The sequence below is a fragment of the Microbulbifer sp. ABF4_143 genome (assembly GCF_056160225.1).
The window spans coordinates 171,551-229,221 of the sequence record NZ_JBSWWT010000001.1; the positions used below are offsets into that span (position 1 = coordinate 171,551).

At 64.7% G+C, this 57,671-nt stretch carries 50 protein-coding genes (2 of these 50 running past the window's edge); 36 read left to right on the forward strand and 14 right to left on the reverse strand.

The genetic code is table 11. The annotated features are described in order from the left end of the window. On the forward strand, positions 1-303 hold the 3' portion of the coding sequence (locus ACXAF3_RS00785; RefSeq protein WP_475110396.1) for a GNAT family N-acetyltransferase. 156 nt of this gene lie to the left of the window's left edge; 303 of the gene's 459 nt are visible here — the last part of the coding sequence; its start codon lies off the left edge, out of view; the stop codon is at positions 301-303. A 95-nt stretch (positions 304-398) separates the two neighbouring features. Next, positions 399-1,079 carry a phosphoadenosine phosphosulfate reductase domain-containing protein gene (locus tag ACXAF3_RS00790; protein ID WP_475110397.1) on the forward strand — a complete coding sequence of 227 codons (681 nt, stop codon included), beginning with the start codon at positions 399-401 and terminating at the stop codon, positions 1,077-1,079. A gap of 103 nt (positions 1,080-1,182) precedes the next feature. On the opposite strand, the gene gyrB is transcribed toward ACXAF3_RS00790, so the two are convergent. The 4 genes from gyrB to dnaA all read right to left on the reverse strand — a co-directional run bounded on the left by gyrB (position 1,183) and on the right by dnaA (position 7,516). Beyond that, a complete protein-coding gene (gene gyrB, locus ACXAF3_RS00795; protein WP_475110398.1) occupies positions 1,183-3,603 on the reverse strand; it encodes a DNA topoisomerase (ATP-hydrolyzing) subunit B in 2,421 nt (806 codons plus the stop codon). Between the two features lie 19 nt (positions 3,604-3,622). Next, positions 3,623-4,729, reverse strand: a complete 1,107-nt coding sequence (gene recF, locus ACXAF3_RS00800) for a DNA replication/repair protein RecF (RefSeq protein WP_475110399.1) — start codon at positions 4,727-4,729, stop codon at positions 3,623-3,625. 127 nt (positions 4,730-4,856) lie between these two features. Beyond that, positions 4,857-5,963 (reverse strand): DNA polymerase III subunit beta, encoded by a 1,107-nt coding sequence (gene dnaN, locus ACXAF3_RS00805; protein ID WP_475110400.1) that lies wholly within the window; start codon positions 5,961-5,963, stop codon positions 4,857-4,859. A 44-nt stretch (positions 5,964-6,007) separates the two neighbouring features. Beyond that, complete coding sequence (gene dnaA, locus ACXAF3_RS00810; protein WP_475110401.1) at positions 6,008-7,516, reverse strand: chromosomal replication initiator protein DnaA; 1,509 nt, start codon at positions 7,514-7,516, stop codon at positions 6,008-6,010. Positions 7,517-8,041: 525 nt separating this feature from the next. Between dnaA and rpmH the strand changes: the two genes are divergently transcribed. The 20 genes from rpmH (at position 8,042) to ACXAF3_RS00910 (ending at position 26,535) form a co-directional block, all read left to right on the forward strand. Then, entirely contained in the window at positions 8,042-8,176 is a 135-nt protein-coding gene (rpmH, locus tag ACXAF3_RS00815) for a 50S ribosomal protein L34 (protein WP_020413885.1), read from the forward strand. Positions 8,177-8,210: 34 nt separating this feature from the next. Then, positions 8,211-8,612, forward strand: coding sequence for a ribonuclease P protein component (rnpA, locus tag ACXAF3_RS00820; protein WP_475110402.1), 402 nt, complete (start codon positions 8,211-8,213; stop codon positions 8,610-8,612). After that, positions 8,609-8,845, forward strand: coding sequence for a membrane protein insertion efficiency factor YidD (gene yidD / locus ACXAF3_RS00825; RefSeq protein ID WP_475110403.1), 237 nt, complete (start codon positions 8,609-8,611; stop codon positions 8,843-8,845). Before rnpA ends, yidD begins: the two co-directional genes overlap by 4 nt. A 4-nt stretch (positions 8,846-8,849) precedes the next feature. Beyond that, complete coding sequence (gene yidC / locus ACXAF3_RS00830; protein ID WP_475110404.1) at positions 8,850-10,496, forward strand: membrane protein insertase YidC; 1,647 nt, start codon at positions 8,850-8,852, stop codon at positions 10,494-10,496. A gap of 213 nt (positions 10,497-10,709) precedes the next feature. Then, positions 10,710-12,086 carry a tRNA uridine-5-carboxymethylaminomethyl(34) synthesis GTPase MnmE gene (mnmE, locus tag ACXAF3_RS00835; RefSeq protein ID WP_475110405.1) on the forward strand — a complete coding sequence of 459 codons (1,377 nt, stop codon included), beginning with the start codon at positions 10,710-10,712 and terminating at the stop codon, positions 12,084-12,086. 661 nt (positions 12,087-12,747) lie between these two features. Next, positions 12,748-14,637 carry a tRNA uridine-5-carboxymethylaminomethyl(34) synthesis enzyme MnmG gene (mnmG, locus tag ACXAF3_RS00840; RefSeq protein ID WP_475110406.1) on the forward strand — a complete coding sequence of 630 codons (1,890 nt, stop codon included), beginning with the start codon at positions 12,748-12,750 and terminating at the stop codon, positions 14,635-14,637. Positions 14,638-14,735: 98 nt separating this feature from the next. Next, complete coding sequence (gene rsmG, locus ACXAF3_RS00845; protein ID WP_475110574.1) at positions 14,736-15,365, forward strand: 16S rRNA (guanine(527)-N(7))-methyltransferase RsmG; 630 nt, start codon at positions 14,736-14,738, stop codon at positions 15,363-15,365. Positions 15,366-15,537: 172 nt separating this feature from the next. Then, on the forward strand, positions 15,538-16,338 hold the full coding sequence (locus ACXAF3_RS00850; RefSeq protein WP_475110407.1) for a ParA family protein: 801 nt from the start codon (positions 15,538-15,540) through the stop codon (positions 16,336-16,338). 13 nt (positions 16,339-16,351) lie between these two features. Beyond that, positions 16,352-17,251, forward strand: coding sequence for a ParB/RepB/Spo0J family partition protein (locus tag ACXAF3_RS00855; RefSeq protein WP_475110408.1), 900 nt, complete (start codon positions 16,352-16,354; stop codon positions 17,249-17,251). A gap of 233 nt (positions 17,252-17,484) precedes the next feature. Beyond that, a complete protein-coding gene (locus ACXAF3_RS00860; RefSeq protein WP_475110409.1) occupies positions 17,485-17,832 on the forward strand; it encodes an ATP synthase subunit I in 348 nt (115 codons plus the stop codon). A gap of 65 nt (positions 17,833-17,897) precedes the next feature. Next, on the forward strand, positions 17,898-18,824 hold the full coding sequence (gene atpB, locus ACXAF3_RS00865) for a F0F1 ATP synthase subunit A (RefSeq protein ID WP_475110410.1): 927 nt from the start codon (positions 17,898-17,900) through the stop codon (positions 18,822-18,824). Positions 18,825-18,892: 68 nt separating this feature from the next. Then, a complete protein-coding gene (gene atpE, locus ACXAF3_RS00870; protein WP_067157084.1) occupies positions 18,893-19,138 on the forward strand; it encodes a F0F1 ATP synthase subunit C in 246 nt (81 codons plus the stop codon). 52 nt (positions 19,139-19,190) lie between these two features. Beyond that, positions 19,191-19,661, forward strand: coding sequence for a F0F1 ATP synthase subunit B (locus ACXAF3_RS00875; RefSeq protein ID WP_475110411.1), 471 nt, complete (start codon positions 19,191-19,193; stop codon positions 19,659-19,661). 12 nt (positions 19,662-19,673) lie between these two features. Next, on the forward strand, positions 19,674-20,210 hold the full coding sequence (locus ACXAF3_RS00880; protein WP_475110412.1) for a F0F1 ATP synthase subunit delta: 537 nt from the start codon (positions 19,674-19,676) through the stop codon (positions 20,208-20,210). A gap of 49 nt (positions 20,211-20,259) precedes the next feature. Continuing rightward, positions 20,260-21,804 (forward strand): F0F1 ATP synthase subunit alpha, encoded by a 1,545-nt coding sequence (atpA, locus tag ACXAF3_RS00885; RefSeq protein WP_475110413.1) that lies wholly within the window; start codon positions 20,260-20,262, stop codon positions 21,802-21,804. Positions 21,805-21,880: 76 nt separating this feature from the next. Further along, on the forward strand, positions 21,881-22,741 hold the full coding sequence (gene atpG, locus ACXAF3_RS00890) for a F0F1 ATP synthase subunit gamma (RefSeq protein WP_475110414.1): 861 nt from the start codon (positions 21,881-21,883) through the stop codon (positions 22,739-22,741). A gap of 38 nt (positions 22,742-22,779) precedes the next feature. After that, a complete protein-coding gene (gene atpD, locus ACXAF3_RS00895) occupies positions 22,780-24,183 on the forward strand; it encodes a F0F1 ATP synthase subunit beta (protein ID WP_475110415.1) in 1,404 nt (467 codons plus the stop codon). A gap of 18 nt (positions 24,184-24,201) precedes the next feature. Then, positions 24,202-24,621 (forward strand): F0F1 ATP synthase subunit epsilon, encoded by a 420-nt coding sequence (locus ACXAF3_RS00900; protein WP_475110416.1) that lies wholly within the window; start codon positions 24,202-24,204, stop codon positions 24,619-24,621. Between the two features lie 152 nt (positions 24,622-24,773). Beyond that, entirely contained in the window at positions 24,774-25,763 is a 990-nt protein-coding gene (gene rssA, locus ACXAF3_RS00905) for a patatin-like phospholipase RssA (protein ID WP_475110417.1), read from the forward strand. 139 nt (positions 25,764-25,902) lie between these two features. Beyond that, a complete protein-coding gene (locus ACXAF3_RS00910; RefSeq protein ID WP_475110418.1) occupies positions 25,903-26,535 on the forward strand; it encodes a glutathione S-transferase family protein in 633 nt (210 codons plus the stop codon). A gap of 180 nt (positions 26,536-26,715) precedes the next feature. On the opposite strand, the gene ACXAF3_RS00915 is transcribed toward ACXAF3_RS00910, so the two are convergent. After that, positions 26,716-30,051: an amidohydrolase family protein gene (locus tag ACXAF3_RS00915; RefSeq protein WP_475110419.1), complete on the reverse strand. Its 3,336-nt coding sequence runs from the start codon at positions 30,049-30,051 to the stop codon at positions 26,716-26,718. A gap of 226 nt (positions 30,052-30,277) precedes the next feature. Here ACXAF3_RS00915 and glmU point away from each other — a divergent pair, with 226 nt between their 5' ends. From glmU to ACXAF3_RS00955, 8 genes are all read left to right on the forward strand, one after another. Beyond that, on the forward strand, positions 30,278-31,639 hold the full coding sequence (glmU, locus tag ACXAF3_RS00920; RefSeq protein ID WP_475110420.1) for a bifunctional UDP-N-acetylglucosamine diphosphorylase/glucosamine-1-phosphate N-acetyltransferase GlmU: 1,362 nt from the start codon (positions 30,278-30,280) through the stop codon (positions 31,637-31,639). A gap of 304 nt (positions 31,640-31,943) precedes the next feature. Next, on the forward strand, positions 31,944-33,044 hold the full coding sequence (gene pdhA, locus ACXAF3_RS00925; protein WP_475110421.1) for a pyruvate dehydrogenase (acetyl-transferring) E1 component subunit alpha: 1,101 nt from the start codon (positions 31,944-31,946) through the stop codon (positions 33,042-33,044). Next, the gene (locus tag ACXAF3_RS00930) at positions 33,041-34,036 is read left to right on the forward strand and encodes an alpha-ketoacid dehydrogenase subunit beta (protein WP_475110422.1); all 996 of its coding nucleotides are present in this window, start codon (positions 33,041-33,043) and stop codon (positions 34,034-34,036) included. The genes pdhA and ACXAF3_RS00930 overlap by 4 nt, the downstream gene beginning before the upstream one ends. Then, a complete protein-coding gene (locus ACXAF3_RS00935) occupies positions 34,033-35,169 on the forward strand; it encodes a dihydrolipoamide acetyltransferase family protein (protein WP_475110423.1) in 1,137 nt (378 codons plus the stop codon). Before ACXAF3_RS00930 ends, ACXAF3_RS00935 begins: the two co-directional genes overlap by 4 nt. Positions 35,170-35,318: 149 nt before the next feature. After that, on the forward strand, positions 35,319-36,089 hold the full coding sequence (locus ACXAF3_RS00940) for a DeoR/GlpR family DNA-binding transcription regulator (protein ID WP_475110424.1): 771 nt from the start codon (positions 35,319-35,321) through the stop codon (positions 36,087-36,089). Between the two features lie 62 nt (positions 36,090-36,151). Further along, complete coding sequence (gene glmS / locus ACXAF3_RS00945; protein WP_475110425.1) at positions 36,152-37,981, forward strand: glutamine--fructose-6-phosphate transaminase (isomerizing); 1,830 nt, start codon at positions 36,152-36,154, stop codon at positions 37,979-37,981. A 208-nt stretch (positions 37,982-38,189) separates the two neighbouring features. Then, positions 38,190-38,954 carry a class II aldolase/adducin family protein gene (locus ACXAF3_RS00950; RefSeq protein ID WP_475110575.1) on the forward strand — a complete coding sequence of 255 codons (765 nt, stop codon included), beginning with the start codon at positions 38,190-38,192 and terminating at the stop codon, positions 38,952-38,954. Between the two features lie 108 nt (positions 38,955-39,062). Continuing rightward, positions 39,063-40,691, forward strand: coding sequence for a Na+/H+ antiporter (locus ACXAF3_RS00955; protein ID WP_475110426.1), 1,629 nt, complete (start codon positions 39,063-39,065; stop codon positions 40,689-40,691). Between the two features lie 6 nt (positions 40,692-40,697). On the opposite strand, the gene ACXAF3_RS00960 is transcribed toward ACXAF3_RS00955, so the two are convergent. The 3 genes from ACXAF3_RS00960 to ACXAF3_RS00970 all read right to left on the reverse strand — a co-directional run bounded on the left by ACXAF3_RS00960 (position 40,698) and on the right by ACXAF3_RS00970 (position 44,836). Beyond that, entirely contained in the window at positions 40,698-42,542 is a 1,845-nt protein-coding gene (locus ACXAF3_RS00960) for a monovalent cation:proton antiporter-2 (CPA2) family protein (protein ID WP_475110427.1), read from the reverse strand. Between the two features lie 34 nt (positions 42,543-42,576). Further along, positions 42,577-43,869, reverse strand: a complete 1,293-nt coding sequence (locus tag ACXAF3_RS00965) for a cation:proton antiporter (RefSeq protein ID WP_475110428.1) — start codon at positions 43,867-43,869, stop codon at positions 42,577-42,579. A gap of 112 nt (positions 43,870-43,981) precedes the next feature. Continuing rightward, positions 43,982-44,836, reverse strand: a complete 855-nt coding sequence (locus ACXAF3_RS00970; RefSeq protein ID WP_475110429.1) for a pirin family protein — start codon at positions 44,834-44,836, stop codon at positions 43,982-43,984. Between the two features lie 157 nt (positions 44,837-44,993). Between ACXAF3_RS00970 and ACXAF3_RS00975 the strand changes: the two genes are divergently transcribed. The 4 genes from ACXAF3_RS00975 to gstA all read left to right on the forward strand — a co-directional run bounded on the left by ACXAF3_RS00975 (position 44,994) and on the right by gstA (position 48,066). Continuing rightward, positions 44,994-45,881: a LysR family transcriptional regulator gene (locus ACXAF3_RS00975; protein WP_475110430.1), complete on the forward strand. Its 888-nt coding sequence runs from the start codon at positions 44,994-44,996 to the stop codon at positions 45,879-45,881. 118 nt (positions 45,882-45,999) lie between these two features. Continuing rightward, positions 46,000-46,395 carry a DoxX family protein gene (locus ACXAF3_RS00980; protein ID WP_475110431.1) on the forward strand — a complete coding sequence of 132 codons (396 nt, stop codon included), beginning with the start codon at positions 46,000-46,002 and terminating at the stop codon, positions 46,393-46,395. 25 nt (positions 46,396-46,420) lie between these two features. Further along, a complete protein-coding gene (locus ACXAF3_RS00985) occupies positions 46,421-47,392 on the forward strand; it encodes a glutathione S-transferase family protein (RefSeq protein ID WP_475110432.1) in 972 nt (323 codons plus the stop codon). A gap of 68 nt (positions 47,393-47,460) precedes the next feature. Next, entirely contained in the window at positions 47,461-48,066 is a 606-nt protein-coding gene (gene gstA, locus ACXAF3_RS00990) for a glutathione transferase GstA (protein ID WP_475110433.1), read from the forward strand. A gap of 6 nt (positions 48,067-48,072) precedes the next feature. Here gstA and ACXAF3_RS00995 read toward each other — a convergent pair whose 3' ends face one another. Beyond that, positions 48,073-49,332 carry a multidrug effflux MFS transporter gene (locus tag ACXAF3_RS00995; protein ID WP_475110434.1) on the reverse strand — a complete coding sequence of 420 codons (1,260 nt, stop codon included), beginning with the start codon at positions 49,330-49,332 and terminating at the stop codon, positions 48,073-48,075. Positions 49,333-49,490: 158 nt separating this feature from the next. Then, entirely contained in the window at positions 49,491-50,345 is an 855-nt protein-coding gene (gene hexR / locus ACXAF3_RS01000) for a transcriptional regulator HexR (protein WP_475110435.1), read from the reverse strand. Positions 50,346-50,516: 171 nt separating this feature from the next. On the opposite strand from hexR, the gene uvrD reads away from it, so the two are divergent. Then, positions 50,517-52,730 (forward strand): DNA helicase II, encoded by a 2,214-nt coding sequence (gene uvrD, locus ACXAF3_RS01005; protein WP_475110436.1) that lies wholly within the window; start codon positions 50,517-50,519, stop codon positions 52,728-52,730. Between the two features lie 100 nt (positions 52,731-52,830). Further along, on the forward strand, positions 52,831-53,964 hold the full coding sequence (locus ACXAF3_RS01010) for a TRAP transporter substrate-binding protein (protein WP_475110437.1): 1,134 nt from the start codon (positions 52,831-52,833) through the stop codon (positions 53,962-53,964). Positions 53,965-53,995: 31 nt separating this feature from the next. Here the strand turns inward: ACXAF3_RS01010 and ACXAF3_RS01015 are convergent, their stop codons facing one another. The 4 genes from ACXAF3_RS01015 to groL form a co-directional block, all read right to left on the reverse strand. Beyond that, positions 53,996-54,289, reverse strand: coding sequence for a hypothetical protein (locus ACXAF3_RS01015; RefSeq protein ID WP_475110438.1), 294 nt, complete (start codon positions 54,287-54,289; stop codon positions 53,996-53,998). Between the two features lie 104 nt (positions 54,290-54,393). Then, entirely contained in the window at positions 54,394-54,717 is a 324-nt protein-coding gene (locus tag ACXAF3_RS01020; RefSeq protein WP_475110439.1) for a hypothetical protein, read from the reverse strand. Next, complete coding sequence (locus ACXAF3_RS01025) at positions 54,707-56,389, reverse strand: hypothetical protein (RefSeq protein ID WP_475110440.1); 1,683 nt, start codon at positions 56,387-56,389, stop codon at positions 54,707-54,709. Before ACXAF3_RS01025 ends, ACXAF3_RS01020 begins: the two co-directional genes overlap by 11 nt. 189 nt (positions 56,390-56,578) lie before the next feature. Further along, positions 56,579-57,671 carry the 3' portion of a chaperonin GroEL gene (groL, locus tag ACXAF3_RS01030; protein ID WP_475110441.1) on the reverse strand. It continues 539 nt past the right edge of the window, so only the last 1,093 of its 1,632 coding nucleotides appear in the window; the start codon falls outside the window, past its right edge; its stop codon occupies positions 56,579-56,581.

A 57,671-nucleotide genomic window follows, 5' to 3' on the forward strand; every position in this document is an offset into this window, starting at 1 on the left:
TTCCGCGAGGCGGAAGACCAGCCGGCGCACGCCTTTGTCGCGGTGACCGATGGCGACTGGCTGCGCTTCCTCTGTGTCAGCCCACTGGTGGCCGGCCGCGGCGTCGGCAGCGCTCTTCTGGACGCAGCCAGGCGCGGCAGACCGCAGCTGCAGGCCGCCGTGCTGCAGGAGAACCTCGGCGCGCGCTACTTTCTGCAGCAGCGGGGTTTCGTGGAAGTGGAGCGACGGGAGTCCGTCGAAGCGGGGCAGGCGGAACTGCATATGTGCTGCGGTGCCGTCGAAACGGCCGCGAAATACTTATAACTGAATCTTATTGATTGACTTCTTTTTATTGTTTCTAACGCCAGAATGATCGGAGTAGCATGCAGTCTCTACACCGACTGATAGCCAAGAGTGATATGGGATATTCCGCCGCCAATACCGCCATGCAGCCCTACCCGGCGCGCACCTTCCACCACGGTGCCGACCTGGAGGCGCTGAACCAGCGCTTCAGAGACGCGAAGCCCAGTGAAATCATGCGCTTCACCGTCGAACACGCGGAGAAGCCGGTGGTCTTTACCAACTTCCGCCCGCTCGCGGTCGCGTTTCTACACCTGATCACCCGCGTCAAGCCGGATATCCCGGTGATCTGGGTCGACCACGGCTACAACACGCCGGAGACCTACCGCCATATCGAACGGCTGATCAAGCAGTTCGACCTGAACCTGCACACCTATTCGCCGAAGATGTCCGCGGCCCATTTCAACGCCGTCTACGGCGGCATACCGCCGCTGGATACGCCGGAGCACGATTTCTTCTCCCGCACTGTGAAACTGGAGCCCTTCAACCGCGCGATGCAGGAGCTGAAACCGGACGTGTGGCTGAACGGTATCCGCCACGACCAGAACGCGCACCGCAAGAACCTGGATATCTTCACCAAGGGCAACCACGGCACCATCCGCGTCGCGCCCATGTTCCACCTGACGGAGCTGGACGTCGAGGAGTATGTCTACGAGCACGACCTGCCGGACAACGATATCTACTTCGACCCCACCAAGGGCGAGGAGCACCGGGAGTGCGGGCTGCTGCTGGAGAAGTGATTGTCCAAGCCTTCAGATAACAAAACGGCCGCATCAGCGGCCGTTTTTGCTTTGGGGTATTGGCTGGCGGGCACAGAATCCGCTTGCCGAGCTGGGCCCCCGCTTAGACGTCCAGGTTCTCCACCGCCAGCGCATTGCTCTCGATAAAGTCCCGGCGCGGTTCCACCTGGTCGCCCATCAGCGTGGTGAAGATCTGGTCCGCGGCGATCGCGTCTTCGACGGTCACCTGCAGCATGCGGCGGCTCTCCGGATTCATCGTGGTCTCCCACAGCTGCTCCGGGTTCATCTCGCCGAGGCCCTTGTAGCGCTGTATGCCGTAGCCGCGGCGGCTCTCGTTCATCAGCCACTCCAGGGCCTCGGGGAAGCTGGCGACCGGCTGCTGCTTGTCGCCGCGCTGCACATAGGCGCCCTCTTCCAGCAGATCCACCATCTTCTCGCCCAGGGCGCAGATGGCGCGGTATTCGGCGGACTCGAAGAACTCGTGATTGATCAGGTAGTCGCTGCCGACGCCGTGGGCGACGACGTGGATATGGGGCAGATAGAGGCCGCGCTCGGTGTTCTCCTGCACGCTGACCTGGTGGCGGCGGCCGCCGCCGTTGCCCTCTTCCGCCAGCTTCTCCTGCAGCTGCGCGCACCAGGACTCCATTTTTTCCTTCGACTGCAGATCGGCCTGGGCCAGGCTCGGCAGGTAGATCATGCTGCGCAGCACCTCCTCCGGGTAGAGGCGCGACAGCCGGTCTACGGTGGCCAGCACGGCGCGGTATTCGCCCACCAGATTCTCCAGGGATTCCCCGGCCAGCGGCGGCGCATCCGGATTGACGAACAGGCTGGCGCCCTCCAGAGCCGCGTTGGTCAGGAACTGGGTCAGGGCCGCCTCGTCCTTCAGGTACTGCTCCTGCTTGCCCTTGCTGATCTTGTACAGCGGCGGCTGGGCGATATAGATATGGCCGCGTTCGATCAGCTCCGGCATCTGGCGGAAGAAGAAGGTCAGCAGCAGGGTGCGGATATGGGCGCCGTCCACGTCGGCGTCGGTCATGATGATAATGTAGTGGTAGCGCAGCTTGTCCGGGTCGAACTCGCTCTTGCCGATACCGCAGCCCAGCGCGGTGATCAGCGTCCCCACCTCGGCGCTGGACAGCATCTTGTCGAAGCGCGCCTTCTCCACATTCAGAATCTTGCCCTTCAGCGGCAGTATCGCCTGGGTGCGGCGGTCGCGGCCCTGCTTGGCGGAGCCACCGGCGGAGTCACCCTCCACCAGGTAGAGTTCGGATTTGGCCGGATCCTTCTCCTGGCAGTCCGCCAGTTTTCCGGGCAGGCCGGCGATATCCAGCGCGCCCTTGCGCCGGGTCATCTCGCGGGCCTTGCGCGCGGCCTCGCGGGCGCGGGCGGCATCGATCATCTTGCCGACCACCGCCTTGGCATCCTGGGGGTTTTCCAGCAGATAGTCGTTGAAGTGCTGCCCCATCTCCTGCTCCACCGCCGGCTTCACCTCGGAAGACACCAGCTTGTCCTTGGTCTGGGAGGAGAATTTCGGGTCCGGCACCTTGACCGAGATAATCGCGGTCAGTCCCTCGCGGGCATCGTCGCCGGTGGTGCTGACCTTGTCCTTCTTGCCCACCCCTTCCCTCTCGATGTAGTTGTTCAGACCGCGGGTCAGCGCGGCGCGGAAGCCGGCCAGGTGGGTGCCCCCGTCGCGCTGGGGGATATTGTTGGTGTAGCAGAAGATGTTTTCCTGGAAGCTGTCGTTCCACTGCAGCGCCACTTCCACCGCAATGCCGTCCTCGCGCTGGCTCTGGAAGTGCAGCACCTTGTTGATCGGCGTCTTGTTCTGGTTCAGGAACTCGACGAAGGCGCGCAGGCCGCCCTCGTATTCGTAGACCTCCTCCTTGCCGCTGCGCTCGTCCTTCAGGACGATGCGCACACCGGAGTTCAGGAAGGACAGCTCGCGCAGGCGCTTGGCCAGCACATCGAAGTGGAATTCGATATTGGAGAAGGTGTCCGCAGACGGCTTGAAGTGCACCGTGGTGCCGGTGCTGTCGGTGTCGCCGACGACACTCAGCGGCGCCTGGGGCACGCCGTGGCGGTAGACCTGCTCGTGCACCTTGCCGCCGCGGCGGATGGTCAGTTTCAACTCCTCGGACAGGGCGTTAACCACTGACACGCCGACACCGTGCAGGCCGCCCGACACCTTGTAGGTGTTGTCGTCGAACTTACCGCCGGCGTGCAGCACCGTCATAATCACTTCCGCCGCCGAGACCCCCTCCTCCGGGTGCATCTCGGTCGGAATGCCGCGGCCGTTATCCGACACGGAGACAGACTCATCCGGGTGAATGGTCACGCGAATCTCGTCGCAGTGGCCCGCCAGCGCCTCATCGATGGAGTTGTCCACCACTTCGAACACCATATGGTGCAGACCGGTGCCGTCGTCGGTATCGCCGATATACATACCGGGGCGCTTGCGCACCGCGTCCAGACCTTTCAGCACCTTGATACTGCTGGAGTCATAGCTCTGCTGCTCTGACATTTACTCGCTCCATTCCAACTCAATTAGCGGCCGAGGGGTCGGCGCCGATACACCCATGTTCCACGTGGAACACTTTTGGGCTGTTCCAGGGTGGGGGCAGCGTCAGCCAGGGACGACTGGTGGCCTCCACCTCAATTCCGGTCACCAGCACCTGGCTGGCGCAGCGGCTCACCCAGCGGGCGAACTGCCGTTGATTTTCCTGATCCAGTTCCGCCGGCAGGTCGTCGACGAGAAACACCGGCCTGCCCCTGTGGCGACAGACCAGCTCGGCCATCGCGGTGCGCAGCGCACAGACCAGCATCTTCTGTTGGCCGCGGGACAGGATACTGTGCGCCGACTCGCCGCCGACGCTGAAGCGCAGATCGGCTCTGTGGGGTCCGACACGGGTATGCCCCTGTGCCAGATCTCCGTCGCGGGATTCCCGCAGCGCCTCCGCCAGATCCAGCTCCCGGCGCCAGCCGCGCCGATAGGACACCTCGACCCGGGTCAGCGGCGACTCGGGAAGCTCCCGAACCAGGGCTGCCATCGCGGCACCCAGCTGCTCGAACAGCATCCGGCGCAACCGGTCCACGCGGTCGCCGCTGTCAGCGAGCCTCTGCTCCCAAACCGACAGCAAATCGGGGGCAATTTTACCACGTCGCAACAGCGCATTTCGCTGTCGCAGCGCGATTTGATAGCTTTTCCACTCCTGCGCGAAAGAATGTTCCACGTGGAACACAGCCCAGTCCAGGAGGCGGCGGCGCACGCCGGGGCCGCCGTCGAGCGCGGCGAAGCTGTCGCTGTTGATCACCTGCAGCGGCAGACAGCTGGCCAGCTGCGAGCTGGATTCCGCCGGCGCCCGGTTCACGCGGATGCGCCCGCCGCCATTGCTCAGGCGCTCGACACCGAGACTGTCGCCGCTGTCCAGCTCGCCGAACACGGTCAGGCCGGCCTCTCCGTCCTGAATCACAGACTTGTGTTGTCGGGAGCGAAAGGAGCGGCCGGTGGCGAGCATATGCACCGCCTCCAGCAGCGATGTCTTGCCGCTGCCGTTGGGGCCGCAGAAGAGATTCACACCGCCATCCAGCTGCAGATCGGCGGCGGCGATATTGCGGAAATGGGACAGCGCGAGGCGAGTCAGCGCCACTGGCGACCCTCCGTCACGCCCCCCAATGCGGGAGCAGGCGACATAAAACCCCAAGCCGATAAAAGAAACGCCATATCCCGGGATATGGCGCCTCTATCAATCAACGGAAATGCGTAACCGGCGGGCATCACAGCCGCATCGGCATAATGACATAGAGGGCATCGCCCTCCTCCGGCTGCTGCAGCAGCGCGCTGCTGTTCGCATCGGCCAGGCCGATGCGGATCTTGTCGCTGTGTATCGCACCGGTCACATCCAGCAGGTAGGAGACGTTAAAACCGATCTCCAGCGGCTCGCCGACATAGTCCACGACCAACTGCTCCTCCGCCTCCTCCTGCTCCGGGTTGTTGGCGACAATCTGCAGCAGTCCCTCGGAGACCTGCAGGCGCACGCCGCGGTATTTCTCGTTGGACAGGATGGCGGCGCGGGAGAAGGCCTGGCGCAGCGCCTGGCGGTCGGCGTAGATCTCATTGCCGGTGGCGCGCGGCAGCACCCGCTCGTAGTCCGGGAACTTGCCGTCCACCAGCTTGGAAGTGAAGGTGAACTGGCCGCTGATCACGCGGATATGATTGTTGCCGAGCACCACCTCCGCCTGGGCGTCGGTGTCTTCCAGCAGGCGCCCCAGCTCCAGCACGCCCTTGCGCGGGACTATCGCCTGGATCGGGGACTCGACATTCAGGCCCGGTGCGTCGCGATCGCACAGCGCCAGGCGGTGGCCGTCGGTGGCCACGGCGCGCAGCTGCTGCGGACGGCACTCCAGCAGCAGGCCGTTCAGGTAGTAGCGCACATCCTGCTGCGCCATCGCGAAGCCGGTGGCCTCTATCAGGCGGCGGATCTCGCGCTGGGAGATGGCAAAGCGGGTCTGGGCGCTGGTCTCCTCCTGATTCGGGAAGTCCGCCGCCGGCAGGGTCGACAGCTGGAAGCGGCTGCGGCCGCTGCGCAGCACCAGGCGCTCGCCGTCGCGCTCAAACTTCAACTCGGCGCCGTCGGGCAGGGAGCGGCAGATATCCAGCAGCTTGCGCGCCGGCACCGTGACCTCCCCTTCCATCTCCACGCCGTCCACCGGCAGGCGACCGACAATCTCCACCTCCAGATCGGTGCCGGTCAGGGACAGCTCCTGCCCCTGCAGTTGCATCAGCACATTGGCCAGAACCGGCAGCGTCTGGCGCTTCTCCACCACGCCGGCGACCAGCTGCAGCGGCTTCAAAAGGGCGTCCCGGCTCACATTGAATTTCATCGGTAGTTCCGCCTTACTTTGTTATCAATCAATCGGTTATTCGGTTAAGTGGTCAGCGAGCGGGTCAGCAGTTTGACATCCTCGCGGATATCCGCGTCCGACTCCTGCAACTCGCGGATCTTGCGGCAGGCGTGCAGCACCGTGGTGTGGTCGCGCCCGCCGAAGGCGTCGCCGATCTCCGGCAGGCTGTGATTGGTCAGCTCCTTGGCCAGCGACATGGCTACCTGGCGCGGCCGCGCGACCGAGCGGCTGCGGCGCTTGGAGAGCAGATCCGCCACCTTGATCTTGTAGTACTCGGCCACGACCCGCTGGATATTGTCCACGCTGACCAGCCGGTCTTGCAATGCGAGCAGGTCTTTCAGCGCCTCGCGCACCAGCAGGTCGTCGATCGGGCGCCCGGTGAACTGGGCGTTGGCGATCACGCGGCGCAGCGCCCCCTCCAGTTCGCGCACATTGGAGCGAATGCGCTGGGCGATAAAGAAGGCGGAGTCGTGGGGCAGGTCGACACCCACCTGCTCCGCCTTCTTCATTAATATGGCCACCCGCGTCTCCAGCTCCGGCGGCTCCACGGCCACCGTCAGGCCCCAGCCGAAGCGGGACTTGAGGCGCTCCTCGAGGCCGTCGATCTCCTTCGGATAGCGGTCGCAGGTCAGGATGATCTGCTGGCCGCCCTCGAGCAGCGCATTGAAGGTGTGGAAGAACTCCTCCTGGGAGCGCTCCTTGCCGGCGAAGAACTGGATATCGTCGATCAGCAGCGCGTCGACGGAGCGGTAGTAGCGCTTGAAATCGCTGATCGCATTCAGCTGCAGCGCCTTGACCATATCGGCGACGAAGCGCTCCGAGTGCAGGTAGACGACCTTGGCGTTGGGGTTGCGCTCCAGCAGCGCGTTGCCCACCGCGTGCATCAGGTGGGTCTTGCCGAGGCCGACGCCGCCGTAAATAAAGAGCGGGTTGTAGGCGCCGCCGGGGTTGTCGGCGATCTGCTGCGCCGCGGCCAGGCCCAACTGGTTGGACTTACCCTCGACGAAAGACTTGAAGGTGAAATTGCGGTTCAGGGAGCTGCCGTGTTTGATGGCCCCCTCCACCTCCACATTGCGCGCCGGCTCCGGCGCCGGGCGCTGGCTGGGCGGGGAACGCAGGTCGGTCAGCGCCAGCTCGCCGCTGGTGACCTGCTCCGCCGCGCCCTCCTCGGCTGCGGCCGGGTGCGCCGGCGCGCGCGCCGCGCCAAAGCCCCCCACCGGGGCTGGCGGCGGGCTGGCGGCGGGGCGGGCCGCGGCGCGGCTGCGCTGAAAGCGCGCCGGGCGCCGCTCGGTGATATCCAGCACCACTTGCAGCGGCTGCTCGCCGGCAAACTGTTGCACCAGCTCGCGTATCCGGTTCAGAAACTTGTCTCCCACCCAGTCCAGCACAAAGCGGTTGGGCGCCAGCAGGCGCAGCTCCCCCGCGGCACTCGCCGGACTGACCCGCAGCGGCCGAATCCAGGTGTTGAACTGCTGCGACGGCAGTTCGTCCTGCAAACAGTCGGCGCACTGCTTCCAAACGGATTCAGACAAGAAACCCCCTAAAAACCCCAAAATAAAGAAGACCCCGGACGGGACGGCGAAGCCGGAACAGCACACACTCCGGGGCCGTCGACAGGTCGGGGGAGTATACCTTCGCACCGAAGGGTTATCCACAAGCGGCGTGGCAATTGTTGAAAAAAGTCCGGCGAAAAGTCCCGAACAATCAAAGGCTTGCACACTATTTGAGCAGGCGGCAAGACAGCGCCGGAGAAACTTATCCACAGGAGCTTGTGGATACCTTGGTATCAATCGGTGGGCAGGATGGAATACCGCTGCGGCCTCAATCACTTGGCCGGACTATCCTTGGGCTGCCCCTTTTTAGCCGCGCCCGGCGCGGCGAATTTTCACCGCCCTTCGCGTTGATTTCACTGGTGCCTTTCTATACAATCCGCCGCCTTCGCAGCGCATTGCTCCGACTGCGCCGGGTCACCACCGGCACCGGAGCGCGGCCGGGTCCGGCCCCGCGAAGGGGTGGCCCAAGATTTTCCGAATACAAAAGTCTCAGGTAGCAAGACAATGAAACGTACTTTCCAGCCCAGCAACTTGAAGCGCAAGCGCACCCACGGTTTCCGCGCCCGTATGGCAACCAAGAACGGCCGCAAGATCCTGGCCCGCCGTCGCGCCAAAGGTCGCAAAGTACTGTCTGCATAAGCCTGCTGCCGCCCGATCGGCGCAGTCCCGCCCTATGCAACAGCCGCGCAGCGACTTCGGATTTGCCAAGCCGCTGCGCCTGCTCAACGCGGCGCAGTACCGTGCGGTCTTCACCGCCAAGCAACAGGTACGCGCCGCGCACCCCAACCTCCTGATCCTCGCCTGTCGCAACGATCTCGGCCACCCGCGCCTGGGGCTGGTTATCGCCAAGAAGCACGTCCGCAACGCCACTGACCGCAACCGCATCAAGCGCATTGCCCGCGAGACCTTCCGCCTGCGCCAGCACGAGCTGCCGGCGGTGGACGCCGTGGTGCTGGCGCGCCCGGGTATCGCGGACCTGGACAAGGCCGCCCTGGCGAAACTCCTGAACAAGCTGTGGCGCAAACTGGCGAATCGGGCCCAGGCGCCGGGCGCCGGCGAAAGGCGCAAGCCATGACGCGGCTGGCCATTCGGCTGATCCACGTCTACCGCTACCTGGCCAGCCCCTGGGTCGGCAACCAGTGCCGCTTCTACCCCACCTGCTCCCATTATGCGGAAGAGGCATTAAAAACCCACGGATTCCTAAAAGGGGGTTATTTAAGCGCTCGCCGCCTTATAAAATGCCACCCCTGGCATCCCGGCGGCATGGATCCGGTTCCCCCCGCCCGACAAAAAGACACTTCTAGGTAACGAGATGGATTGGCAACGCTACACGCTGCTTGGCGGAATCGCCGCAGTTGTTCTGGCACTGATTTTCCAGTGGAACGAATTCAAAGAGCAGCACACGCCGGTACTGGACCGCGAAACCGTCGTGCGCAGCTCCGGCCAGGACAGCGCCGCCGCCGCGCCCGGCGCAGACGGCGACGTGCCGCAGCTGCAGGCCCAGGGTGCCGACGGCCAGCCGGCCGAGCGCCAGCTGATCAGCGTGACCACCGACGTCTTCGACCTGCTGATCGATCCCCGCGGCGGCGATATCGTCAAGGTCGCGCTGCGCCAATACGAAGAGGAACTGCACACGCCGGACCGCCCGCTGATACTGCTGAATCAGACCCGCGACCACACCTATATCGCGCAGAGCGGCCTGATCGGCAGGAACGGCACCGACAGCGCCGCCGGCCGCCCGCTGTTCCAGGTCGAGAAGACCCGCTACGCCCTCAGCGAGGGCCGCGATACCCTGACCGTCGACCTGACACTGAAGCATCAACAGGCCAATATCACCAAGCGCTTCACCTTCAAGCGCGGCGACTACCTGATCGATGTCTCCTACCTGGTGGACAACCAGGGGGCGACGCCCTGGTCCGCGGCCATGTTCGGCCAGATCAAACGCGACGACCGCGAGCCTCCAGTCGACACCGGCATAGGCGTGTCCCCCTTCCTCGGCGCGGCGCTGCACACCAGCGAGGAAAACTACTTCAAGCAGGATTTCGAGGAGATTGCCGAGAAGCCCACCCGCGTCAGCGTCGACGGCGGCTGGGTCGCGATGGTGCAGCACTACTTCCTCAGCGCCTGGATTCCGCCCCAGGAGGAGCGCAACACCTTCGAGCTGCGCCAGTTGTCGAACGGCCTGTTCCGCATGGGCTTCACCTCGCCGCAGGTGCAGATTCCGGCCGGCACCCAGGGTGAGCTGAGCGCCTCCTTCTACGCCGGGCCCAAGGATGTCTACCGCCTGGAGGAGATCTCCCCCTACCTGGACCTGACCGTCGATTACGGCTGGCTGTGGTGGATCGCCAAGCCGCTGTTCCGCGTGCTGCACTTTATCCAGGCGCATATCGTCAGCAACTGGGGCTGGGCGATCATACTGCTGACCGTGTTTATCAAGGCGCTGCTGTTCCCGCTGTCCGCGGCGGGCACCAAGTCCATGGCGCGCATGCGCAAATTCGCGCCGCAGATGAAGAAGCTGCAGGAGCAGTACAAGGACAACCGGCAGAAGCTGGCGGAGGAGACGATGAAGCTCTACCGCCGCGAGAAGATCAATCCGATGGGCGGCTGCCTGCCGATACTGCTGCAGATGCCGGTGTTTATCGCTCTCTACTGGATGCTGACGGAAACCGTCGAACTGCGCCACGCCCCGTGGATCCTGTGGATTCACGACCTCTCCGCCAAGGATCCCTACTTTATCCTGCCGGTGCTGATGGGCGCGTCCATGTGGTTTATGCAGAAGCTGAACCCGCAGCCGACGGATCCGACCCAGGCGCGCATCATGCAGCTGATGCCGGTGATGATGACCTTCTTCTTCCTCTGGTTCCCGGCCGGCCTGGTGCTCTACTGGATCGCGAACAACCTGATCACCATTGGGCAGACCTGGTATATCAACAAGCAGGTGGACGCCGGCAAGGTTTAGCGCCGTTCGGGCTTGGTGGCGGCGCCGCTACCGGGAGCTCTTTGCGAGACACGCCGTAAATGCGTCCCGGTAGGCTTGTCGGCGAGATCCCTCTCGCCGACAGTCTCGCAAAGAACTCCCGGCATCGGCGCCCTCGCATCGGGATGAGAAGCCAGAACAACCACAACAGAGGGCCGCAATCGCGGCCCTTTTGCGTTGGAGTAAACTCAACCAATGACTGCACAAAGCCTGGACAGAGACACCATCGCCGCCGTCGCTACCGCCCCCGGCCGCGGCGGCATCGGCATTATCCGCCTCTCGGGCCCCAGGGCCTTGGAGATTGCCCGCGCTATCTGCGGCGGGCGGCCGCTGAAACCGCGCCAGGCCCACTACCGGGATTTCTTTCACGGCGAGCAGCTGGTGGACCAGGGCATCGCGCTCTTCTTCCCCGGGCCCAACTCCTTTACCGGCGAGGATGTGGTCGAGCTGCAGGGACACGGCGGCCCGGTGATCCTCGACCAGCTGCTGCAGGCAACCATAGCGCTGGGCGCGCGCCACGCGCGGCCGGGGGAGTTCTCCGAGCGCGCCTTCCTGAACGACAAGATAGATCTGGCCCAGGCAGAGGCGATTGCGGACCTGATCGACGCCGGCAGCGCCCAGGCGGCGCGCAATGCGATGCGCTCGCTGCAGGGCGTATTCTCCGAAAAAATCGAAGACTTGGTCGAAAATCTCACGCATTTGCGTATCTATGTCGAAGCGTCCATCGATTTTCCGGAAGAGGAAATCGATTTTCTCGCCGACGGCAAGGTCGCGGCAGATCTGGCCGCGCTGCAGGCACAGCTGGCAGCGGTCGAGGCCCAGGCGCGCCAGGGCAGTATCCTGCGCGAGGGGATGCGGGTCGCGATCGCCGGCCGCCCCAACGCCGGCAAGTCCAGCCTGCTCAACGCGCTGGCCGGGCGCGACGCGGCAATCGTCACCGATATCGCCGGCACCACCCGGGACATACTGCGCGAACAGATCGATATCGACGGCATGCCGCTGCAGTTCGCCGATACCGCCGGCCTGCGCGACGCGCCGGACAGGGTGGAACAAATCGGTATAGAGCGGGCGTGGGAGGAGATACGCCAGGCGGACCGGGTACTGCTGCTGGTGGACGCCCAGCAGGCCGGATCCCTGGATCCTGCGCGTGTCTGGCCCGAGTTCACCGCGCGGCTGCCGGACGCGGAACGCCTGACCCTGGTACTGAATAAGATCGATCTGACCGACTACAGCGCCGGTCTGCAGGCGCACACCGACGGCGTGCCGGTGGTCGCGATCAGCGCCAAGACGGGCGCCGGACTGGACGCGCTGAGAGAGCACCTGAAGCAGTGCATGGGCTACAGCTCTGCCTGCGAGGGCAACTTCAGCGCCCGCCGCCGCCACCTGGACGCCCTGGCCCGCGCCGCGGCCTTTCTCGAACAGGGCGCCGGCCAGTTGCACAGCAGCGGCGCCGGCGAGCTGCTGGCCGAGGATCTGCGCCAGGCGCAGCAGGCCCTGGGCGAAATCACCGGTGAATTCACCGCCGACGACCTGCTCGGCCGCATCTTCGGCAGCTTCTGTATCGGCAAGTAAAGCGGCCGCCCCCTCTCCTTCAATACCTATCGGCCGGCACCCGGATCACCGGGGCCGCCGCGCCCCTGCCCGCCCCTATGGCTGCGGATAACACCCGCTCGCGCGACTCCGTACCGGAAAACCCACCAGCAAACCACAAAAGTTGCGCACAGCTACTCACAGACTTATCCAGATCCGACTACTTATTCACAGCCGATCCCCGCCGGATTCAGAGAAGCGCCAACAGCCGCGCGCCGCAAACGGCCCCCTGTGGGCAAAAGCGGGGGTAACCGGAAGGAAATCCGCGCAACAAAGCGGGTATAACTGCGGCAGCCGCCGAGGCGCGGCAGACTTATCCCGTCTTTCCACAGCCGCCTACCGCCCTTGCCCCCCGCCCGGCAAAGGGGTTATCAGCAGCCAGTGACACAATATAAGTCTTTGAATTTCTTGGCTTTTTCTGACTTATACAAAAAAAACCGGAGCCTAATAGAAACAACAAATACAAAAAAATACCTATACAGGGAATGTATAAGTTAATTAGTAAGAAGGAGGGGACCCGGCGTGAAACGAAGACCACCGGCCCTATAGTTGACTGATACAGGCAAAACCCCGGGCGCCATTGCTGTCCTCCTGCATCTGCCTATAAAATGTGCGCCCATTTTTCCGGCCCGAAGCAGCAGCTATGGAATTCCCCAAAACCTATGACGTGATAGTGATCGGCGGCGGCCACGCCGGTACCGAGGCCTCGCTCGCGGCCGCGCGCATGGGGGCCGCGACGCTGCTGCTGACCCACAACATAGAGACGCTGGGGCAGATGTCCTGCAACCCGGCCATCGGCGGTATCGGCAAGAGCCACCTGGTCAAGGAGGTGGATGCCCTCGGCGGCGCCATGGCCGAGGCTACTGACAAGGCCGGTATCCAGTTCCGCGTGCTGAATGCGCGCAAGGGGCCGGCGGTGCGCGCGACCCGCGCCCAGGCGGACCGCGCCCTCTACCGCGCCGCCATCCGCGCGATTCTCGAGCGTCAGCAGAATCTGGAGATATTCCAGCAGGCCGCCGACGACCTGATCGTCGAGGGCGAGCGGGTCGTCGGCGTCGTGACCAATGCCGGCGTGCGCTTTCGCGCCAAGACAGTGGTGATTGCCGCCGGCACCTTCCTCGGCGGGCGCATTCATATCGGTCTGGACAGCCACTCCGGCGGCCGCGCCGGAGACCCCCCGTCCATCGCGCTGGCCGAGCGGCTGCGCGAACTGCCCTTCCGCGTCGAGCGGCTGAAGACCGGCACGCCGCCGCGCATCGACGCCCGCTCGGTGGATTTCAGCGGCCTGGAGGAGCAGTGGGGCGACACGCCGACGCCGGTCATGTCCTATCTGGGCTCGCGCGAGCAGCACCCGCGCCAGGTGTGCTGCTGGATCACCCACACCAACAGCCGCACCCACGAGGTGATCCGCGGCGGCCTGGACCGCTCGCCGATGTACTCCGGCGTGATCGAGGGGGTGGGCCCGCGCTACTGCCCCTCCATCGAGGACAAGGTGCACCGCTTCGCCGACAAGGACAGCCACCAGATCTTCGTCGAGCCGGAGGGGCTGACCACCAACGAGCTCTACCCCAACGGCATTTCCACCAGCCTGCCCTTCGACGTGCAGATAGAGCTGGTGCACTCGATCCGGGGCTTCGAGCGGGCGCATATCACCCGCCCCGGCTACGCGATCGAGTACGATTTCTTCGATCCCCGCGACCTGCTGCCGTCGCTGGAGACCAAGTTTATTCGCGGCCTCTACTTCGCCGGCCAGATCAACGGCACCACCGGCTACGAGGAGGCCGCGGCCCAGGGGCTGCTGGCCGGCGCCAACGCGGGCCTTCGAGCTCTGGGGAAAGAACCCTGGTCGCCGCGCCGGGACCAGGCCTACCTGGGCGTGCTGGTGGACGACCTGATCACCACCGGCACCAAAGAGCCCTACCGCATGTTCACCAGCCGCGCCGAGTACCGCCTGCTGCTGCGCGAGGACAACGCGGATCTGCGCCTGACCGAAAAGGGCCGCGAGCTGGGCCTGGTGGACGACGCGCGCTGGGCCGCCTTCTGCGAGAAGCGCGAGGCGATTGCACGCGAGGAACAGCGGCTGCGCGACACCTGGGTGCACCCGCAGACGCCCCAGGCCGCCGCCGTAGAGAGCAAACTGCCGCAGCCGCTCTCCAGGGAGTACAGCCTGATGGACCTGCTGCGCCGCCCGGAACTCAGCTACGCCGACGTGGCGGCGCTGAAGGGCGAGGCGGTGGAGGACGAGCGGGTCGCCGAGCAGGTGGAGATATCCGCCAAGTACGCCGGCTATATCGAGCGCCAGCGGGAGGAGATAGCGCGGCTGCAGGCCTATGAGGACACGCCGATACCGGCGGACTTCGACTATTCGCAGGTCTCCGGCCTGTCCAGCGAGGTGAAGCAGAAGCTGGGCGAGGCGCGCCCGGACACCCTCGCCCGCGCGTCGCGGATTCCCGGGGTGACGCCGGCGGCCGTGTCGCTGCTGCTGATCCAGCTGAAAAAGCGCGGCCTGCTGACGCGCAAGAAGGCCGTTTAGGCAAAATGAATGTGTAGGAGCGACCGCCGGCCGCGCCTACAGGTGGAAATCGATACCCCCTCGGGGTCTACAGGGGAGAGCCCGCAATTTCTGTGCAGATGGAAGAATTCCGCCCGCGCCTGCTCGAGGCGGCCGCGCAGCTGTCTGTCGAACTGAGTCCGGAACAGCAGGACAAGTTGCTGGAGTATCTGGCGCTCTTCGCGCGCTGGAACTCGGCCTACAACCTGTCCGCCATCCGCGAGCCGCGGCAGATGCTCGAGCGCCATATCGTCGACAGTCTCAGCGTCGTGAACCTGTGCGGTGAAGGCCCGCTGATCGACGTCGGCAGCGGCGGCGGCCTGCCCGGTATTCCGCTGGCGATAGCGCACCCCGAGCGCCCGGTGACCCTGCTCGACAGCAACGGCAAGAAGACCCGCTTTCTGTTCCAGGTGGCGAGTACGCTGCCGCTGCCGAATGTGCGGGTGGTCAACGAGCGGGTGGAGGCCTTCGCGCCGGAGCAACCCTTCCCCGCTGTGGTCTCGCGGGCCTTCGCGTCCATCGCCGATATGGTGAGCGGGAGTGAGCACTTGCTAGCGCCCGGGGGTAGGTTTTACGCTATGAAGGGCAAGTTGCCGGAAGATGAGTTGAGCGCACTTCCAAAAGGGATTAAGGTCGAGCGGGTGCACCCCCTGTCGGTACCGGGTTGCGACGCGGATCGCCACCTTATCGTTCTCAGCCGCGATGCCTGACGCGCCTAGAATCGCGGCAGCCTGGCGTAAATCCCGCTAATCGAGAATCTGATTTCCAAGACCTGTGCACTCCCAGATCACGGAGAGGAGTGCCCATTGATGCCGGCTTTCCGCGGCGAAACCCGAAGAGCATCCGGGAGAGCGCAATTCGGGAGAACAAAGGACAAGAACCTTGAGCAAGATATTTGCTGTGGCCAACCAGAAGGGTGGCGTGGGCAAGACCACCACCTGTGTCAATCTGGCCGCTTCCCTGGTCGCCAACAAGCGCCGGGTCCTGCTGATCGATCTGGACCCCCAGGGCAATGCCACCATGGGCAGCGGTGTCGACAAGAGCGAACTGCAGCTGTCCGCCTACGACGTGCTCGCCTGCGAACTGCCGGCGCGCAAGGCGATAGTGTCCACCGAAAGCGGCTACGACCTGATGCCCGCCAACGGCGATCTGTCCGCGGCCGAGGTGGAGCTGCTGGAGATGGATGGGCGCGAGTCGCGCCTGCGCAAGGCGCTGCGCGATGTCAGCGGCGACTACGACTATATCGTCATCGACTGCCCGCCGTCCCTGAACATGCTCACCGTCAACGCCCTGTGCGCCGCCAACGGCGTGCTGATCCCGATGCAGTGCGAGTACTACGCGCTGGAGGGCCTGTCCGCACTGATCGACACCATCACCCAGATACAGCGCGCCGCCAACCCGGAGCTGAAGATCGAGGGCATACTGCGCACCATGTACGACCCGCGCAACAGCCTGACCAGCGACGTGTCCGAGCAGCTGTCCGAATACTTCGGCGAGCGCCTCTACCGCACCTGCATCCCGCGCAACGTGCGCCTGGCCGAGGCCCCCAGTTTCGGCAAGCCGGCGCTCGAGTACGACCGCCACTCCAAGGGCGCCATCGCCTACCTGGCGCTGGCCGGCGAAATCACCCGCCGCCACGCCGCCAACCAGAGTTCCAGCCGCCCGGTGGCGGAAGCCGTATAAGGGGTATTGAATTATGGCCGCCAAACGCAAGGGCCTGGGCCGGGGCCTGTCGCACCTGATCAGTGAAAACGCCAGCGAGGCCATCGCCGTCGCCACCGGCGAGGGCGCCGCGGCCATCGCCGACGGCGAGCTGCGCGAGCTGCCGATCGAGTTCCTGCAGCGCGGCCGCTACCAGCCGCGCCGCGACTTCCCGCAGGAATCCCTGCAGGAGCTGGCCGACTCCATCCGCGCCCAGGGCATCATGCAGCCGATCGTCGTGCGCCCAGTCGGAGAGCACAAATACGAGATCATCGCCGGCGAGCGCCGCTGGCGCGCCGCGCAGCTGGCGGAGATGGACCGGGTGCCGGCGCTGGTACGCGAAGTGCCCGACGAGGCCGCCATCGCGATGGCGCTGATCGAGAATATCCAGCGCGAGGACCTGAATCCGATCGAGGAGGCCGCGGCGCTGAAGCGGTTGCAGGACGAATTCCAGCTGACCCAGCAGCAAGTGGCCGACGCGGTGGGCAAGTCCCGCACCGCGGTGACCAACCTGCTGCGCCTGCTGAGCCTGACCGACGAGGTGCGCACCTTCCTCGAGCGCGGGGACCTGGAGCTGGGCCACGCCAAGGCCCTGCTGGGGCTGGCCGGCGAGACCCAGCGCGCCGCGGCGCGCCAGGTGGTCGAGCGCGGCCTGACGGTGCGCCAGGCCGAGGCGCTGGTGCGCCGCCTGCAGCAGCAGGCGCAGAACCCGGCCCCGGCCAAACAAAAAGAGGACCCGAATATCCGCCGCCTGAGCGAGCGCCTGGCGGAGAAGATCGGCGTGCCGGTGGCCATAGACCACAACGACAGGGGCGTCGGCAAGCTGGTGCTCAGGTACAGCAGCCTGGATGAGCTGGACGGCATCCTCGCCCACCTGGGCTACAGCGAAGACTGACATTGCCGGCGCCGGAGCGCCCTCTCCGGCGCCGGGAGCAACAGTTTGTAAATACTTACTGAACTGGCGATCCGTTGCAAAAAAGCACCGAAAATTAAATAACTTGGCGATATTTGCCGGTTGAACCGGCAATGCGCTTCCTCCTATAATTCGCACGCCCAAAAATTGGGCGGACAGCGCGCAAAATGCCTGAGTAACCAGGGTCGGCCATCCCGTCTATGAGCAACCCCCCGGTGTTAGTAATTGCCGCGGTACAGCTGCTGCTGGTATCGCTGGCGGGTGCGGTATTGCACCTGAGCGGCAGGCCGGTGGTGGCGCTGTCTGTATTTATCGGCGGCGCCCTGTGCGCGCTGCCCAATGCGTATTTCGGCCTGCGCGCCTTCCGCGAGAGCGGCGCGCGGGCCACGGATCGGGTGCTGCAGAACTTCTACCGCGGAGAGGCGGGCAAGTTCGCGCTGACCCTGGCCGGCTTTGCCGCCGTGTTCGCGCTGGTGAAACCGCTGGCTCCGGCGGCCCTGTTTATCAGCTACGGCCTTTGCGTGATCCTGCAGTGGCTGTTGGCGGCGCGCCTGGTGCGTTGATGCCCCTTCGGGCTCCGCAGGGCGCGGCAGAAAAGAATTCTTACTTTTGCGATTGTTGAGGAACTATGGCTGGCGAAGCTCTAACCGCGACGGGGTATATCCAACACCATTTGCAGAACATGGCCTACGGCAAGCTGCCGGCGGGCTATACCCGTGCCGACGGCACCGTTCTCTCCGAACCCACCTGGACTCTGGCGCACTCCGCCCAGGAGGCCGCGGATATGGGGTTCTGGGCCATCCACCTGGATACGCTCGGCTGGTCCATCGGCCTGGGGCTGATCTTCTGCTTCCTGTTCGCGCGCGCGGCCAGCAGGGCCACCGCCGGTGTGCCCAAGGGCTTCCAGAGCTTTGTCGAGCTGGTGACTGAGTTTATCGACAAGCTGGTCAAGGAGACCTTCCCGCACCGCAATAGCATGGTCGCCCCCATGGCGCTGACCATCTTCGTGTGGGTCTTCCTGATGAACCTGATGGACCTGGTGCCGGTGGACTGGCTGCCGATGGCCGCGGCCAAGGTCTCCGGCAACGATCACCTCTTCTTCAAGGTGGTGCCGACCACCGACCCCAACGCCACCCTGGGCATGGCGCTGGCGGTGTTCGCGCTGATGATCTTCTTCAGCGTCAAGGAAAAGGGGCCGATCGGCTTTATCAAGGAGCTGACCCTGCACCCCTTCCACAGCGGCAAGTGGTACTTCGATATTCTGCTGATCCCGTTCAACTTCCTGCTGGAAGCGGTTTCCCTGATCGCCAAGCCGATCTCCCTCGGCCTGCGTCTGTTCGGCAACCTCTACGCGGGTGAAATGATCTTTATCCTGATCGCAATCGTGTTCGGTGTGGGCGTGCTCGGCTTTATCGGCGCTGGTCTGATGCATATGGGCTGGGCCATCTTCCACGTGCTGGTGATCACCCTGCAGGCGTTTGTGTTCATGGTGCTGACCACCGTGTATATGGCCATGGCGCACCACCGCGACGAAGAGCACGAGCACGATCAATAAGTTTTTTTGACGGTTAACCCTTTAATCAACCTTTACAACAACTCTCAACCTTTAATTTGGAGAAAACAATGGAAGCATTAGGTCTGGTTTACATCGCGAGCGCACTGCTGATCGGTCTGGGCGCGCTGGGTACCGCTATCGGTTTCGGCACCCTGGGCGGCAAGCTGCTGGAAGGTTCCGCGCGTCAGCCGGAACAGGCTCCGGCTCTGCAGGGCAAGATGTTCCTGATGGCGGGTCTGCTCGACGCCGTTCCGATGATCGGTGTTGGTATCGCCATGTACCTGATCTTCGCAGTAGCTCCTGGTCTGGCGTAATTACACCGTTCCAATTGCCCTTAACCCTTCTTAAAGAGCAAGAGGTGTCGGTGTGAATATCAACCTGACTCTAATTGGCCAGTCGATTACATTCCTGGCCTTCGTATGGTTCTGCTGGCGTTTCGTCTGGCCGCCACTGCTCGGTGTGATGCAGGAGCGTGAGCAGAAGATCGCCACCGGCCTCGAAGAGGCCGAGCGCGCGGGCAAGGACCTTGAGCTGGCGCGCCGCAAGGCCGCCGACCAGCTGAAGGAAGCCAAAGAACAGGCTGCGGAAATCATCGATGGCGCCAACAAGCGCGCCAATCAGATTATCGACGAAGCCAAGCAGGCCGCGCTGGCCGAGGGTGATCGCCTGAAGGCGGCGGCCAAGGCCGAGATCGAACAGGAAGTGAATCGCGCCAAGGAACAGCTGCGGGCCCGCGTTGCCGAGCTGTCCATCGCTGGCGCGGAGAAGATTCTCTCGGTCAATATCGACGCCAAGGCGCACGACGACCTGATCGAAAAACTGGCAGCCGAGCTGTAAGCGAGGAACCCGATGGCGGAACTCAGCACACTGGCCCGGCCCTACGCCAAAGCGGCATTCAGCTATGCGCAGCAGGCCTCCGACCTCCAGGGTTGGAGCTCGCTGCTTGCCACTGCGGCGGCGGTCAGCCAGAGCGAAAAAGTGCGTGAGCTGCTGGATAACCCGCAGCTCACCAGCGACGAGCGCGCAGACAAATTCCTGTCGATCTGTTCAGACAATCTCAGCGACTCCGGCAAGAACTTCATCCGGCTGCTGGCGGAAAACCACCGCCTGCCGCTGTTGCCGGAGATTTCCGCGCTGTTTGAAGAGCTGAAAGCACAGGCGGAAGCCACCCTGGAAGTGGAAGTTGTGTCCGCGCGCGCCCTGAGCGACGCGCAGGCGCAGAAGTTGACCCAGGCGCTTAGCAAGAAGTTTGAACGGGAAGTGCACCTGCACAGCTCGGTGGACGAGAGTCTGCTGGGCGGCGCGATTATCCGCGCCGGTGACACAGTCATCGATGGCACGGTGCGCGGCCGCTTGGCCAAGCTCGCCGAGGCGATGAACTCCTAAATTACCTTCCCGGCGCGCATCAGCACGCCGGGAATTCGAGGAACAGAGCATGCAGCAACTGAATCCCTCCGAGATCAGTGAAATTATCAAGAGCCGCATCGAAAAACTCGATGTGAGCACCCAGGCCCAGAACGAGGGCACCATCGTATCCGTATCCGACGGCATCATCCGCATCCACGGCCTGGCCGACGTGATGTACGGCGAGATGATCGAGTTCGAGGGCGGCGTCTACGGTATGGCGCTGAACCTGGAGCGCGACTCCGTGGGCGCGGTGATCCTGGGCGACTACAAATCCCTGGCCGAAGGCCAGAAGTGCCGCTGCACCGGTCGCATTCTGGAATGTCCGGTGGGCCCCGAACTGCTGGGCCGCGTGGTGGACGCGCTGGGCAACCCGATCGACGGCAAGGGCCCGCTGAACACCAAGCTGACCGACGCGGTGGAAAAGGTGGCGCCCGGTGTTATCGCCCGCCAGTCCGTCGACCAGCCGGTACAGACCGGTCTGAAGGCGATCGACACCATGGTGCCGATCGGCCGCGGCCAGCGCGAGCTGATCATCGGCGACCGCCAGATCGGTAAGACCGCCGTCGCCGTCGATGCCATCATCAACCAGAAAGGCACCGGCATTAAGTGTATCTACGTCGCGATCGGCCAGAAGCAGTCGTCCATCGCCAACGTGGTGCGCAAGCTGGAAGAGCACGGCGCCATGGAGCACACCATCGTGGTTGCCGCCGGCGCCGCCGACCCGGCCGCGATGCAGTTCCTGGCCCCCTACGTCGGCTGCACCATGGGCGAGTACTTCCGCGACCGCGGTGAAGATGCCCTGATCATCTACGACGACCTGACCAAGCAGGCCTGGGCCTACCGCCAGATCTCCCTGCTGCTGAAGCGCCCGCCGGGCCGCGAAGCCTACCCGGGTGACGTCTTCTACTTGCACTCCCGTCTGCTGGAGCGCGCCGCGCGCGTCAACGCCGACTATGTGGAGAAGTTCACCAACGGCGAAGTGAAAGGCAAGACCGGCTCCCTGACCGCGCTGCCGATCATCGAAACCCAGGCCGGCGACGTGTCCGCGTTCGTGCCGACCAACGTGATCTCCATCACCGACGGCCAGATCTTCCTCGAGACCGATCTGTTCAACGCCGGTATCCGCCCGGCCATCAACCCGGGTATCTCCGTATCCCGCGTGGGTGGTGCGGCCCAGACCAAGGTGATCAAGAAGCTGTCCGGCGGCATCCGTACTGCTCTGGCCCAGTACCGCGAGCTGGCGGCCTTCTCCCAGTTTGCGTCCGACCTGGACGAGGCCACCAAGGCCCAGCTGGACCACGGCGAGCGCGTCACCGAACTGATGAAGCAGAAGCAGTACACCCCGCTGTCCATCGCGGAGATGGCTGTTTCCGTTTACGCCGCCGACAAGGGTTACCTGAAAGACGTGGAAGTCTCCAAGGTGCTCGACTTCGAATCCGCCCTGCTCTCTTACATGAACAGCGAACACGCAGAGCTGATGGAGAAGGTGAACAGCACCGGCGACTACAACGACGAAATCGACGCCGCCTTCAAGGCCGCCATCGAGAAATTCGTCGCCACCGGCAGCTGGTAAAAGCGGCCCTGGACCTTGTAGGAGCGGCCTATGGCCGCTCCGACGGGAAAAACTCCAGAGAACAAGGTAACTGACTATGGCAGGCGGAAAAGAAGTACGCACAAAAATTGCCAGCATCAAGAGCACGCAGAAGATTACCTCCGCGATGGAAATGGTCGCGGCGAGTAAGATGCGCAAGGCTCAGGATCGCATGGCACTGGGGCGTCCCTATGCCCAGCGCATACGCGCGGTGATCGGCCACGTCGCCAACGCCTCGGCCGAATACCAGCATATCTACCTGCAGGAGCGCGAGGTCAAGCGGGTCGGATTTATCCTGGTATCCACCGATCGCGGTCTCTGCGGCGGCCTGAACATCAACATGTTCAAGGCGGCGATCCGCGAGATGCAGGCCTGGTCCCAGAAGGGCGCCGAGGTAGAGGTCTGTGCCGTGGGCAACAAGGCGGCCGGTTTCTTCAACGCCATCGGCTCCGCCGTGGTGGCTGCGGTGCGCGACCTGGGCGACGAGCCCCAGGCGAACAAGCTGATCGGCTCGGTAAAGGTCATGATGGACCGCTTTGCGGAGGGCGATATCGATCGCCTCTTCCTGGTGTCCAACGAGTTCATCAACACCATGTCGCAGAAGCCGCGCGTCGAGCAATTGCTGCCGCTGCCGAAAGACGACGACGAAATGCTCAAGCACGAGTGGGACTACCTCTACGAGCCGGATCCGAAGGAGCTGTTGGACGGCTTGCTGGCTCGCTATATCGAGTCCCAGGTGTACCAGGCAGTGGTTGAAAACAAGGCCTGTGAACAGGCCGCGCGCATGATTGCAATGAAGAGCGCCACCGACAACGCCGGTGAGCTGATCGACCAGTTGCAGCTTGTGTACAACAAGGCGCGCCAGGCGGCCATTACCCAGGAGCTGTCCGAGATTGTGGGCGGCGCCGCGGCGGTTTAAGGCGGCTGAAGACAGAATTTAAAGCTGAGGATCCGGAAATGAGTAACGGGCAAATTGTGCAAGTGATCGGCGCGGTCATCGACGTGGAGTTTCCACGCGATTCCGTACCGAATGTTTACGACGCACTCGTGTGTGAGGAGAAGAACCTCACCATGGAAGTGCAGCAGCAGTTGGGCGACGGCGTGGTTCGCGCCATCGCCATGGGTTCATCGGAAGGTGTGCGCCGCGGCTTAGCGGTGAAGAACACCGGTGCTCCGGTCTCCGTGCCGGTTGGCCACGAGACCCTGGGCCGCATCATGGACGTGCTCGGCAACCCGATCGACGAGTGCGGTCCGATCGGCGAGAAGGAGCGCGCCTCCATCCACCGCGCCGCCCCGACCTACGAAGAGCAGGCCAGCTCCACCGAGCTGCTGGAAACCGGCATCAAGGTGATCGACCTGGTGTGCCCCTTCGCCAAGGGCGGCAAGGTCGGCCTGTTCGGCGGCGCCGGCGTGGGCAAGACCGTAAACATGATGGAGCTGATCAACAACATCGCCACCGAGCACTCCGGTCTGTCCGTGTTCGCCGGTGTCGGTGAGCGCACCCGTGAAGGTAACGACTTCTACCACGAGATGCAGGAAGCCGGCGTTGTGAACGTCGAGGACTTCGCCAAGTCCAAGGTGGCGATGGTCTACGGCCAGATGAACGAGCCGCCCGGCAACCGCCTGCGCGTGGCCCTGACCGGCCTGACCATGGCGGAGAAGTTCCGCGACGAGGGCCGCGACGTACTGCTGTTCGTCGACAACATCTACCGCTACACCCTGGCCGGTACCGAAGTATCCGCCCTGCTCGGCCGTATGCCGTCCGCGGTGGGCTACCAGCCGACCCTGGCGGAAGAGATGGGCGTGCTGCAGGAGCGCATTACCTCCACCAAGACCGGCTCCATCACCTCCATCCAGGCGGTATACGTACCGGCGGACGACCTCACCGACCCGTCTCCGGCCACCACCTTCGCGCACCTGGACTCCACCGTGGTACTCTCCCGCGATATCGCCGCCAAGGGTATCTACCCGGCCGTGGATCCGCTGGACTCCACCTCCCGCCAGCTGGACCCGCTGGTGATCGGCCAGGAGCACTACGAATGTGCGCGCGGCGTGCAGTCTGTACTGCAGCGCTACAAGGAGCTGAAGGACATCATCGCCATCCTGGGTATGGACGAGCTGTCCGAGGAAGACAAGCAGATCGTTGCGCGCGCGCGTAAGATCGAGCGCTTCCTGTCCCAGCCGTTCCACGTGGCGGAAGTATTTACCGGTGCGCCGGGCAAATACGTGCCGCTGAAAGAGACCATCCGCGGTTTCCAGGGTATCCTGAACGGCGACTACGACCACATGCCTGAGCAGGCCTTCTACATGGTCGGCACCATCGACGAAGCGGTGGAAAAAGCCAACAAGGCGAAGGGCTAAGCGACAGAGGCAGACAATATGGCCATGACAGTACATTGTGACGTTGTCAGCGCCGAGCAGTCTCTCTTCTCCGGACTGGTGGAGATGGTGATAGTGAGCGGGGTCGAAGGGGAACTTGGTATCTCCTACGGCCACGCGCAGCTGCTCACCGCCCTGAAACCCGGTCCGGTGCGTATCATCAAGAAAGGTGGTGAAGAGGAAGTGCTGTTCGTCAGCGGCGGCTACGCCGAGGTGCAGCCGAGTATGGTGACCATCCTCGCGGATGTGGCCGAGCGCGAAATCGACGAAGAGGCAGCGCAGAAGGCCCGCGAGGAAGCGGCCCACGCCCTGCACAAGGCGCCCTCGGAAATCGACTACGCCCGCATCTCCGCTCAGCTGGCCGAAGCCGAAGCGCGCCTGCGCACCCTGCAGGCAATCCGCAAGGCGGCCGGCAAGTAAATGGTTCCCGCTCCGGCGGGCGCCTGCGACAAAAAAAGCAGCTCCGGCTGCTTTTTTTGTATCTGTTATACGCTCCCCCCAATATGTGCCGGGCGTGGAAAAGTAACTTTCCGCCCCCATCTGATTTCCTCTCAGTCACTGTGGAGAAACATGTGAACGCCTCTTCCGAGCCCCGCATCGGTATCGCCCTCGGCAGCGGCGCCGCCAAGGGCTTCTCCCACATCGGTGTACTCAAGGCCCTGGAACAGATGGGGATACGCCCGCATGTCGTGGCCGGTACCTCCATGGGGGCCTTTGTCGGTGCCGCCTACGCTGCCGGCCAGTTGCGCGCGCTGGAGGACTGGGTGCGCCGGCTGGACAACTGGCAGGTGTTTTCGCTGCTGGATATCAACTGGACACTCAGCGGCGGTGTGCTAGGTGGAAAGAAGCCCTTCAATGCCTTCTTCGACAATATCGAATTCAAGTGCATCGAGGAGCTGCCGCTGCCGTTTACCGCCGTGGCGACGGATCTGTACAGCGGCCAGGAGATCTGGCTGCAGAGCGGCAATCTGCGCGACGCGGTCAGCGCGTCCTGCGCGATTCCCGGACTGCTGTCGCCGAAGCGACTGTCGGAGCGGTGGCTGGTGGACGGCGCCGTCGTGAATCCGGTGCCGGTGGATGTGTGCCGGGCCATGGGCGCCACCCGGGTGATCGCGGTGGATGTCACAGAGGACGGTGCGCCACTGCAGGACCGCCAGCAGGGCCTGGTGAAAAAAGTGCGGAGCGAGGCTACTCCCGAGCCGCAGACTGAACCGGCTGCGGTCGGGGAGCTGGCGGAGGGGCAGGCCGAGCACGGCGCCCTGTCCTTCAATGGCCTGGTTTCCCAGGGCAAGGCGCATCTGGCCCAGTTGACCGTGCACCTGTCGAAGCGCGACAGAGATGCCCCGGGCATGCTGGACACCATGACCTCGGCCATGGATATCCTCGAGCGGCGTCTGAAGCGCACCCGCCTGGCCGGCTCGCCGCCGGATGTGCTGATTATGCCCAAGGTGCGGGATATCGGCGGCATGGAGTTCGCCCGCGCCGCCGAGGCCATAGACGCCGGTGAAGCGGAGGCGAGGCGCCTCGGCACCTGGCTCGAGGACGTGATACTGCACCCCTGAAGCGGCAGCGTCGATAGACTCTCCGCAGTCCGCGCAATCCCGATCCATATCCGCGCGACGCTGGCGCGGATATCCCTCGTATATCCGCAGCGATCGCGCCTAAACTGGCGCGTCTCAATTTGCTTTCAGGGAGAGATCGATGAGCGAGGAACTGATTTTCTACACCAACCCCCAGTCCCGCGGCCGCATAGTGCGCTGGATGCTGGAAGAGATAGGCGCACCCTACAGGACCCAGGTGCTGGAGTACGGCACTACTATGAAAGCCCCCGAGTACCTGGCCATCAATCCGATGGGCAAGGTGCCGGCGATAGTGCACGGCGGCCGGGTGGTGACCGAGTGCGCGGCCATCTGCGCCTACCTGGCCGATGTCTTCCCCGGGGCCGGGCTCGCGCCGCAGACCGTCGAAGAGAAGGCCAACTACTACCGCTGGCTCTTCTTCGCCGCCGGGCCGCTGGAGTCGGCGCTGACCAACAAAAGTGTGTTCAAGGAGGAGCCGGACGCGGAACAGCAGATGATGCTGGGCTACGGCAACTACCAGAATACCCTGGATGCGCTGTCCGCCGCGGTGAAGGCCAATCCGTTTATCGCCGGCGACCGCTTCACCGCCGCCGACGTCTATGTGGGCTCCCATATTGGCTGGGGCCTGCAGTTCGGCACCATGGAAAAGCGCGACGAGTTTGCCGACTACTTCGCGCGTCTGAAGGGGCGCGCGGCCTGTGTGCGCGCCACCGAACTGGACGATGCGCTGGTGAAGGAGACCAGTGAGGCCTGATTGAGTAATTTGTCCGCGTAGGATGGGCAAAGCGCAGCGTGCCCATCAGAGACGTCTGAAGATGGGCACGTCGCTGCGCTCCTTTGCCCATCCTACAGCGCTACGCGCGTTTTTTTTCACCTAACAAAAAAGGCCGGCAGATCTCTCTGCCGGCCTTTTTTGTTATCGAAGATTAGCCTGTCAGTGCACCCAGTGGTGCCGCTCCATCTTCTGCTGAATGGCCTCGGCGGTCGGCGCCGGCATCGCGCTGATCGGCAGCCGCTCGTGGAAGAAGGCCAGGCGCTCCTCGCTGTCCAGCTCGTTCATCGTCTCCGCCTCGAACACGCGGCCGTTGATCACCGTGTAGGTGATGTTTTCCGACTGGCGCAGATCCTCGAGCGGGTTGCCGTCGACGACGATCAGATCCGCCAGCTTGCCCGCTTCGATACTGCCGATATCTCCATCCATACCCAGGTAGCGGGCGCCGTCGATGGTGCCGGCGCGGAAGGCCTCCCACGGGGTAAAGCCGCCCTGCTCCATCATCCACAGCTCCCAGTGGGCGCCGAGGCCCTCGCGCTGGCCGTGGGCGCCTATATGCACCGTCACGCCCCTGTCGCGCAGCTGCTTGGCGTGGCGCGCCACATTGAAGTGATTGTAGTGGGTGTCCGGCGCGGTCGGGCGGCGGATCGAGCGCGGGTTGACGATAAAGTCCGGCGTGAAGCGGGTCAGGCGCTGGTTCTTCCACACCTCGGTGCGGTCGTACCAGTACTCCTCGCCCCAGAGACCGCCGTAGGCCACGACGAAGGTGGGCGTGTAGCCGACTTTGGTCTGACTCCACAGCTGCTCCACGTCGGCATACACATGGGCGATCGGCAGCGAGTGCTCGACGCCGGTGTGGCCGTCCACGACCATGTTCATATTGTGCTGGAATTTGCCGCCGCCCTCGGGCACCACCATGATGCCGTGCTTGCGGCCCGCCTGCAGCACCTGCTGGCGCTGCTCCCGCCGGGGCTGGTTGTAGCTCTTGACGGAAATCGCGCCCATCTCCTTCAGGCGTGCGACATGGAATTCGGCGTCGTCCAGCGAGTTGATCTTGGCCTTGTAGCCGGGCCCCTTGGCGCCGTAGAGGATGGTGCCGGTGGAGAAGATGCGCGGCCCGGTGATGATGCCGGCCTTCTGCATTTCGGCGGCGGAGAAGATCTCGCTGCTGTCGTTGGACGGATCGTGAATCGTTGTGACGCCGAAGGCCAGGCTGGAGAAGAGGTTCCAGTTCTGCTGCGGGATTATCTCCTCGCGGCCCTGGGCGCCGTGGGCGTGCACGTCGACCAGGCCCGGCAGCACCGTCTTGCCGCTGACGTCGATACGCTTGGCGCCGGCGGGAATCTGCACCTGATCCGCCGGACCCACCGCGACTATGCGGTTGCCGCGCAACAGCACCGTGCCGTTGTCGATGATCTCGCGGACATTTTCCGCATCGCGCATGGTGACCACGCGGCCGCCGGTCAGCGCGATCAGCCTGCCGTGGTTGTCGAATCTGTGGCTGAAGCTCAGGTCTATGCCCTCGGCCACCGGTTGCGGCAATTCCGCCGGGGCGCCGGCGACGAAGGCGAAGGCGTCTTTCAACTGCCGCTCATAGAGCTTGGGTCCGTGGGCCCAGCCCAGGGTGGCGCTGTCGGCGGACCAGTGCAGGTTCTCGCCGGCGCGCGCGGACACCTGGGTTACCGCCACCGCCTTGGATTCCGGGCCTATGGCCTCGGACTTGCCGGTGTGCATAAAGGGCGCCACATAGGCCTTGAAGTCCTGGGTAAAGGCGACCCAGCGGCCGTCCGGGGACAGGCGGAAGGAGGTGATCTCGGCGCCGTGCAAATGCTCGCGCTCGTCCTTGCCCTGGGTATCGACGCTCTTCAGCAGCCGCTTGTTGTCGCCGTAGTCGGAGAAGTAGATGCGTTCGTCGTCGGCGCCGAAGTGCGGCTCGTAACCGGACTTGGCGATACGGCGCTGCCAGGCGCCGCCGGCGTCCGCCAGGTAGATACCCGGCTCCAGGGAGTATTCGGGGCTCAGCAGGTAGCCGCCGGTAAAGCGGCGGAAGGCGACGGTGTCGCCGCTCGGCGAGAAGGTCGGCTCCACATACAGGCCCGGCTGGCGGGTGATATTCCTGCCGCGGCCGCTGCGCGCCGAGACCACGCGCACCTGGCCGAGCTTCTCGTCGTGCCAGGTCACATAGGCGATCTTCTTGCCGTCGCGGGACCAGCTGGGGTAGAACTCGAAGTGGTCGTTCTGACGCGTCAGGCGGCGGCGCTCGCCGCTGTCGACGTCCTGGATATAGATCTTACCCAGGGCCTGGAAGGCGATCTGCTTGCCGTCCGGGGACTTCTGTGCCCAGCGGATCATCTTCACGTCGAACTCCTCCGGCGCCACCTCCACCGGGAAGCGCAGCGCGTCCGCGACCTGCTTGTCGACGCGGATATGGGCCGTGATCTGCTCGACTTCGCCGCCATCGGCGGCAATCTTCAGGAACTTGCCGCCGCTCCAGACGACCAGGGATTTGCCGTCCGGCATCCAGTCGTACTGCACATAGTTGCCGTGGGAGCCGAAGATCTCCTGCAGGTCGCGCTCCAGGCCGGCGTAGATCGGCGTCTCCAGGCCTGTCTCCAGATCCTTCAGGAACAGCGACGTCTTGTCGTCCTGGCGGCGGATAAACGCCAGGCGCCTGCCGTCCGGCGACGGCACCGGCGCAATGGCGCCGCCGGGGCCGGAGACGAAGGTCTCCTCCACACCGTCCTGCAGGTCGTAGCGGTTGATGGCGAAAATCTGCTGGGTGGAGTTCTTGTTGTACTCCCACACGGTGCCCGGCGTCGTGTCGATCGAGTAGTAGACGTAGCGGCCGTCCGGGGAGAAGGCCGGGTCGGCGATATTTTTCTGCGCGATTTCGCCGCCGATGCGCTCTTTCAGCTGGCGCCCCTCGCCGCCGCCGTAGTGGTACATCCAGATCTCGCCGGCGGGTATGGAGCGCCCGGACATAAAGCCCTTGCGCGCGACCAGGTACTGGCCGTCCGGGCTCCAGTTGGGCGAGTGCACCAGGTTTTCCCTCTCGCGGGTCAGCTGGCGCAGGTTCTCGCCGTCGCGGTCCATAACCCAGATATTGTCGGCGCCGTCGCGGTCGCTGATAAACACGATGGATTTGCCGTCCGGGCTGAAGCGCGGCTGCATATTCCAGGCGATCTCGTTGGTCAGCGCCTTCGCCTCGCCGCCGCCGATCGGCATTGTGTAGATATCGCCGAGCATATCGAAGATGATCGTCTCACCGTCCGGGCTGATATCCAGGTTGCTCCAGGTGGTCTCCCGGGTATCCAGCCGGATCGGTTTGAATTCATAGGGGGGCTGGTTCACGTCCCAGGATTCCGCCTGTTTGTCCCCCTGCTGCTCCTTTGCAGCCGCCGCTTCGCTTTCGGCCATGGCCCCCAGCGGCAGGGTCAACGCCAGCGCGGACAGCGCCAGCAGACTGCGGCGGAGCTTGCTCTGCTTGATTGTCGTCATTAAAGGATTCCTCCCGCCGCGCCACGTGGGCCGGCGGTTGTGCCGTTGTTATCGATAGGTGCAGTTTGTTTTTTTGCGCGCAATAACCTACCGGGATTGCCGCGCAGCGGCAAACGGATTGCGCCGAATGCCCGGATGCCGTGGTGAACCGTTGCGCCCTTGAGTTCACCAGTGCGAATGGCCACAATGCCCGCAATTTTCCCATTCCAATCGGATTCAGGCCCCTATGACCATCGACGTTGTAATCCTCGCCGCCGGCAAAGGCACCCGCATGCGCTCCGACCTGCCCAAGGTACTGCACCCTATCGGCGGTGTGCCGATGCTGGGGCGGGTCATAGACGCGGCCAAGCAGCTCGGGGAGGTGGAGATCACCGTGGTGATCGGTCACGGCGCCGAGCTGGTGCGCGAGCGCTTCGCCGACAGTGGGGTCAAGTTCGTCGAGCAGACGGAGCAGCTGGGCACCGGCCACGCGGTGGCGCAGGCGATTCCGAACTTCCGCTCCGGCTCCACGGTGCTGGTGCTCTACGGCGACGTGCCGCTGGTCAAGAGCGGCACTCTGCAGTCGCTGCTGTCGGCATCGGATAAGGGGCCGGCGCTGCTGTCGGTGGAGATGGCCAACCCGGCCGGCTACGGCCGCATAGTGCGCGACGACGCCGGCCGCGTGCTGGCGATTGTCGAGGAGAAGGACGCCGATGCGGACACCCTCGCGATCCGCGAGGTGAACACCGGCATACTGGCCGCGCCGTCGGACCTGCTGTCGCGCTGGCTGCCGGAGCTGTCCAACGACAACGCCCAGGGGGAGTACTACCTGACCGATGTGATCGCGCGCTCTGTCAGCGAGAATATTCCGGTGACCGGCGTGCGCTGCGCGGATCCGGTGGAGGTGGCCGGCGTCAACAGCCGCGCCCAACAGGCGCAGCTGGAGCGGGCCCTGCAGCACGGCCGCGCGCTGGCGCTGATGAACGCCGGCGTGACTCTGCTGGATCCGGCGCGCATCGATGTGCGCGGCAGCCTGACGTGCGACACCGACGTGTCTATCGATATCAACTGCGTCTTCGAGGGCGAGGTGGTGCTGGGCAAGGGGGTGCAGATTGGCCCCAACTGCCTGCTGAAGAACTGCCGCCTTGCCGACGGCACCCGCGTCGAGGCCAACTCGGTGATCGAGGACGCCGAGGTGGGCGAGGCCTGCACCATAGGTCCCTTCGCGCGCCTGCGCCCCGGCACTCAGCTGGCGGACGGTGCCAAGGTGGGCAACTTCGTCGAGACCAAGAAGGCGCGGATTGGCCGCGGCAGCAAGGTGAACCACCTGTCCTATGTCGGCGATGCAATCGTCGGCGAGGGGGTCAATATCGGTGCCGGCACCATCACCTGCAACTACGACGGCGTCAACAAATCGCTCACCGAGATCGGCGACGGCGCCTTTATCGGCTCCAATACCGCGCTGGTGGCGCCGGTGACTGTTGGCGCCGGCGCCACGGTCGGCGCCGGCTCCACCATCACCCGCGAAGTGGGCGCTGACGAACTGGCGGTGGCGCGCGGCAAGCAGCGCAATATCGCCGGCTGGCAGCGCCCGACCAAAAAGACCTGATCCGCGGATACTCTGTTGTAAAGCAGGCCTCCACTGGCTCGCCTGACCTGCGACAGAACTCTGCGGGCAAGAACCTTGGCCCCGGTTCTCCGTTCAAACTCCGCGGCGGCAAAGCACTGGGTGCGGGCTTTCGAAACCGCTGTAAATACATCCCTGTACGCTCTGTCGGCAACATCCCTGTTGCCGACAGTTTCGAAAGCCCGCACCCAGCACTTTGCCTTCAACTCTGAGTTCATCGATCCTCCCCCCGGCAACCCCCGCGCCATCAATTACACTTTTTGCATCGGCAAGAGGGAAATCCCCGATGCACAAACCGCGAATGCACCTGCTCGCGTCCTTCGATATTGCGCACCTGCGCTATCTGGATGAACAGGGCCGCGCCACCCAGGAACTGCCGGATTTCGCCACACCGGACACATTGCTGGCCCTCTACCGGCAGATGGCCCTGGCGCGGCTGGTGGACGATCGCGCCGTCAAGCTGCAGCGCACGGGCCAGTTGGGCACTTACCCTTCCAGCCTCGGCCAGGAGGCGGTCGGTGTCGGTGTCGGCGGCGCTCTGGAGAGGGACGATATCTACGTTCCCTATTACCGCGAGACCGGCACCCTGCTCGAGCGGGGTGTCGAGATCGAGGAGATACTCGCGATCTGGGGCGGCGACGAGCGCGGCCAGGATTACAGGCACGCGCGGCGCGACCTGCCGCTGTGCATTCCGATCGCCACCCAGCTGCTGCACGCCGCCGGCGTCGCCTTCGCGCTCAAGTACCGGCACGAGCAGCTGGGCGAGTCGTCGCGGGTCGCGGTCACCAGCGCCGGCGACGGCGCAACCTCCCGCGGCGATTTCTTCGAGGCCCTGAACCTGGCCGGTGTCTGGCGGCTGCCGGTGGTGTTCGTGGTCAACAACAATCAGTGGGCCATCTCGGTGCCGCGCGCGGCGCAGACGGCCACTCAGACCATCGCGCAGAAGGCCATAGCCGCGGGCATCCCGGGGTTGCAGGTGGATGGCAACGACGTGATCGCGGTGCGCTATGCGGTCGCGGATGCGGTCGCGCGCGCCCGCGACGGTGGTGGCGCGACACTGATCGAGGCCCAGTCCTATCGTCTCTGCGACCACACCACCGCCGACGACGCCGGCAGATACCAACCCAAAGAAGAGGTCGAAGCCGCCTGGCGGCGCGAGCCGCTGGCGCGTCTCGGCAACTATCTGCGCGGCGCGGGCCTGTGGAGCGACGAGCAGGAGCAGGAGCTGCAGCGGGAGTTGGCGGAAATCCTGGAGAGGGCGCTGAACGCCTATGCGCAGAGGCCGCGCGACAGGGCCACCGCCATTTTCGACCACCTCTACGCCGAGCTGCCGGAGGCCCTGATCGAGCAGTACGAGCAGCTGGCGGCCAGAGGGGACAGCGGATGACGCAGATCACGCTGGTGGAGGCGGTGACGCAGGCCCTCGCCTACGAGATGCGCGCGGATCCGCGGGTGATCGTCTACGGCCAGGACGTGGGCCTGAACGGCGGCGTCTTCCGCGCCACCGACGGTCTGCAGCGGGAGTTCGGCGCGGAGCGGGTGCTGGACACGCCGCTGGCGGAAAACATGATTGCCGGTATCGCGGTGGGCATGGCGGTGCAGGGGCTGAGGCCGGTGGCCGAGTTCCAGTTTATGGGTTTTATCTACCCGGGGCTGGACCAGATCCTCAGCCACGCGGCGCGCTTTCGCAACCGCACCCGCGGGCGCCTGTCCTGCCCGCTGGTCTACCGCGCCCCCTACGGCGGCGGCATTCACGCGCCGGAGCACCACTCCGAGAGCACCGAGGCGCTGTTCGCGCATATCCCCGGCCTGCGCGTCGTGGTGCCCTCGTCCCCGGCGCGCGCCTACGGCCTGCTGCTGGCGGCGATTCGCGACCCGGACCCGGTGCTGTTCCTGGAGCCGAAGCGCATCTACCGCGCTGCCAAACAGGCGGTGCCGGACAGCGGTGAGGCGCTGCCGCTGGACCGCTGCTTCCGCCTGCGCGAGGGCGCGGATATCACGCTGATCTCCTGGGGGGCGTCCCTGAAGGAAACCCTGGCCGCGGCGGAGCGGCTGGCGGACGACGGCATAGAGGCCGAGGTGCTGGACCCGGCCACGCTGAAACCGCTGGATATCCACAGCATCATCGACTCACTGGAGAAGACCCGCCGCTGCGCGATAGTGCACGAGGCGGCGCGCTTTGGCGGCCTCGGTGCCGAGATAGTCGCGCAGATCAACGATTACGCCTTCGACCTGCTGGATGCGCCGGTGCAGCGGGTCACCGGCTACGACACCGTTATGCCCTACTACCGGCTGGAGGATGTCTACCTGCCCGGTGTCGAACAGATTCTGGCGGCGGTGCGCGCCGCGCTGGAGTATCCGGACGGGGGGCGGCGATGAAGACGTTCAAGCTGCCGGACCTGGGCGAGGGGCTGCCGGACGCGGTGATCCGCGAGTGGCATGTCAGGGAAGGCGACAGCGTCGCCGCCCACCAGACGCTGGTCACCGTCGAGACCGCCAAGGCGCTGGTGGACGTGCCGTCCCCCTGGGGCGGCAGGGTTGCGAAACTCTTCGCCGCCGAGGGCGACACCCTCGAGGTCGGCCAGCCGCTGGTCGCTTTCGCCGAGCCGGAAGCGGCCCGTGGCCGCGATCGGGGCAAGAGAGAAGAGCAAGCGCCAGATTCCGGCACAGTCGTCGGCAGAATCCAGCAGACAGGCGAAGTCCTCGGCCAGGAAATCGCCCCGAGCGAAATCCCCCGCCGCCTGGCGACGCCGTCGGTGCGGGCCCTGGCCCGGCGCCTGAACGTGGATCTGAGTCGGCTGAAACCGGCGGGCGAGCGCTTTACTCCCGACGAGGTGCGCGCCGCGGCGGAGCCGCAACCCGCAACACGGCGCCGCGAAGGGCCGGCCGAAGCCGCCGCGGACAGCGCCCCGGCGCGGCGCGCTATGGCGCTGGCCATGAGTCGCGCGCGGGACCAGGTCGCGCCGATGACCCTGTGCGACCAGGTGGATATCTGCGCCTGGTGGGGGCGGGAATCCGCGACCCTGCGCCTGATCCGCGCGATACAGGCGGCCTGCGCGGCGGAGCCGAACCTGAATGCCCTCTACCAGGACGAGCGGCTGAGCCCGGCGCCAAGCATCGATATCGGCCTGGCGGTGGACTCGCCGCGCGGCCTCTTCGTGCCGGTGCTGCGGGATGTGAGCGCCAGTTCCGACGCGGAGATACTGCGGCGCATAGACGACTACAAGCGCCGGGCCCGCGACAGCGGCATAGCCCGGGAGGACCTGCAGGGGGCCACGATACTGCTGTCCAACTTCGGTGCCCTGGCCGGCCGCTACGCGACGCCGGTGGTGATGCCGCCGACCGTGGCCATCGTCGGCGCCGGGCGCACCTTCGACGGCGTGGTACCGGTGGACGGCGAGCCGGCCGTGCGCCCGCTGCTGCCGCTGTCCGTCAGCGCCGACCACCGCGCCGTGACCGGCGGCGAGCTGGCGCGCTTCCTGAAGGCGATGATTCGGGCCCTGGCGGCCTGACCCCCCAACCCGGCCGGCACCCCGGTCTTCGCAGGATGGGCAAAGGCGCGCAGCGTGCCCATCCTGCGGCTATAGGCCCCGATAAATTCCTGTGGGAATTCCTGTTTCGATTTGCTATCGTTAAGTTTCGAAACGAAACTTATACGCTCATGTCCAAGCGCAACACCCAGCAACGCCGTCACCAGATACTGGCCCTGCTCAACGAAGCCGGCGAGGTCAGCGTGGAGCAGTTGGCGCGCCAGTTCGAAACCTCAGAAGTTACGATCCGAAAGGATCTGACCGCGATGGAGAACCACGGCCTGCTGCTGCGCCGCCACGGCGGCGCGATACCGGTGCCGCGGGAGCTGGTGGTCGAGGAGGTGCCGTCGGAGGTCAAGCGCGCGATAGGCCGCGCCGCGGCGGCGCTGATTCCGGACCACCACCGCATAGTGATCGACTACGGCCGCACCACCGCGGCGATGATCCCGGAGCTGGAGCGCAAGCGCGGCCTGGTGGTGATGACCAACTCGCTGAATGTGGCCAATGCGCTGCGCGAACTGGAGAACGAGCCGACGCTGCTGATGACCGGCGGCACCTGGGACCCGCACTTCGAGGCCTTCCAGGGCCAGGTGGCGGAGCAGGTGCTGCGCGGCTACGACTTCGACCAGGCGTTTATCGGTGCCGACGGCATAGACCTGCAGCGCGGCACCTGCACCTTCAATGAGCAGATAGGCCTGTCGCGGGTCATGGCGGAGGTCGCGCGCGAAGTGGTGGTGCTGGCGGAGTCGAGCAAGGTCGGGCGGCGCATACCGAACCTGGAGCTGCCCTGGGACAGGGTCGACACCCTGGTGACCGACAGCGGCCTGGACGGAGAGATCCGCCGCCAGCTGGAGGCGCTGGACGTGCGGGTGATCTGCGCGGAAGTGAGCACTCACGCCTAGTCCGGACCACTGGTCGTGCGGACTGGCGCTATATTTTTCTAAGGATTATCGAGGTCAAACCTATGTGTGGAATCGTCGGCGCGCTGGCCCAGCGCAACGTCAGTGAAATCCTGTTGGAAGGCCTGCGGCGCCTGGAGTACCGCGGCTACGACTCCGCCGGCGTCTGCCTGCTGGACGGCGACCGCCACCTGCAGCTGCGCAAGAGCCAGGGCAAGGTCGCGGACCTGGAGTCCAGGCTCGCCGCCAATCCCGCCGCCGGCCGCCTCGGCATAGCCCACACCCGCTGGGCCACCCACGGTGCGCCTTCGGACGAGAACGCCCACCCGCATGTGTCCGGCAATATCGCGCTGGTGCACAACGGCATTATCGAGAACCACCAGTCCCTGCGCGCCCGCCTGCGGGAGCAGGGCTATGAGTTCCACTCCGACACGGACACCGAGGTGGTGGTGCACCTGATCCACTCCCTGGTGGCCTCCGGTCACAGCCTGCTGGACGCGGTCGGCACCGCGACCGGGCAGCTCGAGGGCGCCTACGCCCTCGGGGTCATCAATGCCGACGAGCCGGAGGTGCTGGTCTGCGCCAGATCCGGCAGTCCGCTGGTGGTGGGGGTCGGTATCGAGGAGAACTTTATCGCCTCGGACCCGATGGCCCTGCGCCAGGTCACCGACCGCTTTATCTACCTCGAGGAGGGCGACGTGGCCGAGATCACCCTCGCCGGTATCGCGGTGCGCGACAGGCGGGGCGAGGAGGTCAGCCGCCCGGTGCACAAGCTGAACGGCGGCCACGACGCGGCCGACAAGGGCCGCTACCGCCACTATATGCAGAAGGAGATCTTCGAGCAGCCGGCGGTGGTGGAAGCCACCATGGCCGGGCGCATCGGCGACAAGTCGGTGCTGCCCGAGGCCCTCGGCGCCCGCGCCCACGAGATACTGCCGGAAGTCCAACAGGTGCAGATAGTCGCCTGCGGCACCAGCTACCACGCCGGCCTGGTGGCCCGCTACTGGCTGGAGGACTGGGCCGGTGTGCCCTGCTCCGTCGAGGTGGCCAGCGAGATCCGCTACCGCAAGACCGCTGTGCGCCCGGGCACCCTGTTCGTGACCATCTCCCAGTCCGGCGAGACCGCCGACACCCTGGCCGCGCTGCGCCAGGCCAAGGAGCTCGGCTATCTGGCCTCGCTGGCCATCTGCAACGTGCCGAACAGCTCGCTGGTGCGGGAGTCGGAGCTGCACCTGATGACCGAGGCGGGTCCGGAAATCGGCGTCGCCTCCACCAAGGCCTTCACCACCCAGCTGGTCGCGCTGCAGCTGTTCTGTATCGCGCTGGCCAAGGTCAACGGCCTGCCCGCCGAGCGCGAGGCGGAGCTGGTGCAGGCCCTGCACCAGCTGCCGGGACTGATGGAGCGATTCACCGGCCTCGACCAACTGGTGCGGGACACCAGCGAGGCCTTCGCCGAGAAGCACCACGCGCTGTTCCTCGGCCGCGGCGTCGAATACCCGATCGCGCTCGAGGGCGCGCTGAAGCTGAAGGAGATCTCCTATATCCACGCCGAGGCCTACCCGGCCGGCGAACTGAAGCACGGCCCGCTGGCGCTGGTGGATGCGGATATGCCGGTGGTCGTCGTCGCGCCGAACGACGAGCTGCTGGAGAAGCTGAAATCCAACCTGCAGGAGGTGCGCGCCCGCGGCGGCCAGCTGTTCGTGTTCGCCAGCCCCAGGGCCGGCTTCGAGAGCGAGCCGGGCGTGACCGTGGTGGAGGTGCCGGACGCGCCGGAGAGCCTGGCGCCGATCCTGTACACGGTGCCGCTGCAGCTGCTCAGCTACCATGTGGCGCTGCTGAAGGGCACCGATGTGGACCAGCCGCGCAACCTGGCCAAGTCGGTGACGGTGGAATAATCCGACAGATCCGCCTGGGAGGCCGCCAGTGTGCGGCCTTTCGTCTATCTGGCAGCAGCTTCTGCTTCAATGTTTCTTTGGCGCCTACTCTCGCTCAAAAGTCGACCAGCGTGCTATAACGGGCCTTCGGCGACTTTGGCGATCGGAGGAGCGGTCTATGACCACGGCGGAAAAAACAAAAAACACGGCGGGCATCAACGCCGCGGTGATGAACGGCGATATCAATGTGCTGCTCGGCGAACCGGCGCTGCCGGCGGAGCAGGTGCGCGAGGAGCGCAAGCGCAAGCTGACCGCCGCCTTCCGCCTGTTCGGCAAATTCGGCTTCGACGAGGGAGTCGCCGGCCATATCACGGTGCGCGACCCGGAGCTGGAGGATCACTTCTGGGTCAACCCGATGGGGGTCTCCTTCAAGCAGATACGCATGTCACAGCTGCTGCTGGTCAACCACAGGGGCGAGGTGGTCGAGGGGGACGGCTATCTGAACGGCGCCGCATTCACCATCCACTCCCATATCCACCGGATGCGCCCGGATGTCGTCGCCGCGGCCCACGCCCACTCGCTGTATGGCAAGGCCTGGTCGTCCCTCGGCCGCCTGCTGGACCCGATCACCCAGGACGCCTGCGCCTTCTTCGACGACCACGGCCTGCTGGATACCTTCTCCGGCGTGGTGCTGGAGATGGGCGAGGGGGAGGCGCTGGCACAGGCGCTCGGCAACAGGAAGGCGCTGATACTGCAGAACCACGGTCTGCTGACCGTCGGCAAGTCGGTGGACGAGGCCGCTTGGTGGTATATCACGATGGAGCGCAGCTGCCAGGCGCAGCTGCTGGCGGAGGCCGCCGGTACGCCCAGGTTGATCGAGCCGGAGGTCGCGATACGCACGCGCGCGGTAGTGGGCACCGAACTGGCGGGACTCTTCAGTTTCCAGCCGCTATATAACGTGATCTGCGCCGAACAGCCGGATATGTTCGACTAGCGTCCCTCTTCTATACTCGCTGTAATTCAACCCTGTACAGCGAGCGACCATTGAACTCTGCCCGCCGCCACCCGTGCGCGGCGCCCCCGCGCTGAGCGGTGGCGCGCGATGCACGACCTGGTCCTGGTACTGCTTCTGCTGCTGGCCGTCGCGTTCAGCGGCGCTGTCTCCCTGCTGGTGCCCGTCAAGCTACCCCTGCCGCTGGTGCAGATCGCCGTGGGTGCGCTGCTCGGCGGCGCGCTGGGCATCGAGATTCCGCTGGATCCGGAGATCTTCTTCCTGCTGTTTATCCCGCCGCTGCTGTTTCTGGACGGCTGGCGCATTCCGAAGGGGGCATTCTTTCGCGATCTGCGCCCGATACTGACGCTGGCCGTGGGGCTGGTGGTGTTCACGGTGGTGGGGATGGGCTTCTTTATCCACTGGCTGCTGCCGGCCATGCCACTGGGCGTGGCCTTCGCGGTGGCCGCGATACTGGCGCCGACGGATCCGGTGGCGCTGGCCTCGGTGCGCGGCGACACGCCCATGCCCCCGCGCCTCAAGCATATCCTGCAGGGGGAGGCGCTGCTGAACGACGCCGCCGGGCTGGATTTCTTCCGCTTCGCCGTGGCCGCGGTGGTGACCGGCGGCTTTTCCCTGGCGCAGACCTCCCTCGGCTTCGTCTGGATGGCGGCGGCCGGTGTCGGTATCGGTGCCGGCGTGGCCTTCGCCTGTGCCTACGCGCTGCGCTGGTTGGGGCGGCTCGGCGGCGAGGACAGCGGAATACAGATACTGGTCAGCCTGCTGGTGCCCTTCGCGGCCTATCTGGCCGCGGAGCACCTGCGCGGCTCGGGCATTCTGGCCGCGGCCACGGCGGGTATCGCGACCCACTATGTGAATCTGCGCGGCCCCGAGCTGGCTGCCACGCGCATGGAGCGCGAGGCGGTCTGGAACACGGTGCAGGGGGTGTTGAACGGCGTCGTCTTCGTGCTGCTCGGCGAACAGCTGGTGCGCATCCTGTCCGCCGACCTGGGCGCGGCCCGCCACAGCGCCACGGCCGGCAACTGGACCCTGCTCTGGTACGCCGCCGTGGTCACCGCGGCGCTGCTGGCGCTGCGGTTTGTCTGGGTCTGGCTGTCCGTGTGCCTGTCCCGCGAGCGCCGCGCCATCCGCGACTCGGGCGCGCGCCTGCCGCTGGTCGCGGTCGTGACCCTGGCCGGCGTGCGCGGCGCCGTGACGCTGGCGGGGGTGATGTCGCTGCCGCTGCTGCTGCCGGACGGATCCGCCTTCCCGGCGCGGGATCTGGCCCTGGTAATCGCGATCGGCGCCATACTGCTGTCACTGCTGCTGGCCAGCTTCGCCCTGCCCCACCTGGTGCGCCGCTTGCCGGCCGCGCCGCTGCTGGCGCAGATAGGCGACGAGCGCTCGGCGCGGATCGACGCGGCGCGGGCCGCGCTGCAGCGGCTGCAGTCCCTGCGCGACGCGTTGGCGCACGGCGAGGCGGAGGCGGAGATAGCGCGCGAGGCGCTGGATTACCTGCTGCACGCCTACCGCCGCCGGCTGGCCGGCGACGGCGGGCGGGGTGCGGAACGCGAGCGGCTGCTGGCGCGGATCGAGCGCGACTACCAACTGGCCGCCCTCGCCGCCGAGCGCGAACAGCTGTACCGGATTCGCTTCGAGCGGCGGATAGACGACGAGCTGCACCGCAAGCTGGTGCTCGAGGTGGATCTGGTGGAGGCGAGCCTGCGCTCGCGGGAGTAGAAACGACTAGATCCCGGGCCTGGGTTCCTCCCAGTGGTGGTCCAGGTGCAGATCCCTGTCGCGCCTGTCCTCGCGCAGTGCCTGCAGCAGCTGCTCGCGGTAGATCTTCGTCTGAGCGATATGCTGTGACTCGTCGCGCCAGTAGGGAAACAGGGATTCGAGCATGCGCTGGTCGTGCTGCTTGAACTTGCGCGCCGCGCGGCGGGCGGCGTGGGGGCTGAGGCCGAGCAGCTGCAGGGCGCACTCGCCGATGGCGAGCGCCGAGTCCACCGTCTCGCGGAAGATATATTTCACCCCCGCCTCCATCAGCGCGTACTGGTGCATGCGGTTGCGCGCGCGCGCCAGTATCGTCAGGTGCGGGAAGTGTTTCTGCAGCTGCGCGACTATCTCCAGCGACGCGGCCTGGTCGCTCAGGGTCAGTATCGCCAGTTTCGCGTTATCGGCGCCGGCGGCGTGCAGCAGGTCCTCGCGCGAGGCGTCGCCATAGTAGGCCTTGATGCCGTAGCGGCGCACCAGGTCCAGCTGCTCGGCGTTGCGTTCCAGCAATGTGGTGTCGAAGCCGCAGGCGTTCAGCAGGCGCCCGGCGATCTGTCCGAAGCGCCCGTAGCCGATGATGATCACCGGCGAACCCGAGTCCACCGGCGGTTCCTCCTCGCGCTCCGCGCGCTCCGCGCCGCGCAGATAGCGCGGCTGGATAAAGCGCTCGTAGATCAGCAGCAGTACCGGCGTCAGCGCCATCGACAGCGCGATCAGTGCGACCAGTAAATTGCCGCTAGTGCCGTCGAGCACCCGGTTCTGTGCCGCGAAGGACACCAGCACGAATCCGAATTCCCCCGCCTGCGCCAGCGACAGCGCGAACAGCCAGTCCTCGCCGCGGGACATCCGGATCACCCGCGCCAGCGTGAAGAGCACCGCAAACTTGACCAACACCAGCAGAAGCAGCAGCCCCAGCAGCAACAGCGGGTACTGGGCGATCAGGGTGAAATTCATGCCGGCGCCGACCGCGATAAAGAAGAGCCCCAGCAGCAGACCCTTGAACGGCTGTATGTCCGCCTCCAGCTCGTGGCGGAACTCGCTCTCCGCCAGCAGCACCCCGGCGAGAAAGGTGCCCAGCGCCGGCGACAGGTGCAGCCAGTGCATCGCGGCCGCCGCGCCGAGCACGATCAGCAGCGCGGTTGCGGTGAACATCTCCCGCAGCTGGCTGCCCGCCACCAGGCGCAGCAGTGGGCCGAGCAGATAGCGCCCGGCGACCGCGAAGGCGGCGATGGTGCCGAACACCGCGAGGCCGTAGCGCCAGCCGGCGAGGCCGGTGTCGTCCGGTTGCGGCGGGCTGCCGGACAGCAGCGGCAACAGGGCCAGTATCGGTATCACCGCGATATCCTGGAACAGCAGCACGCCGAAGGCGCCGCGCCCGCCCTGGGTTTTCAGCAGCCCCTTCTCGCTCAGGGACTGCAGCACTATGGCCGTGGAGGAGAGCGCGAGTATCAGGCCTATGGCCAGCGCCTCGCGCCAGCTCTGCTGGAACAGCAGCAGCGCTAGGCCCGCGACGGCGGCGGCGGTGAGCAGCAGCTGGGCGCTGCCGGTGCCGAGTATCGCGCCGCGCATCTGCCAGAGCTTCTTCGGCTGCAGCTCCAGGCCGATCAGGAACAGCATCAGCGCCACGCCGAATTCCGCCACGTGCATCTCGTCGCTGGCATCCCCCACCAGGCCCAGCGCGTGGGGTCCTATGGCGACGCCGGCGAGCAGGTAGCCGAGCACCGAGCCGAGGCCCAGGCGGGTGGCGATCGGGACGGCGATGACCGCCGCAGACAGGTAGATGACCGCCTGCAGCAGGAATCCGCTTTCTTCCATAGTGATTTGTCGTTTCTTATCGGTGAGTTTGCCGCTACTGCGCCGCTTCTACGGTCGTTTCTGGCTCGGCGATACCGCGGCTGCGGCGGATCAGCGGCGCTATGGTGGAGCCCTGCACCACGATCGAAAAGAGTACCACGCCGTAGGTCGTCACCACCCACAGGTGGCGCAGGTCCTGGCCCTCGATATAGGCGTAGCCGGCGGGAATCGACATCGCCAGCGCCAGCGCCAGGCCGCCGCGCAGGCCGCCCCAGATCAGGATGCGCTCGCTGTAGGGGTGGTAGCGGCGGAAGCGCTTCAGAATCGTAAAGGGCACCGTCACCGCCAGGGTGCGGCCGGCGAGCACTATGACGATACCGGCGGCCATCAGCAGGTAGTCGAAGGCGCGCAGGTCGATGGTGATCAGGAACAGGCCCACCAGCAGGAACAGCAGGCCGTTCATAAAGTCCTCGGTGATGGTCCAGAAGTTGTCCAGTTCGTGCTGGCTCACCCGCGAGAAGCCCCGCTCGCGGGTGAAGTTGCCGATGATGATGCCGCTGACCACCATCGCCAGCGCGCCGGACACGCCGAGGATATTGGCCAGCGAGAAGCCGGCGGTGGGGATCACCAGCGTCAGCAGCAGCTCCAGGCTGTGGTCGTCGGTGGAGCAGATCAGCCAGTGGAACAGGCCGCCGATCGCGAGCCCCAGCACCACGCCGCCGATCGCCTCCAGCGCGAACAGCTGCGCCACCGCAGGCACCGTGGGTTCGCTACCCTGGAAGGCCAGCGCGTAAATGACCGCGAACACGACAATGCCGAAGCCGTCGTTGAACAGAGACTCCCCTTCGACCTGGATCGACACCTGCTCCGGCGCTTTCAGGCTCTTGATGATCGCCAGTACCGCGATGGGGTCCGTCGGGGAAATCAGCGCGCCGAACAGCAGGCAGTAGATGAAGGCCACCGGCATACCCACCAGCTGCAGGAACCAGTACAGCAGCGCGCCGACCGCGAAGGTGGAAATCAGCGTGCCGACTACCGCCAGCAGGCCGATTTCCAGCTTCTGGTTGCGCAGCGCCAGCAGGTCGATATGCAGGCTGCCGGCAAACAGCAGGAAGCCGAGCATCCCCTTCAGCAGCAGATCTTCGAGGTTCAGCAGCGGCAGCAGCTGGTCGGCCCAGTTGCGCAGCTCGAGAATGCCCAGCTTGTCCAGGCCGATGATCAGCAGCGACAGCGCCAGAGAGCCGGCGGTGATCGCAATGGTGGCCTGTGCGCGCAGCACATACTGGTTCAGGAAGCCGAGAAACACCGACACCGCGGCCAGGAAACAAAAGGTGTAATAGACTTCCATATCGCTCGTGCGGGCTCGCTTTTGAAGAATTTCGGGGATGTCACAGGGCAAATGCAGGAGCCTGCAAGCAGGCTCCTACAGGGTGCTCAGGTCAGGCCTCAACAGGAGGCGGCTAGTCGGTCAGCGTGCCGTTATTGTAGTCGCGCAGCGCCTGCTCGATTTCCTCGCGGCTGTTCATCACGAAGGGGCCGTAGTGGGCCACGGGCTCGCGCAGGGGCAGGCCGTGCAGGCACAGCAGGCCGGCTCCCTCGTCGTCGGCGCGCAATTGTAACGACTCACCGGCGCCATACAACAGCATGTTGCTGCGCCCTGTGGCGCCGCGCCCGGTCGCCAGCGCGCCCCGGTAGACAAACACCAGCGCGCTGTGTTCCGCCGGCAGTGGTAACTGTACTTCTGCGCCGGCGGCCAGGCGGATATCCGCCACCGCCGCCTCGGCGGCCGCGTCCGTCAGCGGCGCCCTCTGTTCCTCCCCGCCGACAGTCCACACACCGGTGATCAGGCGCATCAGCGAGCCCTCGCCGTCCAGCGCCAGTTCCGGAATCTCCGCCGCCTGTATATCGCGCCAGCGGGGTTTGCCCATCTTGTCCGCCGCGGCCATGTTGATCCACAGCTGGAAGCCGTGCATGCCGCCCTCTCCCTGTGTCGGCATCTCCGAGTGCACTATGCCGCGCCCGGCGCGCATCCACTGGGCGCCGCCGGCGGACACGGCGCCGCGGTTGCCGAGGTGGTCGCGGTGCTCGAACTCGCCGTTCAGCATATAGGTCAGCGTCTCTATGCCGCGGTGCGGGTGCGGCGGGAAGCCGCCGATATAGTCGTCGGCGCTGTCCGAGCGGATCTCGTCCAGCATCAGAAAGGGGCTGAAGTCCGGACTGTCGAAGGCGGCGATGCGCTGTATCTTGACGCCGGCGCCGTCGGCGGAAGCGTGGCTGCGCACTGTGCGCAGCAGCGGGCGACTCTTGTCTTGCATAAGCATCTCCAGGCGTGCGTTAGTCCGCAGTATAGGCCGATGATTTCGATTAAAAATGGGAAAAAATCGCCGGTTTTATTCGGATTCATAGTTGAATTGCACTACAAAGCCATTCAATGCCGGTGAAAACGATCAAATTCAGTGCGGGGAAAGGTGCATGGCCAAGGTGACTCTGGAGCAGTGGCGGATGTTTCAGGCGGTGGTGGAACACGGCGGCTTCGCGCAGGCGGCGGAGGCGGTGCACAAGAGCCAGTCGTCGATCAACCACGCGGTGCACAAGCTGCAGGAGAGTCTCGGTGTGGCGCTGCTGGCCGTGCGCGGGCGCAAGGCGGAGCTGACCGACGCCGGGCGCGTGCTGCTGGCCCGCGCCGGCGGCCTGCTGCAGGAGGCGGAGGCGCTGGAGTCGGTGGCCGCGAGCCTGGCGGTTGGCGAGGAGGCCAGCCTGACGCTGGCGGTGGATGTGATCTTTGACTACGAGTGCCTGTACAACGCGGTGGAGCGCTTCGCCGAGGCCTTCCCCCACACCCGCCTGGAGCTGCGCGAAACGGTGCTGTCCGGCGCCGAGGAGCTGCTGCTGCAGCAACAGGCGGATTTTATCCTGAGCGCCAGGGTGCCCCAGGGCTTCGTCGGCGAGCCGGTCTCGAGAGTGCGCTTCCTGCCGGTGGCCCATCCCAGCCACCCGCTGCACCGGCTCGGGCGCCCGGTGGCGCGCAAGGACCTGAAGGCCTGCCGCCAGATAGTGATCCGGGACTCGGCGATCAGGAATCCGCAGGATTCCGGCTGGCTCGGCTCCGACCAGCGCATCACGGTGACCAATGTGCAGACCTCGGTGGAACTGATCGAGCGCGGCCTCGGCTTCGCCTGGTTGCCGGAGACGCGTATCCGCGACTCCCTGTCCGCGGACCGGCTGCTGCCGCTGCCGACCGAGGAACCCTGGGAGCGGGATGTGACCGTCTACCTGGTCTACGCCGACGCGGACCGCTGCGGTCCGGCCGCCCACTTCCTGGTCGATACGCTGCGCAGCGGCCTCGGGCCACTGGAATAACTTTCCAAAAAATTGACGGCTTTTCGCGAATTTTTGCGCTTTTATCCGGGTCCGACCGGACTAAACTGATCGCAGACTCACTATCGTTTACACGGGTATCTGACGCGAGGGTTCTGCGATGACCAATCCCATCTTCTGCGATCTGACCAAGCTGCTCGGCCGGGTGCTGATGTCGCTGATGTTTATCACCGCCGGCTGGAACAAGATCGGCGGCTACGCCGGCACCCAGGCCTATATGGAGTCCGCCGGCGTGCCGGGCATACTGCTGCCGCTGGTCATCATCGTGGAGCTGGTCGGCGGCCTGGCGATACTGCTCGGCTGGTTCACCCGCTGGTGGGCGCTGGCGCTGGCGCTCTTCTGTCTCGCCAGCGCCTGGCTGTTCCACTATGTGCCGGGAGACCAGGCGCAGATGATCAGCTTTATGAAAAACATCACCATCGCCGGCGGTTTCTTCATCCTCGCCTGCGCCGGGGCCGGCGGGCTGAGTCTGGATCACAAGCTGCGCGGCAAATAGCCGCCGGCCCGGTCAGGAGGTTGCGATGGGTCTGCTGGTCAACGGGCAGTGGCGGGACCGCTGGTACGATACCGACAAGACACGCGGTGAATTCGTGCGCGAGGCGGCCAAGCTGCGCAACTGGATCACCGCCGATGGCAGCCCCGGCCCCAGTGGCGAGGGCGGCTTCCCGGCCGCGAAGGGCCGCTACCACCTGTATGTGTCCCTGGCCTGCCCCTGGGCGCACCGCACCCTGATCTTCCGCAAGCTGAAGGGGCTCGAGGACTATATCGGCGTATCGGTAGTGAGCCCTTACATGCGCGAGCACGGCTGGACCTTCAATACCGAAGAGGGCAGCAGCGGCGATCCGCTGTACGGCGCCGACTACCTGTACCAGCTGTACACCCGCCACAGCGCCGACTACAGCGGCCGCGTCACAGTGCCGCTGCTGTGGGACAGGGAGCGCGAGCGGGTGGTCAGCAACGAGTCGTCGGAGATCATCCGCATGTTCAACGGCGCCTTCGACGGGCTGACCGGCAACCGCGAGGACTTCTACCCGGAGGCGCTGCGCGGCGACATAGACGCGACCAACGACGTCATCTACGAAAACGTCAACAACGGCGTCTACCGCGCCGGCTTCGCCACCACCCAGGAGGCCTATGAACACGCCTACGAGCGGCTGTTCAGCACCCTGGAGCAGCTGGAGCAGCGCCTGGGCCACCACCGCTACCTGACCGGCGACAGGATCACCGAGGCCGACTGGCGCCTGTTCACGACCCTGATCCGCTTCGACGCCGTCTACCACGGCCACTTCAAGTGCAACAAGCAGCGGCTGGCGGACTACCCGAACCTGTGGGGCTACCTGCGCGAGCTGTATCAGTGGCCGGGCGTCGCCGCCACGGTGGATTTCCACCATATCAAGACCCACTACTACGCCAGTCACACCACCATCAACCCCACCGGCATAGTGCCGAGGGGACCGGAGCTGGACTACTCGGCGCCCCACGGGCGCGGCTAGCAGCCCTCCCCGCCGCGGGGGAAAGCCTATACTCGAGGGCAGCCATCAGCGGAATCGGGAGAACGCCCGTGAAACTCTTCTATGCCCCCGGCGCCTGTTCACTGTCCCCCCATATCGTCGCCTGCGAGGCCGGCATAGACCTGGACCTGTGCAGGGTGGATCTGGCCGAACACAAGACTGAGAGCGGCGCCGACTTCAGGGCGATCAACCCCAAGGGCTATGTGCCGGCACTGCAGCTGGAGGGTGGCGAGGTGCTGACCGAGGGCCCGGCCATAGTGCAGTTTCTCGCCGAGCAGAAGCCGGACGCGAAACTGGCGCCTGAGTACGGCAGCCTGGCCCACTACCGGCTGCTGGAGTGGCTGAACTACCTCGCCGCCGAGGTGCACAAGGCCTTCCTGCCGCTGTTCTGGAACGGCACCGAGGAGGAGAAGGCGCAGGCGCGCAAGACCATCGCGCGGCGCTTCGACTTTATCGAGCGCAACCTGGCTAGCGACTATCTGATGGGGGACGACTTCACCGTCGCCGACGCCTACCTGTTCACCGTCGCCGGCTGGCTCGACGCGCAGGGCATAGACACATCGCCCTGGCCCGGGTTGCAGGCCTTCCAGAAGCGTATGGCCGCGCGCCCGGCGGTGCAGAAGGCGCTGCGCGAAGAGGGCCAACTGAAGGAGTGACGGGCGTCAGCGCGGGATAAAGCGCCTGGCCACCGGCACCTCGACCTCGATCGGCTCCCGCGCGCGGGCGATAAACACCGCCGCCAGCAGCGCCGCCACGGCGCAGCCGAGCATGGCGCCGGCGATCGGCACCAGGGTGCCCGTGTGCAGGCTGTTGACGATACCGCCGAGCGCGCCGCCGGTGATGAAGATGGTGGCGCCGTAGAGGGCGTTGGCGCTGCCGCTGACCCTGGGGAAGAACTCCAGGAAACAGGCCGCGGCATTGGGCCCGGTGATACCGATACAGCCCATCACCAGCACCAGCGGCACCATCCACAGCGCTATCTCCTTCACCCCGGTCAGTGTGCCCAGCAGCAGCAGGCCGCAGCCGAGCAGCTGCAGCAGTATGCCGGCGAGCAGGATATTGCGCGGTTCGAACAGCTTCAGCAGGCGGATATTCACCTGCACCATGCAGATCAGCCCCAGCACGCAGGTGCCGAAGAACAGCGGGAACTGGCTCGCCGGCACCTCGAAATAGCGCATAAACACGAAGGGCGCGGTGGTGATATAGATAAACATGGAGCCGCTGACACAGGCCTGCGCGGCGAGAAAACCCAAGGCGCGGCGGTTGCCGACCACCTGGCCGTAGCTGTCGATCAGCGAGCGTATCGGCTTGCGCTGGCGCCGCGCGCGGGAGAAGCGCGACACAGTTTCCGGCAGCAGGAAGCGCACCAGCATCAGCATGGCCGCGGCGTACAGCAGCAGAAATACGAAGATGCTCTGCCAGCCGCCGGCCGCCAGCAGTACCGAGCCGATCACCGGCGCGATCAGCGGCGCCACCAGCATCATGGTGCTGATCATCGAGATGATCCTGGCCGCGTCGCGCCCGCTGTGCAGGTCGCGCACTATGGCCGCGCAAATCACCGTGGCGAAGCCGCCGCCGATGGCCTGCAGGAGACGCAGTATGATCAACTGGTCCACATGGTCTGCGAACAGCACCAGTATCGAGGTGGCGATATAGATACCGAGACCGATGGTGCCCACCAGCCGCCGCCCCCAGCGGTCCGACAGCGGGCCGCCGCACAGCTGGCCTATCGCGAAGCCGAGCAGGAAGCTGGACACCGAGTGCTGCACCCGCGCCACCTCTGTATCCAGCGCCGCCGCCATGGCCGGGATCGCCGGCAGGTAGCTGTCGATCGAAAAGGGGGTCAGCGCCACCAGCGCCGCCAGCCACACCGCGAGCCAGCGCGGCGGTGTCTTGTCGGCGGGTGTCGCAGTCGGGCGCATAAATCGGCTCTGATACGGATCGGCGGAGTGCCGCAGGGTGAGTGGTCGGGCGACCACTAAGGTTAGTCGCCGCGGACGCGCCATGGTAGCGGCGGGAGCCCGTTGATACCAGGGGCCCCGGAGCCGAATAAACCGAGAGAAGTGTCAGGCGGGCGCGCTCAGTGCTTGTCTTCGCGCAGCGTATAGAGCCCCTGCTTGAGTTTCAGCAGGTGCTCCTGCAGCTGCGGGCCCTTGCGCTGGGCCACCCCTATCGCGAGCACGTCGATCACCACCAGATGGGCGATGCGCGACGACAGCGGCGTGTAGATCTCTATATCCTCTTCCACATCCACTTCCAGCGGAATGCTGGCCTGGCGCGCCACCGGTGAGCCGCTCGGCGCCAGGCCGATGACGGTGGCGCCCTGCTCCCTGGCCATACCCATGGAGCGCAGCAGCGCCTTGGTGCGCCCGCTCTGGGAGATGGCGACGACCACGTCGCCGGGCTGCATCGACATAGCGGACATATTCTGGATGTGGTGATCCGAGTGGGCCGCGGTGGCCAGCTGCAGGCGGAAGAACTTGTGCTGGGCGTCGGCGGCCACGGCGCCGGAGGCGCCGAAGCCGAAGAATTCGACCCGCTTGGAGGCGGCGATGGCGGTGACCGCCGCCTCCAGCGCGCGGTTGTCGATCTTGTCGCGCACGTTCAGCAGCGTATCGACGGTGGAGTCGAACACCTTGCGCTTGTACTCGGCGATGGTATCCGTTTCGGTCACCGCTATCTGGCCGAAACTGGGGCTGGAGGCCAGCTGCTGGGCCAGGTTCAGCTTGAACTCCTGGAAGCCGGAACAGCCCACCGCGCGGCAGAAGCGCACCACGGTAGGTTCACTGACCTGGGCCTCGGTGGCCAGGTCGACGATGCGCATATGGATGATCTCGTCCGGGTTGGCGAGAATATACTCCGCCACCTTGCGCTCCGATTTGCGCATGGATGACAGCTGTTCGCTGATTTTCTGCGTGACTTCCGCCGGTTTCACTGGACTTCCTTCTAAGTGCCGGATAGCGCAGTTTATCCTCTGCGCACACGGCTGGCGAGCGGCCAGATTCGGGTAGTGTGGCGGCACCGTGGATTTTCTCCGGACTCAGGGCGCTCAAAGCCTGTTTATTTACACAGGTAACAGACCCTACCTCTGTTACAATCCCCGCCCATGGACGTATCCCAGATTCTAGACCCCCTCAACGACGCCCAGCGCGAGGCCGTGGCCGCGCCGCCGGGCAACCAACTGGTACTGGCCGGCGCCGGCTCCGGTAAGACCCGCGTGCTGGTGCACCGCATCGCCTGGCTGATGCAGGTGGAGGGGGCCTCGCCCTACTCCATCCTCGCCGTGACCTTCACCAACAAGGCCGCCCGCGAGATGCGCGCGCGCATCGAGGAGCTGTTGGGGGTGAACACCTTCGGTATGTGGGTGGGCACCTTCCACGGCCTGGCCCACCGGCTGCTGAAGGCCCACTGGCAGGAAGCGAAGCTGCCGCAGAACTTCCAGATACTCGACAGCGACGACCAGCTGCGCCTGATCAAGCGGGTGCAGGCGGATCTGGGCCTGGACGAGAAGAAGTGGCCGCCGAAGGAAACCCAGTGGTGGATAGGCGCACAGAAGGATGAGGGCCTGCGGCCGCAGTATATCCAGGCCGGTGCCGATCCCTGGCTGGCGACCATGGTGCGCATCTACTTCGCCTACGAGGAGGCCTGCCAGCGCGGCGGCCTGGTCGATTTCGGCGAGCTGCTGCTGCGCGCCCACGAGCTGTGGCTGAACAACGACGCGGTGCTGGCCCACTACCGCCGCCGCTTCCCGTTCATTCTCGTAGACGAGTTCCAGGACACCAACACGATCCAGTACGCCTGGCTGCGCCTGCTGGCCGGCGACCAGTGCCATATCACCGCGGTCGGCGACGACGACCAGTCCATCTACGGCTGGCGCGGCGCCAAGATCGAGAATATCCAGCACTTCGCCCAGGACATGCGCGATGTGCAGACGGTGCGCCTGGAGCAGAACTACCGCTCCACCGCCACGATACTGAAGGCCGCCAACGCGGTCATCGAGCACAACGCCGGACGCCTGGGCAAGGAGCTGTGGACCCGGGGCGAGGAGGGGGAGCCCATCGCCGTCTACGCGGCCTACAACGAGCAGGATGAGGCGCGCTTTATCGTCGAGCGCATCCAGGACTGGGTGCGCGACGGCAACCGCCGCGACAGCGTCGCGATACTCTACCGCTCCAACGCCCAGTCGCGGGTCTTGGAGGAGGCGCTGCTGCGCGAACAGGTACCCTACCGCATCTACGGCGGCCAGCGCTTCTACGAGCGCATGGAGATCAAAAACGCGCTGTCCTACATGCGCCTGATCGCCAACCGCGACGACGACACCGCCTTCGAGCGGGTCGTCAACACGCCGACCCGCGGCATAGGTGCGCGCACCGTGGAGATGGTGCGCAGCTACGCCCGCGAGCACGGCTGCTCCCTTTGGCAGGCGTCCAAACAGATGCTGCAACAGCGGCTGCTCGCCGCCCGCGCCGGCAACGCGCTGCAGGGCTTCCTCGATCTGGTCAACCAGCTCGCCGCCAACGCCGAGGACAAGCTGCTCGACGCGATCGCCGAGGACGTGATAGAAACCAGCGGCCTGCTGGAATTCCACGGCAGGGAAAAGGGCGAGAAGGGCCAGACCCGGGTCGAGAACCTGCGGGAACTGGTCAGCGCCTGCCGCGCCTTCGACGGCGTCGATGCGCCGGACGGAGAAGAAGGCGAGGAGGCGCCGCCGCTGCTGCACCAGTTCCTCGACAGCGCCGCGCTGGATGCCGGCGAGGGCCAGGCGGACGAGTTCGAGGACGCGGTGCAGCTGATGACGCTGCACTCGGCCAAGGGCCTGGAATTCCCGCTGGTGTTTATGGCCGGCGTGGAGGAAAACCTCTTCCCGAACAAGATGTCGATGCAGGAGCCGGGGCGCATGGAGGAGGAGCGCCGCCTCTGCTATGTGGGTATCACCCGCGCGATGCGGAAGCTGTATATCACCTACGCCGAAAACCGCCGCCTGTTCGGCTCCGAGACCTACAACAGCCCGTCGCGCTTTATCGGCGAGATACCGCCGGAGCTGGTGCACGAGGTGCGCCTGAAAACCGAGATATCGCGCCCGCTGTTCCAGTCGGACTACGGCAAAGTCGGCAAGCTGGGCCAGTACTCCGACCCGGCGCCGGATTTCGACGACCTGCCGCCGCTGGCTCTCGGCGGCCGCGTCGACCACCCCAAATTCGGCGAGGGCACGGTGGTACAGTTCGAGGGCAGCGGCCCGCGCGCGCGGGTGCAGGTCAACTTCGACGACGCCGGCAGCAAGTGGCTGGTGGTCGCCATGGCCAAGCTGCAGCCGCTGTAAACCCGGGAGCGCGGGAGCTCCGTCTCCGCAAGCGGGCCACAGGCCCGTCAAAAATGATTTGATGAAAACGCAAAAGCCGTAAAAGCAAAAATAAAAACCAATGAAAAAAATAAACTGGTACCCCCCGATAATCCTCGCCCTGCTTGCGCTGCTGGTGATCACCTTCGGCGCTTTGGTTGCGTCCCGCGCATCTCTGGGACCGGCGCGGCACTTTGCCGAGGACGGCGGGTGGGAAACCTTCGAGTGGAAACTCGTCACCACCTGGCCGAAAAACTTCCCCGGACTCGGCAGCGCGCCGGAGCGCTTCGCGAAGAAAGTCGAACTGATGTCCGGCGGGCGCCTGAAGATCAGGGTCTACGGCGCCGGCGAGCTGGTGCCGGCCATGGGCGTGTTTGGCGCCGTGTCCGAGGGCGCCGCGCAGATGGGCCATGGCGCCGCCTATTACTGGAAGGGCAAGATTCCGGCCGCGCAGTTCTTCACCGCCGTCCCCTTCGGCCTGAACGCCCAGGAGATGAATGGCTGGCTGCACCACGGCGGCGGCCTCGAATTGTGGCAGGAACTCTACGAGCCCTTCGACCTGATCCCGATGGCCGGCGGTTCCACCGGCGTGCAGATGGCGGGCTGGTTCAACAAGCAGATCAATTCCGTCGAGGATCTGAAGGGCCTGAAGATGCGCATCCCCGGTCTCGGTGGCGAGGTGCTGAACCGCGCCGGCGGCACCGCGGTGACGATACCCGGCGGCGAGCTGTACACCGCGCTGCAGACGGGCGTGATAGACGCAACCGAATGGGTCGGCCCCTACAACGACCTGGCCTTCGGTTTCTACCAGATCGCCGACTACTACTACTACCCGGGCTGGCACGAACCGGGCTCGATTCTCGAATTTATCGTCAACAAGACCGCCTTCGAGAAGCTGCCGAAGGATCTTCAGGAAATCGTCCGCACCGCCGCCCGCGACGCCAACCAGGATATGCTCGACGAATACACCGCGCGCAACAACCGCGCGTTAAAAGAACTGGTGGAGAAGCACGGCGTGCAGATCAAGCGCCTGCCGGCGGATGTCATAGCGCACCTGAGGAAGATCAACGGTCAGATCATGGAGGAGACCGCGGCCAAGGACCCGCAGTTCGCCCGTGTTTACGAAGCCTTCAAGGCGTTTGAGCGCGAGGTGATCCCCTATCACCAGATCAGCGAGGAGGCCTATTACCAGTCGCGGGCGCTGGAAGCGCAGTAGAGTCCCGACTGCGGGGCAGCCGGGACAGGGCTCACTGTGCGGCGGTGTCTTGCTGCGGCAGCGGAATAAATCGCACCAGCAGCAGCTTGTAGACAAAGGCCCCGCCCAACATCAAAAAGAAATAGTAGCGCCCCGCCAGCTCGGCCATGCGCGGATCCGCATCGAGTGCAAGCGGAATCAACGCACAGAGCAAAAAGCTGAATACCAGCGCGCCTATCCGCAGCAGGGCTGTGTACAGCTTGCTGCGGATTCTGCGCGCCGCGGCCATACCGGCATAGAAAACGGTAGTGGATACGGCGGCTATGATTAGTGCGGTGATGGTCATTGTTCGATTTCCTTTGTTTTCGAGTGGTGGTGTTTGGAATTCTGTGTAATCTATTTTTCGTTAATATAAAAAGGATATTTCTCGGGCTTTGAGCATTCGCATTGCTACCAGCCCTTAGCTTTCAAATACTTATCTGGAATCCTCAGCCTAACTTCTCTGTCTAAAATCTCTGGAGCTCTATTCAAATCACTATCAGAAAGTGAAACCTTAAATAGCGGCATCTGAAAGCCTGATTGAACAATTGAGAAAAATATCGTGTTTTTTTCCACGGTAGCTCTAACCACATAGTAATTGTAAAGAGTCATCTCAATGGTCAGTTGCAGGAAAGGAATATCGGTTGACTCTTTGATAACATAGTCCTTAACAGCGTCTTTGAAATGCCTATCTAGCCCCTCTATCAAAACGTCTTCTAAATCATCACTTCGCATACCAAGCTCCATCAATTTCTTTTAGTCGCTTATATCCGTGCACTTTCTGCAAATACTCCCACTCTTGCTGAAGAAATCCGCCGTTAGTTCTGGGGTCATGAGTGAACTTGATCTGCTTATTTGTATTCACAGCATCATCCAGTACCGGGATGTTGAAAGCCCTGAACATTTCATCATCAGATAATTCATATTTGGCAGTTATAGAGCTCCACTCGCTGCCCAGGTCGAAATAAGTGGCGTTCTCGGTTCTCGCAATAGCAACATAGGAATCAGGGCCTGGAGTACTCCAGTCTTCTACTCCGTTAGTTACGGTAGGTCTGTACTTTCCTAGAACCAAGGTGTTGGAATCGAGATTATGGACAGAGCGTGCTTTAATGGCTAGATAATCAGATTCTGGTATCTTTCTGAAAATATCATCAAGTTTACTTTTCCCATTGTGCTCTTTGGACGCAATTTCCAGTTCTGTGTCGATTTTTTCACGCCGTGCAGGCTTCTCTTTTCGGATGCTGGTAGCTGCCACAGCCGTTCTATGGGATTCCACCTCTCCAAGGCTTTCGAAATCTTCGAAGCTGGCCTTACGATTGTTCCCGCTGTTGTGCCTCGCGAGAGTTTTTGCTTTCCTGGCCTGCCCGGCAAACTCCATCAGCAATTCGCCCACCTTGCGGAACTTGGCAAAGTGCCGCGCCTGGCCGGCGGCACCGGCTGCCAGGCCCGCTCCGCCGGTGACCGCCGCGAGGAGTATGGTGAACAGGACTTCAAAGGCCGCCGCGCCGGAAAATTCGGTGATCTCTATCGGGTGCTGAGCCTTGACGTAATCCTTGATGAAGCGCCGGAGGTCGGCCTGCAGGGCCGGGTCTTCCCAGATCAGGTCGGCCATTTCCGTGGCCCGATGGAATTGTTCGCGGGTAATGGCGCCGGGGTCGAAGCCGAGCACCTGTACCAGCTCGCGCTTCTCCGCCGTCAGGATTTCATCTGCGAAGGCTGCGAGCAGCTCCTCTCCTGTGTCGCTGTTGCGTTGCAGAACCCGGTAGCTCGATTGTATGCCCCGCAGGCTGCGATGCAGGGGGTTAACGACATCGTTGACTTCCTTGAGCCACTGGGCGAGGTCTGTACCGGCATTCCACAGGCCAGTGAGGAAGGCGCCGGTGTAGATGGCGGTGCGGCTGATGCGGGTTTCTTCGCGCAGGAGCTGTTCGTGACGTGCCGCTTCCGCGCTTTCCTGGGCGACGATGGCGGCCAGTGCCTGGCGGATCCTGACACGCAGTATGCCGCGCTTGTCTTTTTCAGCGGAGGTCTGCGTCTGCGGCGCGGAGGCAATTTGTGTGAATCGCAGATCTCCATGGTAGATGGCGTCTAGAATAATCGCCCACCTGCCCGGGTAGCCTCCCGGGCGGGAATATGGCCCTATCTCTGTATTGTTTGCGTATTGCCAGCCGTCGCCCAAGCGTCTCTCTCGCCGCCCTTGCCGCCGGCGGAGTGCTAGCCGCTGGTGGAACTCGATATTGTGAAAGTGGAAGATTTCGAGATCGGCGCAGAATAGTTGGTCGCCATCGATCCGCTCCAGGACTTCCAGGGCCAGATAGTATTCGCCGGGATCTGCGGGTTGGAACTCGTGGCCCAGAGAGAGGAGATAGCGATTGCCCTGACGGTCCGTGAGGCTGCAGAGAGACATATCCGTGTCTGGCGTTATTTATATATGCGAACGCGAATCCTATCGCGATAGTTTTGCGGATGAAAGCAGCGAACCGGAAAACTGCTCGTCAGGTAACAAAAAAGGGGGGCTCAGGGGCCGGGAAAATTGTTGGGGGGAATAAAAAGGGCGGGATTGCTCCCGCCCCGGTCGGTGTTTGCCTGCAGGCCGTCAGAAGTCGTAGGCGTCTGCCTGCGGCCCCTGATTTTTCTCCTCCGCGGGCTTTTCTGCCACCATCACTTCGGTGGTCAGCATCAGGCCGGCGATGGACGCGGCGTTCTGCAACGCAGTGCGGGTGACCTTGGTGGGATCGATAATGCCGAACTCGATCATGTCACCATAGTCCCCGGTCTGCGCGTTGTAGCCGAAGGCGCTGTTCTTGTCGGAGCGGACCTTGTCCAGCACCACGCTGCCCTCGACACCGGCGTTGGCGACTATCTGGCGGAAGGGCTCCTCCATCGCGCGCAGGGCGATATTGATACCCAGCTGCTGGTCGTCGTTGGCACCCTTAAGGCCGGACTTGCGCAGCGCGTCTGCGGCGCGCACCAGGCTGATACCGCCGCCGGGAATAATGCCCTCTTCCACCGCGGCGCGGGTCGCGTGCAGGGCGTCGTCCACCAGGTCCTTCTTCTCCTTCATTTCGACTTCGGTAGCTGCGCCGACCTTGATCACGGCCACGCCACCGGCCAGCTTGGCCAGGCGCTCCTGCAGCTTTTCCTTGTCGTAGTCGGAAGTGGACTTGTCGATCTCGGCGTGGATCTGGGCCACACGCGCGTCTATATCGGCTTTCTTGCCGGCACCGTCGACGACGGTGGTGTTCTCCTTGCCGATCACGACGCGCTTGGCGCTGCCCAGCTGCTCCAGTTCGACCTTCTCCAGAGTCAGGCCGACCTCCTCGGAGATCACGGTACCGCCGGTCAGTATCGCGATATCCTGCAGCATGGCCTTGCGGCGGTCGCCGAAGCCGGGCGCTTTGACCGCGGCGGCCTTCAGGGTGCCGCGCAGGTTGTTGACCACCAGCGTGGCGAGCGCCTCACCCTCGATATCCTCGGCGATGATCAGCAGCGGGCGGCCGGCCTTGGCCACGGCTTCGAGCACCGGCAGCAGGTCGCGGATGTTGCTGATCTTCTTGTCGAACAGCAGCAGGTAGGGGTTGTCCAGCTCCACCTGCATCTTGTCCTGGTTGGTGATGAAGTAGGGGGACAGGTAGCCGCGGTCGAACTGCATACCCTCGACGATTTCCAGTTCGTTCTGCAGCGACTTG

Bases quoted from the DNA above. Each gene is read 5' to 3' on its own strand.
- ACXAF3_RS00790 (WP_475110397.1), top strand. From the start codon at position 399: ATGGGATATTCCGCCGCCAATACCGCCATGCAGCCCTACCCGGCGCGC.
- gyrB (WP_475110398.1), bottom strand. From the start codon at position 3,603: ATGTCAGAGCAGCAGAGCTATGACTCCAGCAGTATCAAGGTGCTGAAA.
- dnaN (WP_475110400.1), bottom strand. From the start codon at position 5,963: ATGAAATTCAATGTGAGCCGGGACGCCCTTTTGAAGCCGCTGCAGCTG.
- rpmH (WP_020413885.1), top strand. From the start codon at position 8,042: ATGAAACGTACTTTCCAGCCCAGCAACTTGAAGCGCAAGCGCACCCAC.
- rnpA (WP_475110402.1), top strand. From the start codon at position 8,211: ATGCAACAGCCGCGCAGCGACTTCGGATTTGCCAAGCCGCTGCGCCTG.
- yidD (WP_475110403.1), top strand. From the start codon at position 8,609: ATGACGCGGCTGGCCATTCGGCTGATCCACGTCTACCGCTACCTGGCC.
- yidC (WP_475110404.1), top strand. From the start codon at position 8,850: ATGGATTGGCAACGCTACACGCTGCTTGGCGGAATCGCCGCAGTTGTT.
- mnmE (WP_475110405.1), top strand. From the start codon at position 10,710: ATGACTGCACAAAGCCTGGACAGAGACACCATCGCCGCCGTCGCTACC.
- mnmG (WP_475110406.1), top strand. From the start codon at position 12,748: ATGGAATTCCCCAAAACCTATGACGTGATAGTGATCGGCGGCGGCCAC.
- rsmG (WP_475110574.1), top strand. From the start codon at position 14,736: ATGGAAGAATTCCGCCCGCGCCTGCTCGAGGCGGCCGCGCAGCTGTCT.
- ACXAF3_RS00855 (WP_475110408.1), top strand. From the start codon at position 16,352: ATGGCCGCCAAACGCAAGGGCCTGGGCCGGGGCCTGTCGCACCTGATC.
- atpB (WP_475110410.1), top strand. From the start codon at position 17,898: ATGGCTGGCGAAGCTCTAACCGCGACGGGGTATATCCAACACCATTTG.
- atpE (WP_067157084.1), top strand. From the start codon at position 18,893: ATGGAAGCATTAGGTCTGGTTTACATCGCGAGCGCACTGCTGATCGGT.
- ACXAF3_RS00880 (WP_475110412.1), top strand. From the start codon at position 19,674: ATGGCGGAACTCAGCACACTGGCCCGGCCCTACGCCAAAGCGGCATTC.
- atpA (WP_475110413.1), top strand. From the start codon at position 20,260: ATGCAGCAACTGAATCCCTCCGAGATCAGTGAAATTATCAAGAGCCGC.
- atpG (WP_475110414.1), top strand. From the start codon at position 21,881: ATGGCAGGCGGAAAAGAAGTACGCACAAAAATTGCCAGCATCAAGAGC.
- atpD (WP_475110415.1), top strand. From the start codon at position 22,780: ATGAGTAACGGGCAAATTGTGCAAGTGATCGGCGCGGTCATCGACGTG.
- ACXAF3_RS00900 (WP_475110416.1), top strand. From the start codon at position 24,202: ATGGCCATGACAGTACATTGTGACGTTGTCAGCGCCGAGCAGTCTCTC.
- ACXAF3_RS00910 (WP_475110418.1), top strand. From the start codon at position 25,903: ATGAGCGAGGAACTGATTTTCTACACCAACCCCCAGTCCCGCGGCCGC.
- ACXAF3_RS00915 (WP_475110419.1), bottom strand. From the start codon at position 30,051: ATGACGACAATCAAGCAGAGCAAGCTCCGCCGCAGTCTGCTGGCGCTG.
- glmU (WP_475110420.1), top strand. From the start codon at position 30,278: ATGACCATCGACGTTGTAATCCTCGCCGCCGGCAAAGGCACCCGCATG.
- pdhA (WP_475110421.1), top strand. From the start codon at position 31,944: ATGCACAAACCGCGAATGCACCTGCTCGCGTCCTTCGATATTGCGCAC.
- ACXAF3_RS00930 (WP_475110422.1), top strand. From the start codon at position 33,041: ATGACGCAGATCACGCTGGTGGAGGCGGTGACGCAGGCCCTCGCCTAC.
- ACXAF3_RS00935 (WP_475110423.1), top strand. From the start codon at position 34,033: ATGAAGACGTTCAAGCTGCCGGACCTGGGCGAGGGGCTGCCGGACGCG.
- ACXAF3_RS00940 (WP_475110424.1), top strand. From the start codon at position 35,319: ATGTCCAAGCGCAACACCCAGCAACGCCGTCACCAGATACTGGCCCTG.
- glmS (WP_475110425.1), top strand. From the start codon at position 36,152: ATGTGTGGAATCGTCGGCGCGCTGGCCCAGCGCAACGTCAGTGAAATC.
- ACXAF3_RS00950 (WP_475110575.1), top strand. From the start codon at position 38,190: ATGAACGGCGATATCAATGTGCTGCTCGGCGAACCGGCGCTGCCGGCG.
- ACXAF3_RS00955 (WP_475110426.1), top strand. From the start codon at position 39,063: ATGCACGACCTGGTCCTGGTACTGCTTCTGCTGCTGGCCGTCGCGTTC.
- ACXAF3_RS00960 (WP_475110427.1), bottom strand. From the start codon at position 42,542: ATGGAAGAAAGCGGATTCCTGCTGCAGGCGGTCATCTACCTGTCTGCG.
- ACXAF3_RS00965 (WP_475110428.1), bottom strand. From the start codon at position 43,869: ATGGAAGTCTATTACACCTTTTGTTTCCTGGCCGCGGTGTCGGTGTTT.
- ACXAF3_RS00970 (WP_475110429.1), bottom strand. From the start codon at position 44,836: ATGCAAGACAAGAGTCGCCCGCTGCTGCGCACAGTGCGCAGCCACGCT.
- ACXAF3_RS00975 (WP_475110430.1), top strand. From the start codon at position 44,994: ATGGCCAAGGTGACTCTGGAGCAGTGGCGGATGTTTCAGGCGGTGGTG.
- ACXAF3_RS00980 (WP_475110431.1), top strand. From the start codon at position 46,000: ATGACCAATCCCATCTTCTGCGATCTGACCAAGCTGCTCGGCCGGGTG.
- ACXAF3_RS00985 (WP_475110432.1), top strand. From the start codon at position 46,421: ATGGGTCTGCTGGTCAACGGGCAGTGGCGGGACCGCTGGTACGATACC.
- ACXAF3_RS00995 (WP_475110434.1), bottom strand. From the start codon at position 49,332: ATGCGCCCGACTGCGACACCCGCCGACAAGACACCGCCGCGCTGGCTC.
- uvrD (WP_475110436.1), top strand. From the start codon at position 50,517: ATGGACGTATCCCAGATTCTAGACCCCCTCAACGACGCCCAGCGCGAG.
- ACXAF3_RS01010 (WP_475110437.1), top strand. From the start codon at position 52,831: ATGAAAAAAATAAACTGGTACCCCCCGATAATCCTCGCCCTGCTTGCG.
- ACXAF3_RS01015 (WP_475110438.1), bottom strand. From the start codon at position 54,289: ATGACCATCACCGCACTAATCATAGCCGCCGTATCCACTACCGTTTTC.
- ACXAF3_RS01020 (WP_475110439.1), bottom strand. From the start codon at position 54,717: ATGCGAAGTGATGATTTAGAAGACGTTTTGATAGAGGGGCTAGATAGG.
- ACXAF3_RS01025 (WP_475110440.1), bottom strand. From the start codon at position 56,389: ATGTCTCTCTGCAGCCTCACGGACCGTCAGGGCAATCGCTATCTCCTC.